General features: G+C 36.5%; 57 protein-coding genes and 1 pseudogene (1 of these 58 running past the window's edge). 36 read left to right on the top strand and 22 right to left on the bottom strand.

Annotated elements, in window-relative coordinates; all coding sequences use genetic code 11:
- Positions 1-345, bottom strand: the 5' end (the start) of a protein-coding gene (gene lptG, locus ACYIAL_RS07330) for an LPS export ABC transporter permease LptG (RefSeq protein ID WP_483751335.1). 744 nt of this gene lie to the left of the window's left edge; only the first 345 of its 1,089 coding nucleotides appear in the window; its start codon is at positions 343-345; the stop codon falls past the left edge of the window.
- Positions 332-1,435, bottom strand: coding sequence for an LPS export ABC transporter permease LptF (lptF, locus tag ACYIAL_RS07325; RefSeq protein ID WP_160432194.1), 1,104 nt, complete (start codon positions 1,433-1,435; stop codon positions 332-334). The genes lptG and lptF overlap by 14 nt, the downstream gene beginning before the upstream one ends.
- Positions 1,436-1,572: 137 nt before the next feature.
- On the opposite strand from lptF, the gene ACYIAL_RS07320 reads away from it, so the two are divergent.
- From ACYIAL_RS07320 to ACYIAL_RS07305, 4 genes are all read left to right on the top strand, one after another.
- Complete coding sequence (locus ACYIAL_RS07320) at positions 1,573-3,054, top strand: leucyl aminopeptidase (protein ID WP_483751334.1); 1,482 nt, start codon at positions 1,573-1,575, stop codon at positions 3,052-3,054.
- A 16-nt stretch (positions 3,055-3,070) separates the two neighbouring features.
- Positions 3,071-3,526: a DNA polymerase III subunit chi gene (locus tag ACYIAL_RS07315; RefSeq protein ID WP_483751333.1), complete on the top strand. Its 456-nt coding sequence runs from the start codon at positions 3,071-3,073 to the stop codon at positions 3,524-3,526.
- A gap of 809 nt (positions 3,527-4,335) precedes the next feature.
- On the top strand, positions 4,336-5,235 hold the full coding sequence (locus ACYIAL_RS07310) for a hypothetical protein (RefSeq protein WP_483751332.1): 900 nt from the start codon (positions 4,336-4,338) through the stop codon (positions 5,233-5,235).
- A 345-nt stretch (positions 5,236-5,580) separates the two neighbouring features.
- The gene (locus ACYIAL_RS07305) at positions 5,581-5,907 is read left to right on the top strand and encodes a Grx4 family monothiol glutaredoxin (protein WP_065638199.1); all 327 of its coding nucleotides are present in this window, start codon (positions 5,581-5,583) and stop codon (positions 5,905-5,907) included.
- Positions 5,908-6,011: 104 nt separating this feature from the next.
- Here ACYIAL_RS07305 and rnt read toward each other — a convergent pair whose 3' ends face one another.
- On the bottom strand, positions 6,012-6,686 hold the full coding sequence (rnt, locus tag ACYIAL_RS07300; RefSeq protein WP_483751345.1) for a ribonuclease T: 675 nt from the start codon (positions 6,684-6,686) through the stop codon (positions 6,012-6,014).
- A gap of 227 nt (positions 6,687-6,913) precedes the next feature.
- Here rnt and ACYIAL_RS07295 point away from each other — a divergent pair, with 227 nt between their 5' ends.
- The 7 genes from ACYIAL_RS07295 (at position 6,914) to cysZ (ending at position 13,660) form a co-directional block, all read left to right on the top strand.
- Positions 6,914-7,672, top strand: coding sequence for a Nif3-like dinuclear metal center hexameric protein (locus tag ACYIAL_RS07295; RefSeq protein WP_483751331.1), 759 nt, complete (start codon positions 6,914-6,916; stop codon positions 7,670-7,672).
- A 96-nt stretch (positions 7,673-7,768) separates the two neighbouring features.
- The gene (gene dapA, locus ACYIAL_RS07290) at positions 7,769-8,647 is read left to right on the top strand and encodes a 4-hydroxy-tetrahydrodipicolinate synthase (protein WP_483751330.1); all 879 of its coding nucleotides are present in this window, start codon (positions 7,769-7,771) and stop codon (positions 8,645-8,647) included.
- Positions 8,648-8,684: 37 nt separating this feature from the next.
- Complete coding sequence (bamC, locus tag ACYIAL_RS07285) at positions 8,685-9,449, top strand: outer membrane protein assembly factor BamC (protein ID WP_483751329.1); 765 nt, start codon at positions 8,685-8,687, stop codon at positions 9,447-9,449.
- A 66-nt stretch (positions 9,450-9,515) separates the two neighbouring features.
- On the top strand, positions 9,516-10,226 hold the full coding sequence (gene purC, locus ACYIAL_RS07280; RefSeq protein WP_160431395.1) for a phosphoribosylaminoimidazolesuccinocarboxamide synthase: 711 nt from the start codon (positions 9,516-9,518) through the stop codon (positions 10,224-10,226).
- Complete coding sequence (locus ACYIAL_RS07275; protein ID WP_483747694.1) at positions 10,226-10,681, top strand: DUF441 domain-containing protein; 456 nt, start codon at positions 10,226-10,228, stop codon at positions 10,679-10,681. The genes purC and ACYIAL_RS07275 overlap by 1 nt, the downstream gene beginning before the upstream one ends.
- 3 nt (positions 10,682-10,684) lie before the next feature.
- Complete coding sequence (locus ACYIAL_RS07270) at positions 10,685-12,709, top strand: tRNA(Met) cytidine acetyltransferase TmcA (protein ID WP_483751328.1); 2,025 nt, start codon at positions 10,685-10,687, stop codon at positions 12,707-12,709.
- A 114-nt stretch (positions 12,710-12,823) separates the two neighbouring features.
- Positions 12,824-13,660 carry a sulfate transporter CysZ gene (gene cysZ / locus ACYIAL_RS07265; protein ID WP_483751327.1) on the top strand — a complete coding sequence of 279 codons (837 nt, stop codon included), beginning with the start codon at positions 12,824-12,826 and terminating at the stop codon, positions 13,658-13,660.
- An 8-nt stretch (positions 13,661-13,668) separates the two neighbouring features.
- On the opposite strand, the gene ACYIAL_RS07260 is transcribed toward cysZ, so the two are convergent.
- From ACYIAL_RS07260 to pdxS, 5 genes are all read right to left on the bottom strand, one after another.
- A complete protein-coding gene (locus tag ACYIAL_RS07260; RefSeq protein WP_160431392.1) occupies positions 13,669-13,860 on the bottom strand; it encodes a YpfN family protein in 192 nt (63 codons plus the stop codon).
- Between the two features lie 77 nt (positions 13,861-13,937).
- Complete coding sequence (gene dapE, locus ACYIAL_RS07255; protein ID WP_483751326.1) at positions 13,938-15,077, bottom strand: succinyl-diaminopimelate desuccinylase; 1,140 nt, start codon at positions 15,075-15,077, stop codon at positions 13,938-13,940.
- 13 nt (positions 15,078-15,090) lie between these two features.
- Complete coding sequence (locus tag ACYIAL_RS07250) at positions 15,091-15,450, bottom strand: ArsC family reductase (RefSeq protein WP_483747726.1); 360 nt, start codon at positions 15,448-15,450, stop codon at positions 15,091-15,093.
- A 335-nt stretch (positions 15,451-15,785) separates the two neighbouring features.
- Positions 15,786-16,379, bottom strand: coding sequence for a pyridoxal 5'-phosphate synthase glutaminase subunit PdxT (gene pdxT / locus ACYIAL_RS07245; protein ID WP_483747698.1), 594 nt, complete (start codon positions 16,377-16,379; stop codon positions 15,786-15,788).
- Positions 16,379-17,266: a pyridoxal 5'-phosphate synthase lyase subunit PdxS gene (gene pdxS, locus ACYIAL_RS07240; protein WP_483747699.1), complete on the bottom strand. Its 888-nt coding sequence runs from the start codon at positions 17,264-17,266 to the stop codon at positions 16,379-16,381. The genes pdxT and pdxS overlap by 1 nt, the downstream gene beginning before the upstream one ends.
- Before the next feature lie 173 nt (positions 17,267-17,439).
- Here pdxS and ACYIAL_RS07235 point away from each other — a divergent pair, with 173 nt between their 5' ends.
- The gene (locus tag ACYIAL_RS07235; protein ID WP_483747700.1) at positions 17,440-18,843 is read left to right on the top strand and encodes an aminotransferase-like domain-containing protein; all 1,404 of its coding nucleotides are present in this window, start codon (positions 17,440-17,442) and stop codon (positions 18,841-18,843) included.
- Between the two features lie 27 nt (positions 18,844-18,870).
- Here the strand turns inward: ACYIAL_RS07235 and ACYIAL_RS07230 are convergent, their stop codons facing one another.
- Positions 18,871-19,629, bottom strand: coding sequence for an IclR family transcriptional regulator (locus ACYIAL_RS07230; protein ID WP_065638187.1), 759 nt, complete (start codon positions 19,627-19,629; stop codon positions 18,871-18,873).
- Positions 19,630-19,847: 218 nt separating this feature from the next.
- Between ACYIAL_RS07230 and ACYIAL_RS07225 the strand changes: the two genes are divergently transcribed.
- The 5 genes and pseudogenes from ACYIAL_RS07225 (at position 19,848) to ACYIAL_RS07205 (ending at position 24,638) form a co-directional block, all read left to right on the top strand.
- Complete coding sequence (locus ACYIAL_RS07225) at positions 19,848-20,741, top strand: dihydrodipicolinate synthase family protein (RefSeq protein ID WP_483751325.1); 894 nt, start codon at positions 19,848-19,850, stop codon at positions 20,739-20,741.
- A gap of 12 nt (positions 20,742-20,753) precedes the next feature.
- On the top strand, positions 20,754-21,722 hold the full coding sequence (kdgT, locus tag ACYIAL_RS07220) for a 2-keto-3-deoxygluconate transporter (protein WP_483747703.1): 969 nt from the start codon (positions 20,754-20,756) through the stop codon (positions 21,720-21,722).
- A gap of 4 nt (positions 21,723-21,726) precedes the next feature.
- Positions 21,727-22,880 (top strand): annotated as a pseudogene (gene fucO / locus ACYIAL_RS07215) (lactaldehyde reductase).
- Between the two features lie 734 nt (positions 22,881-23,614).
- The gene (locus ACYIAL_RS07210) at positions 23,615-23,878 is read left to right on the top strand and encodes a SemiSWEET family transporter (RefSeq protein WP_081303094.1); all 264 of its coding nucleotides are present in this window, start codon (positions 23,615-23,617) and stop codon (positions 23,876-23,878) included.
- A gap of 370 nt (positions 23,879-24,248) precedes the next feature.
- A complete protein-coding gene (locus tag ACYIAL_RS07205) occupies positions 24,249-24,638 on the top strand; it encodes a DUF1161 domain-containing protein (protein ID WP_483747705.1) in 390 nt (129 codons plus the stop codon).
- Between the two features lie 73 nt (positions 24,639-24,711).
- Here the strand turns inward: ACYIAL_RS07205 and asnA are convergent, their stop codons facing one another.
- Positions 24,712-25,704, bottom strand: coding sequence for an aspartate--ammonia ligase (asnA, locus tag ACYIAL_RS07200; protein ID WP_483747706.1), 993 nt, complete (start codon positions 25,702-25,704; stop codon positions 24,712-24,714).
- A gap of 977 nt (positions 25,705-26,681) precedes the next feature.
- Between asnA and gapA the strand changes: the two genes are divergently transcribed.
- On the top strand, positions 26,682-27,677 hold the full coding sequence (gene gapA, locus ACYIAL_RS07195; protein WP_174796268.1) for a glyceraldehyde-3-phosphate dehydrogenase: 996 nt from the start codon (positions 26,682-26,684) through the stop codon (positions 27,675-27,677).
- A gap of 157 nt (positions 27,678-27,834) precedes the next feature.
- Here gapA and cspE read toward each other — a convergent pair whose 3' ends face one another.
- From cspE to yjgA, 3 genes are all read right to left on the bottom strand, one after another.
- Positions 27,835-28,044 carry a transcription antiterminator/RNA stability regulator CspE gene (cspE, locus tag ACYIAL_RS07190; protein ID WP_025315032.1) on the bottom strand — a complete coding sequence of 70 codons (210 nt, stop codon included), beginning with the start codon at positions 28,042-28,044 and terminating at the stop codon, positions 27,835-27,837.
- A gap of 390 nt (positions 28,045-28,434) precedes the next feature.
- Positions 28,435-28,965 (bottom strand): inorganic diphosphatase, encoded by a 531-nt coding sequence (gene ppa / locus ACYIAL_RS07185; RefSeq protein ID WP_483747707.1) that lies wholly within the window; start codon positions 28,963-28,965, stop codon positions 28,435-28,437.
- A 64-nt stretch (positions 28,966-29,029) separates the two neighbouring features.
- Complete coding sequence (gene yjgA / locus ACYIAL_RS07180) at positions 29,030-29,566, bottom strand: ribosome biogenesis factor YjgA (RefSeq protein WP_483747708.1); 537 nt, start codon at positions 29,564-29,566, stop codon at positions 29,030-29,032.
- A gap of 77 nt (positions 29,567-29,643) precedes the next feature.
- Between yjgA and pmbA the strand changes: the two genes are divergently transcribed.
- From pmbA to recG, 5 genes are all read left to right on the top strand, one after another.
- Positions 29,644-30,996, top strand: coding sequence for a metalloprotease PmbA (pmbA, locus tag ACYIAL_RS07175; RefSeq protein ID WP_483747709.1), 1,353 nt, complete (start codon positions 29,644-29,646; stop codon positions 30,994-30,996).
- A gap of 9 nt (positions 30,997-31,005) precedes the next feature.
- Complete coding sequence (locus ACYIAL_RS07170; protein ID WP_483751324.1) at positions 31,006-32,748, top strand: SulP family inorganic anion transporter; 1,743 nt, start codon at positions 31,006-31,008, stop codon at positions 32,746-32,748.
- Positions 32,749-32,902: 154 nt separating this feature from the next.
- Positions 32,903-33,193, top strand: a complete 291-nt coding sequence (rpoZ, locus tag ACYIAL_RS07165; RefSeq protein ID WP_160431732.1) for a DNA-directed RNA polymerase subunit omega — start codon at positions 32,903-32,905, stop codon at positions 33,191-33,193.
- Between the two features lie 18 nt (positions 33,194-33,211).
- Complete coding sequence (spoT, locus tag ACYIAL_RS07160) at positions 33,212-35,317, top strand: bifunctional GTP diphosphokinase/guanosine-3',5'-bis pyrophosphate 3'-pyrophosphohydrolase (protein ID WP_483751323.1); 2,106 nt, start codon at positions 33,212-33,214, stop codon at positions 35,315-35,317.
- 5 nt (positions 35,318-35,322) lie between these two features.
- On the top strand, positions 35,323-37,416 hold the full coding sequence (gene recG / locus ACYIAL_RS07155; protein WP_483751322.1) for an ATP-dependent DNA helicase RecG: 2,094 nt from the start codon (positions 35,323-35,325) through the stop codon (positions 37,414-37,416).
- 138 nt (positions 37,417-37,554) lie between these two features.
- Here the strand turns inward: recG and ulaG are convergent, their stop codons facing one another.
- Positions 37,555-38,622 (bottom strand): L-ascorbate 6-phosphate lactonase, encoded by a 1,068-nt coding sequence (ulaG, locus tag ACYIAL_RS07150; RefSeq protein ID WP_483747713.1) that lies wholly within the window; start codon positions 38,620-38,622, stop codon positions 37,555-37,557.
- A 25-nt stretch (positions 38,623-38,647) separates the two neighbouring features.
- Positions 38,648-39,409 carry an HTH-type transcriptional regulator UlaR gene (gene ulaR, locus ACYIAL_RS07145; RefSeq protein WP_174796274.1) on the bottom strand — a complete coding sequence of 254 codons (762 nt, stop codon included), beginning with the start codon at positions 39,407-39,409 and terminating at the stop codon, positions 38,648-38,650.
- A 349-nt stretch (positions 39,410-39,758) separates the two neighbouring features.
- Between ulaR and ACYIAL_RS07140 the strand changes: the two genes are divergently transcribed.
- The 12 genes from ACYIAL_RS07140 to uvrD all read left to right on the top strand — a co-directional run bounded on the left by ACYIAL_RS07140 (position 39,759) and on the right by uvrD (position 51,969).
- Positions 39,759-41,525: a PTS ascorbate-specific subunit IIBC gene (locus ACYIAL_RS07140; protein ID WP_483751321.1), complete on the top strand. Its 1,767-nt coding sequence runs from the start codon at positions 39,759-39,761 to the stop codon at positions 41,523-41,525.
- Between the two features lie 27 nt (positions 41,526-41,552).
- A complete protein-coding gene (locus tag ACYIAL_RS07135; protein WP_483751320.1) occupies positions 41,553-42,044 on the top strand; it encodes a PTS sugar transporter subunit IIA in 492 nt (163 codons plus the stop codon).
- Positions 42,029-42,721: an L-ribulose-5-phosphate 4-epimerase gene (locus tag ACYIAL_RS07130; protein WP_174796277.1), complete on the top strand. Its 693-nt coding sequence runs from the start codon at positions 42,029-42,031 to the stop codon at positions 42,719-42,721. The genes ACYIAL_RS07135 and ACYIAL_RS07130 overlap by 16 nt, the downstream gene beginning before the upstream one ends.
- Before the next feature lie 19 nt (positions 42,722-42,740).
- Entirely contained in the window at positions 42,741-43,385 is a 645-nt protein-coding gene (locus ACYIAL_RS07125; RefSeq protein WP_483751319.1) for a 3-keto-L-gulonate-6-phosphate decarboxylase UlaD, read from the top strand.
- A 96-nt stretch (positions 43,386-43,481) separates the two neighbouring features.
- Entirely contained in the window at positions 43,482-44,357 is an 876-nt protein-coding gene (locus tag ACYIAL_RS07120) for an L-ribulose-5-phosphate 3-epimerase (RefSeq protein WP_483751344.1), read from the top strand.
- Between the two features lie 307 nt (positions 44,358-44,664).
- Positions 44,665-44,832, top strand: a complete 168-nt coding sequence (gene lptM / locus ACYIAL_RS07115; protein ID WP_483751318.1) for an LPS translocon maturation chaperone LptM — start codon at positions 44,665-44,667, stop codon at positions 44,830-44,832.
- A gap of 12 nt (positions 44,833-44,844) precedes the next feature.
- Entirely contained in the window at positions 44,845-46,098 is a 1,254-nt protein-coding gene (lysA, locus tag ACYIAL_RS07110) for a diaminopimelate decarboxylase (RefSeq protein WP_483751317.1), read from the top strand.
- Positions 46,099-46,219: 121 nt separating this feature from the next.
- Positions 46,220-47,044, top strand: coding sequence for a diaminopimelate epimerase (gene dapF, locus ACYIAL_RS07105; RefSeq protein ID WP_483751316.1), 825 nt, complete (start codon positions 46,220-46,222; stop codon positions 47,042-47,044).
- A gap of 158 nt (positions 47,045-47,202) precedes the next feature.
- Positions 47,203-47,937 carry a DUF484 family protein gene (locus ACYIAL_RS07100; protein WP_174796282.1) on the top strand — a complete coding sequence of 245 codons (735 nt, stop codon included), beginning with the start codon at positions 47,203-47,205 and terminating at the stop codon, positions 47,935-47,937.
- A gap of 9 nt (positions 47,938-47,946) precedes the next feature.
- Positions 47,947-48,867, top strand: coding sequence for a tyrosine recombinase XerC (gene xerC / locus ACYIAL_RS07095; protein ID WP_174796283.1), 921 nt, complete (start codon positions 47,947-47,949; stop codon positions 48,865-48,867).
- Positions 48,868-48,869: 2 nt separating this feature from the next.
- Positions 48,870-49,583 (top strand): 5-amino-6-(5-phospho-D-ribitylamino)uracil phosphatase YigB, encoded by a 714-nt coding sequence (gene yigB, locus ACYIAL_RS07090; protein ID WP_174796284.1) that lies wholly within the window; start codon positions 48,870-48,872, stop codon positions 49,581-49,583.
- A gap of 202 nt (positions 49,584-49,785) precedes the next feature.
- Positions 49,786-51,969, top strand: coding sequence for a DNA helicase II (gene uvrD / locus ACYIAL_RS07085; RefSeq protein ID WP_174796285.1), 2,184 nt, complete (start codon positions 49,786-49,788; stop codon positions 51,967-51,969).
- Between the two features lie 80 nt (positions 51,970-52,049).
- Here the strand turns inward: uvrD and cyaY are convergent, their stop codons facing one another.
- The 6 genes from cyaY to ACYIAL_RS07055 form a co-directional block, all read right to left on the bottom strand.
- Positions 52,050-52,361 carry an iron donor protein CyaY gene (gene cyaY, locus ACYIAL_RS07080; protein WP_174796286.1) on the bottom strand — a complete coding sequence of 104 codons (312 nt, stop codon included), beginning with the start codon at positions 52,359-52,361 and terminating at the stop codon, positions 52,050-52,052.
- 99 nt (positions 52,362-52,460) lie between these two features.
- On the bottom strand, positions 52,461-52,976 hold the full coding sequence (locus ACYIAL_RS07075) for a surface-adhesin E family protein (protein WP_174796287.1): 516 nt from the start codon (positions 52,974-52,976) through the stop codon (positions 52,461-52,463).
- Positions 52,976-53,761 carry a hypothetical protein gene (locus tag ACYIAL_RS07070; protein ID WP_174796288.1) on the bottom strand — a complete coding sequence of 262 codons (786 nt, stop codon included), beginning with the start codon at positions 53,759-53,761 and terminating at the stop codon, positions 52,976-52,978. Before ACYIAL_RS07070 ends, ACYIAL_RS07075 begins: the two co-directional genes overlap by 1 nt.
- Before the next feature lie 84 nt (positions 53,762-53,845).
- A complete protein-coding gene (locus ACYIAL_RS07065) occupies positions 53,846-54,469 on the bottom strand; it encodes a thiamine diphosphokinase (protein ID WP_483751315.1) in 624 nt (207 codons plus the stop codon).
- Positions 54,470-54,503: 34 nt separating this feature from the next.
- The gene (gene rimI, locus ACYIAL_RS07060) at positions 54,504-54,965 is read right to left on the bottom strand and encodes a ribosomal protein S18-alanine N-acetyltransferase (protein WP_174796290.1); all 462 of its coding nucleotides are present in this window, start codon (positions 54,963-54,965) and stop codon (positions 54,504-54,506) included.
- Positions 54,934-55,341: a DNA polymerase III subunit psi gene (locus ACYIAL_RS07055; RefSeq protein WP_483751314.1), complete on the bottom strand. Its 408-nt coding sequence runs from the start codon at positions 55,339-55,341 to the stop codon at positions 54,934-54,936. The genes rimI and ACYIAL_RS07055 overlap by 32 nt, the downstream gene beginning before the upstream one ends.
- 88 nt (positions 55,342-55,429) lie before the next feature.
- On the opposite strand from ACYIAL_RS07055, the gene rsmC reads away from it, so the two are divergent.
- Positions 55,430-56,473, top strand: coding sequence for a 16S rRNA (guanine(1207)-N(2))-methyltransferase RsmC (rsmC, locus tag ACYIAL_RS07050; protein ID WP_174796292.1), 1,044 nt, complete (start codon positions 55,430-55,432; stop codon positions 56,471-56,473).
- A gap of 91 nt (positions 56,474-56,564) precedes the next feature.
- Here rsmC and ACYIAL_RS07045 read toward each other — a convergent pair whose 3' ends face one another.
- Positions 56,565-57,410 (bottom strand): hypothetical protein, encoded by an 846-nt coding sequence (locus ACYIAL_RS07045; protein ID WP_483751313.1) that lies wholly within the window; start codon positions 57,408-57,410, stop codon positions 56,565-56,567.
- Positions 57,411-57,671: the final 261 nt, after the last annotated feature.

Raw genomic sequence — 57,671 nt, 5'->3', positions numbered from 1 at the left:
GGCTGTTTTCATCACTGCAAATGCAATTTTAAAACGGCTAAAGCCGGAAGTTTCCATTATAATGAGCTCACTGCGTGATGCCAGCAAACCCAAACCAATTAACGCACCTAACAATGCGGCCATAGGAAAGAACACTTCCAAATCTTTTGGCACCATTAACAGGGTATAAATACCCACAGAAAACGCATCATAATCAACTTTAATTTTTCGCAGTTGATCAATAAAACGGATAATACCTGACAAACTAATAAGTAAAAAAAGGCTAATACCGATGGTACTTAATATAGTTTTTCCAATATAACGATCTAAAATCGAAAACACGCTTTTCTCCTTAAGATGCCGCATATTTTAAGCGAAGTTTACGCATAAATAAGTTATCCCAACAATTCAAAATTAGCGCTAACACAAAATACCCTAAATTCAAAATATAAAACCATAATTCGGGATCTAAGCGGCTTTTACCTGCATTGGCTTTAATCGAACTGGCCGACAAAAAGTAAACCAAATACAGCAGTAAAGCCGGTAAAACTTGTGCAAGTCGTCCTTGGCGTGGATTAGATACGCTCAGTGGAATCACTAAAAATGCCATTAATGGCACTGAAATAATCAAGGTTATTCGCCAATAAAATTCAGCATTGGCTTTAGGTGTATTGGTGCTTGCCAGCTCAAATAATCCTAATTGTTGAACATCAGTTTTATCTGTATCCTCATCGGTCGACAACACTTTGGGTTTTATTATGCCTAAATAATTATTAAAGTGTGAAATTCGAAAATCCTTTAATTGTGCTGTGCCTTCATAACGATTGGCCTTTTCAAGGGTGATGATTTGATTACCTTCATCATCATGTCCAGTCTTTCCCTTATTAGCAATAATAATGGAAGGGCGTTGATTGGTTTTTGGATTGATTTGAGCAATAAACACATTTTCTAAATTATTATTATCCACATTACCAATATAAATCACCGAATTACCATCAGGTGTTTGTTGAAATTGCCCAGCTAACAATCCCGCTAAACTAGGGTTTATTTTCGCATTGGCAAGTAGCTGATCTTGCTTAACGCTAGTCCAAGGACCAAACCAAAGCGAATTGAGTGCCGTTAGTATGCAAGTTAAAATACAAAGAAAAAGCACCACTTGATACGTCAAATTCTTCTTAACCCCGCAAGCATGCATTGCCACCATTTCGCTGTCAGAATAAAGGCGCCCAAAGGTAACTAATACACCAAGAAAAAGGCTCAGCGGTAAAATGAGATCAGCCATATTCGATACACCCAAGACTAATAACGGCATAATCAAATCACGGGGAATCGAACCATCAATGGCGCTCGACAAAATTCTAATTAATTTTTGAGAAAAGAAAATCAGTAACAAAATAAACAAAATTGCCCCTTGGGTTTTCAATGTCTCTTTAACTAAATATCGACGAATTATCACATTTTACCTATACATGTTGGCACAAAATCTGGCTATTATAATCTGATTTGTTTGGTTTTAGTTATCTTTTTGTTGCTATCCAACAATGAACCGATAGAATATTAACAATCTCTACCCATTCACAAACGAGAAGCATTATGGAGTTTCAAATAAAAAACAGCGCTATTATAACCAAACAAAAAACAGAGTGTTTAGTTATTTCAATTGATTCAGGAAAAAACCAGTCTGATCTTGTTAAAGATATCGATAAATCAACTAATGGCTTAGTTAGTGAGCTTATCAAATCAGGCGACATAAGTGGTGAAATAGGTCAAACCACCTTATTATATCCAAACAGTAACAGCTTAAAACAAAAGATCTTATTTGTTGGATGTGGCAAAGCCAAAGCGTTTAACTTAACTCAAGCCAAAAAAGTCATTCAAGCAGTAATTAAAGAACTGCTTGCTAAAAAAATTAAAAATATCGTATGGGATTTATTTGTATTTAATGAAGCAAATAGCCTTGAATTTGCTAAACAACTACCGAAAATTGTGAGCGACATAACTTATCGATTTGATGAATTTAAAACCACGAAAATCCCTGTACCAAGTCTAACTAAAATCACATTATTAACTCAAGACAAAAAAGCATTATCAGGATTAACTGATAATTTGTTACAAGGTCAAATTATTGCAAATGCTATTGCGACAACAAAAACGATAGCCAATATGCCATCAAATGTTTGTAATGCAAAATACTTAGCCGAACAAGGTAAACAGCTTGGTAAATTACACTCATCATTAAAAGTCACCTGCCTTGGTGAAAACGAACTGGCAAAATTAAACATGAACGCCTATTTAGCCGTCGGACGTGGATCGCAAAATGAATCAATCATGACCGTGATGGAATATCAAGGCGCTAAAGATAAAAAAGCTCAGCCATATGTTTTAGTCGGTAAAGGGCTAACGTTTGATTCAGGGGGCATATCTATTAAACCATCTGCCGGTATGGACGAAATGAAATACGACATGTGTGGCGCTGCAACTGTTTATGGCGTTATGCAGGCTGTCGCTGAACTTAAATTACCTATTAACGTGGTTGGTATCATGGCCGGCTGTGAAAACATGCCTGATGGCAACAGCTATCGCCCCGGTGACATACTCACCACCATGTCAGGCACTACGGTTGAAGTGATTAACACCGATGCTGAAGGGCGCTTAGTATTGTGTGATGCGTTAACTTATGTTGAACGTTACAATCCAAAAATCGTTATTGATATTGCCACCTTAACAGGTGCTTGTATCGTTGCGTTGGGACATCACTATACAGGGATAATGGGTAACAACGACAAGCTAATTGCGCAATTGGTAGCATCATCCAACAAAGCGGGCGACAAGGCATGGGCACTACCTATTGATAGTGAGTTCCAAGAACAGATCAAATCAACTTGTGCTGATATTGTCAATGCAGGTGGACGTGATGGTGGCACCATTACCGCTGCTTGCTTCTTATCACGCTTTACTGAAAAATATCAATGGGCACATTTAGATATTGCCGGCACTGCATGGAAGTCTGGTGGGCAAAAAGGTGCAACAGGTCGCCCAGTTGCCATGTTGATTCAATATCTACAAGATCAATAAATTGAGCTAAGATTTTATGAAAAAAGTGATCTTCTATTTACTTGAAAATAAAACAGAAGCCAACGAATTGGGCATGCTATTTTATGAAAAGCTAGCATGCCAAAAGATAGTTGAAGCTTGGCACGCCAAACAGCGCGTGCTAGTTGCTTGCCAAAATCAGGCTCAAGCTGAGCGAATAGATGAATACCTTTGGCAACTTGACACCACCAATTTTGTACCACACAATTTAGCTGGTGAAGGTATGAAAGGAGGATCCCCTATTGAAATCTGCTGGCCAGAAAAACGCAGCAGTGGTTCTCGCCAGTTGCTGATTAATTTGCAAGAGCAATTTCCCGAATTTGCTGGTGTTTATCGTGATATTATCGATTTTGTGCCAGTTGATGAACAGCTAAAGCCACTTGCAAGGGCAAGGTATAAGTTATATAAAGAGGCTGGATTTAATCTTAAAACTATTCCAATCACTTGCGAATAAATAGGGCGAAGATCTTACTGATTTTCTTAATGGTTTTTTCTAAAAATCACAAATAAAAAAATCAACATGCTAACTGACTTTTTACGACCAAATTGACGCATTATTCGAAAACTTAAAACAGCGCTAACCATTTTTTTATCAATAAATAAAAACAATAAATTAAAAACAACTTATAAAAAAAGGTTTTTAATATCAAAATCTTGTTTGTCTTTTTTCCAACAAGTTTTATAGTATGTTGGCTTTTAGTTTACTACCGTATAGGCGGTTTAGAAATTTTCTCAAAATAAGTCATGATGCTCTATATCGTTCACCACCGCATAGGTGGTTTAGAAAGTTACAAGATTATTAGATAAAAATTCGCAATCCATCTTGGATGTTGCTACAGATGCTATTTATTCCACCAAAAAGTTAAAACGATCAAAATACAATCGATTATTTTGATTGAATAATCTCTACCATTCCAAGGCCGAACCGTTCAGTTATTTACATTTCCTTACTAAAAATCCGCAAAAAAACTAGCCAAGCACTTTTTTGTGGCTATAATTTAATTAATCAGTTTATTTAATAAGTGATCTAGCTAAAAATATCAAATAAATCAATAAAATACTTGACAAAGGAGAAGTAATGCATTATCATTTTAAACACCAAACACCAAACACCAGCACTGGCAAACCTATGTCTTAAACTTATCAAATGAACCTATTAGACAAGTTTTAAAATTCGCCTCGTTTACATTCTCAACGTTATTTCCAAAATTATCATCAAAAATATTTCCAAAATTTTCATTATTGCTGGCACTGTTGTTGCTATTGCCGTATTCATTACGATTACCGGCATTAACCTATAAAAATGGTCGAGGGGATAATCGTAGTGATGCCATAATATTGCCATCGGAACCACCGGTAGCCATCAGCTTCGCAAGGCCGAATAAGGATTGGGGCACAGATGAATACGCCGGTCCTGCTGACATATGGAACCCAAATGGAGGATTTCTCATCACTCAATCAGATCCCACATCATACGCTCTTAATTTCCCAACCACGGGTGCTGATGGATTATATTTTGATTTAGAAATAGAGGGGGTTGATCCAGATCAATTGACATGGGAGCCAGTCACACATGAGGGAATAACTGTTACCGTAAAAAGGACAAGATCAAACGATAGATGGTTTCGTGGCATGGTAACGCGTGTTTCTCTGAAGGGGCCAGAGGCTAGAGCTCAATGGTACAATCCTCATCCAAGTCGGATCTCTGTGCCAAGGTTACCGCAGACATTCGAATTAGTGGGGAGAGATAGTGGCGGTAATGAGATAGTAAAATATGGATTTGTATTACAAAAGTGGTTCGTTCACCGTGGAGATAAAGGGGATTACTCTTTTTACCAAGCAGATTGGTGTAATGGTTTAGGGTATCGTATGCCACAGGTAAAGGACCTGACTAATGCGGTATGCTTGGGTTTGAACTCAGGCCGACAATGTGAAGGAGCCGTCGGCGCTACGCCATCATCAACAGGTAATCATTACCAGCGTCGAATTGGGGGAGGATTCTTCGCAGAATGGGGGTTGCTGGCTAATTACGTTGGTGCAAGCTTTAACAGCTTCGGAAACTACTGGACAGGTGAAGCTTCATTCGGTGTAAACTCAATTAACGGCGCCGTGCGTAGTTCTTATCCAAGTTTCGTCTCGAATGGAATTTGTATAGTTCCTTAGCATTTAGGACTTAATCCTTGAGGCGTAGGTGAATTTGAGGATAACGAATTAAAAAAAGCGCCTTCTGCGTAAGCAGGGGGCAGAGCCGACAAAGAAGTACCTCGCAAAGGTAAATCTAATAAACCCCACTTATTTCAGCAACAAAACAAAACGTCAGGAATTAGATTGATTTTATTATTTTTTTATTTTAATTATTTTTTACAAAAACAACGCCTCCACAATTCGCTCTAAAAACCACCATTAAGCAAATTGGTTATAAGATAGCAGTAGGAACAAACCCTATTGTGCGTTAAAATAGCTTCTATTATTACAATGAATGACCAAGGAAATCGCATGACAGTCGAAATGACAACACTCGATAAAATCAAAAAACAAATTGCCGAAAACCCGATTATTTTATATATGAAAGGGTCGCCAAAATTACCAAGTTGTGGTTTTTCGGCTCAAGCGGTACAGGTTTTATCGCAATGTGGTGAGCCGTTTGCTTATGTTGATATTTTACAAAATCCTGATATTCGTGCTGAATTGCCTAAATTTGCAAATTGGCCTACGTTTCCACAATTATGGGTGGAAGGCGAATTAGTAGGTGGCTGTGATATTATGTTAGAAATGTTTCAAGCTGGTGAACTACAAACGCTTATTAAGCAAACTGCCGAAAAGCATAAGTCTTAATTAAACGATGAATTAAGCGCGCAAGTTGAGCGCGCTTTTTTATGGTAGTTATATAACGAGTAAATTAATTTTCAATTGTTTTTGTATGTTTATTCGTTTTTAGTTTATTGAATATTGTTATCGTATTGTTGTGTTTCTGTTTCACTCTTCATAGGCGCTAAAGGCCACCCCCCAAGCGATTTAAGTCGATTAACAATTTTACAAAAGAGTATGGCGGTTTTTTGTGTATCATATAGTGCACTGTGGGCTTGTTTGAGATCGAATGTAATTTGTGCCACTTGACAGGCTTTTGCTAGCACTGTTTGCCCAAAAACCAGACCACTGAGCGATGCTGTATCAAAGGTGGCAAAAGGATGGAAAGGGTTACGCTTGATGCCTGAGCGTTCAGCCGCTGCCATTAAAAAACTATGATCAAAGTGCGCATTATGTGCAACTATCACTGCGCGCGTGCAGTCGCTGGCTTTTATGCCTGATCTAACCATTTTGAAAATTTCGTCTAAGGCGTGCTTTTCGTCCACGGCAGCGCGCAGTGGATTATCAGGGTCAATGCCGTTAAAAGCAAGTGCGGTGGGTTCTAAAATTGCATCATTAAACGGATTGACATTAAATTGTAAGGATTGATCAGGTTCTAACCAGCCATCAGGTGTCATTTTTAAGGTGATAGCGGCGATTTCTAAAATAGCGTTGAGTTTTGGATCGAATCCTGATGTTTCAATATCAATTACAACCGGATAAAATCCACGAAAGCGTTCACATAATTTGGCGTTTGGCACGTTAATTTATCTTATCTATCAAAAAAGGGCTATTATGCCAGCTTTTAAGCGGTTCGCCTAGCATTGGTGTTGAGAGTTTGCATTCCATGTGTTTATTTTTATTAGGTGTCATTCTAGCAAGCTTTGCGCCAATCACATTTAAGCTACATTAAAGCGAACGATTAGATGCCATTATTGATTAAAGTGATTATAATTATCAATCATCATTAAACAATATTAAAACAGAGTAATCAATGCAAAACTTTGAGTTAGAACAGATTATTAACAACGAACTGCAAATTACCCGCTATCGTGATTATGCACCAAATGGATTGCAAGTGCAGGGGCGTGCGCATATCAATAAAATTGTGACAGGCGTTACCGCTTGCCAGTTATTGTTAGATAAAGCGGTCGAACTGCAAGCCGATGCGGTGCTTGTACATCATGGCTATTTTTGGAAGAACGAAGTACAAACCATCACCGGCATTAAATACCAACGGCTAAAAACGCTATTAACTAACGATATTAATTTATATGGTTATCACTTGCCGTTAGATGGTCATCCCATTTTTGGCAATAATATCGAACTGGCTAATTTGTTAGGTATTTCGGTCGATAAACGCAACGATATCACCGATCTGCTTTTTACTGGTACATTACGCTCGCCACTGACTGCTTTGCAATTTAAACTTCAGCTTGAACAAGTGTTACACAATAACAAACGGCAAGTACTATTTTGTGGTGATAATGCGCCTGAAATGATTAATCATATTGCGTGGTGTAGTGGCGGTGGGCAAGATTATATTGAACAAGCGGCACAAATGGGCGTAGATGCATTTTTTACGGGTGAAGTGTCGGAACGTACTATCCACCTTGCACGCGAATATGGCATTAATTTTTATGCCGCTGGTCATCATGCCACCGAGCGTTATGGTATTAGAAAATTGGGCGAATGGTTAGCGAGTTGTTATGGTATTGAGGTTATTTTTGTTGATATTGATAATCCTGCATAACAAAAGTTGAATTTACCTTAGAAATATCGCATACTTATTCGCAGATTTTTTATTCTTTACCTAATGTTATAAACCGATTATATGAGAGGTCATTTTATGTTTACAGGAAGTCTGGTCGCACTTGTTACTCCCATGGATACGAAAGGAAACGTTGACCACGTAAGCTTAAAAAAATTGGTCGAATATCATATTGCCAATGGAACATCGGGTATCGTTTCGGTGGGAACAACGGGCGAATCGGCTACGCTTGATCACCATGAGCATATTGATGTGATTAAACGAACTATCGACTATGCCGATGGACGTATTGCCATTATTGCCGGCACTGGTGCAAACGCAACAAAAGAGGCCATTGAATTAACCAGCCGAGTTGAACATATCGGTGTTGCAGGTTGTTTAACGGTTGCTCCTTATTATAACAAACCAACTCAAGAAGGTATTTATCAACACTTTAAAGCCATAGCCGAAAGCACTGCGCTACCGCAGATTTTATATAACGTGCCGGGGCGCACTAGTAGTGATATTAAACCCGAAACCGTGGGTCGTTTAGCTAAAATCAAAAATATTGTCGCTCTAAAAGATGCAACTGGCGACCTTTCAAGAGTTTACCCAACGCGCAAACTGGTTGGTTCTGATTTTAAATTATTGAGTGGCGATGATTCAACCTTTTTAGACTTTATGATTTTAGGGGGTGATGGTGTAATTTCGGTGACAGCTAATGTTGCGGCTAAAGCCGTTGCTACTGTGTGTCAGCTTGCTGCTAATAACCAAATTCAAGAAGCCCGCACCTTAAACGACACTTTAATGGCTTTACACCATAATTTATTTATCGAACCCAACCCAACGCCAGCCAAATGGGCGTGCGCAAGATTAGGTTTAATGCAAAGCGCAACTATTCGATTGCCATTGGTTGGGCTAAGCACCTCGTCGATTCCTGCCGTTGAGCAAGCATTAAAAGAGGCAAATTTACTGTAATTATTTTTTATAACCTTTAATTAAAAAGCAGATATCTATGTTAAATAATACATTGAATAAAACATTGAACAAAACCATATTTAAAAGCAATGTTATTAAAAAAACGGCTGTTTTAACCGTTTTGGCTTCTTTGTTTCTTGTCGGTTGTGGTAGCGATCAAAATTTTAAGCGCGAAGTCGAAGGTAATGAAGATTACCTTAAATCACCCACTTTAAAACCGTTAGTCATTCCTAAAGGTGTTAAGGTGCCGGCTGAAAGTGGTGACTTTTATATTGATAAATCCGAATTTCATGGTGATTTAGGCAAACAGCTAGATATTAGGCCGCCAAGTTTACCAATTCCAACTATTCAAGACGCATTTGCGATTTATAACAATGGTGCGGTCACTTTTAATGTACCATTAAGTAGCCATGTGTGGGAGCGAATCCCTGATAGTTTAAGCAAGAAAAATATCTCTATTGTTAACCGTGACAATAATTCTATTAAAACAGGTAATGCCTTTATGCCACGTGCTGACGAAGATCAAGCAGTTCAAGCTACTTATTCAATTAAGCGACAATTATTAGGCGATACCGAAACTATCGCCATTTCAATAACTTCGTTAAATCGTGGTTCTGATGATTTGATGTCGCAACCGATCGAAGTCCAACGTTATGTTGTTGGTTTGTTTAATGACATAATGGATGATGTTGCGCCTGATTCAGTGCGAGTTGTGCCACCAAAAGCACAAAACAATGATGCTGCAAAAGACAATGAAAGTAAGAAACCTGCAACAGCCGTGAGCGGTACAAATCAAGAATAAGTTTGGAATTTAAGGAGCGCAGAGCTCCTTAATTATTTATTGGCAATTGATATTAAGGTTATAAACATGAAAAAGTTGGCTGAGCTTTATCGTGGTAAAGCAAAAACGGTATATACCACCGAAAATCCCGATTTATTAATTCTTGAGTTTCGCAATGATACCTCGGCATTTGATGGTTTACGCATTGAGCAGTTAGATCGTAAAGGCATGGTGAATAATAAATTTAACTATTTTATTATGACTAAATTGCACGAAGCGGGTATTCCAACTCAGGTTGAAGCCTTATTATCTGACAATGAAGTGCTTGTCAAAAAGCTGCAAATGATTCCTGTTGAATGCGTAGTGCGCAATCGCGCAGCGGGATCTTTAGTTAAACGTCTAGGGGTTGAAGAAGGTCAAGTCTTAAATCCTCCTACGTTTGAATTATTTCTAAAAAATGATGCATTGCACGATCCAATGGTTAACGATTCACACTGTAAAGCTTTTGGTTGGGCTAGCGATGATCAACTAGCCAAAATGAAAGAACTCAGCTTTAAAATCAATACCATTTTGACGGATCTATTTGATAAAGCAGGGCTGATATTAGTCGATTACAAACTCGAATTTGGTTTATTTAAAGGTGAAATCACTTTAGGCGACGAGTTTTCGCCTGATGGTTGTCGCCTGTGGGAAAAGTCCACACTTAAAAAAATGGATAAAGATCGCTTTCGCCAAGGTTTAGGTGGTGTGATTGAAGCTTATGAAGAAGTGGCAAAACGCATTGGTGTTTGTTTGTAATGTTTGCGCAGTTTGATATTTCTTTTTTCCTTCTTTTGGGGTTAGCAGCACTGTGTTATTTGACGCACAATAACACAGTAACATTTGCCGTATTGTTATTGTTGCTGTTTAAATTAACGCCACTTGACACTTATTTCCCGTTTTTAAATAAATATGGCTTAACTATCGGCATTGTTATTTTAACTGCCGCGATGATGGTGCCGTTGGCGGATGGGTCGTTAAAATTTAGTGATATAGTCAAATCGTTTACCACTTGGCAATCCATATTGGCTATTTTTGTAGGTATTTTAGTCTCGTGGCTTGGCACGCGTGGTATATCGCTCATTGGTGCACATCCTACCATTATCAATGGCTTAATTATTGGCACGCTAATTGGTGTTGCATTTTTCAAAGGCATTCCAGTTGGTCCACTGATTGCTGCCGGTATATTATCGCTATTAATTGGAAAAAGTTAGTTTATGCACAATCCCAACAGCAACCGAATGCTATGGGTGTTACAAGGTGAAAGTGCACAATTATTTGAACAATTGGGCACCACCTTTGAGCAAAACACCGGCGATTGGATAACTGTTACCTATCAGCCCGATTATTTGCCTAGTTCGTTAATTGCCAACGCACTCAAACCCCATCAAACCAAACAACTATTAGGCCAGCAGTATCGGCATGCTATTTTTGATGCAACGGCAGGATTTAATCTTGATGCCTTTGCCATGCTGGTTGGCACGCTAGTTAAAGGTAGTGTGTTGGTTTTGTTATTACCCAAGGAGCTAAGCAGTTGGCATGATCAAGATAGCTTGCGTTGGAACGAAAGCCACAATCCGATCAATGTGCCTAATTTTGTTGCACATTTAATGGAAACTTTGGCTGAATTTGGTGTATCAATCAATTCAACATCTTTGTTAAAGAACGCTTTATCCATCCCCCCCTCTTTGCTAATGATGGCCGATGACACTCGAGACTTAGCCGAACAGCAAGCCACATTAAAACAGTTATTAAATAGCAATAATCCCATAAATGTATTAGTTGCTAAACGCGGACGGGGTAAATCGGCACTAGCTGGGAGGTTTAGCCATTATCAACGTTGTATTGTGACCGCGCCCAATAAATCAGCATTGACGACCTTTTTTGCTTTTGCTAAGCCCGATACGCCATTTTTTGCACCTGATGAATTAATTGTGCAGTCAAAGATTGATTTTGCTGATTATCTCATTATCGACGAAGCAGCCATGATTCCGTTGCCTATGCTCGAAAAACTGCTACAACTGGCCATTACCAATAATTGTCGGATATTGTTAACCACCACCGTTGATGGATATGAAGGTACTGGACAGGGTTTTTTGTTGAAATTGCTATCAGGTAAAGCATGCCAATATTTTCATCTACACACGCCCATTCGTTGGCGGGCAGGTGATATGCTAGAGCAATTTAGTGATAAGCTATTACTTAATGGTTTATTAACGCAGGATGATAACCCTGTTACAGGCCTATCATCAACCCAATATTCAACGGTTGAACGCAATGATGTTGATTCCTTAAGGTCGATCTTTTATCTATTAAAAATGGCCCACTATCAAACCACATTAATCGATTTAAGGCGTCTGTTTGATGCGCAAAACTTGTCGGTTTGGCAAGCAACAATAGACAATAGACAAATTGCCGCGGCGCTTACACTTACCGAGGGGAACTTGCCTGATGACCTAATAACTCAAGTATGGCAAGGAACACGCCGCCCTAAAGGCAATTTAGTGGCGCAGTCGCTTGTGGCTCATGCCGGTGAACGGTTAGCGGCTAAGTTGCGTTCAGTTCGCATTAATCGCATTGCGGTTATGGAGGCTTATCGACGGCAACATATCGCAAAACAACTGGTTCAGACGATTTCTGAGCATGCCAAAGTGCAAAATAACGATTTTGTGTCGGTCAGTTTTGCTTATAGCTCGTCTAATTATCAATTTTGGACGGCTTGTGGTTTTGTCTTGGTTCATGTTAGTAGCCATAAACAGGCAAGTAGTGGCAGTTATTCTGTTATGGCGCTTAAACCAATTACCCGATCTGGACAGCTTTTAACCTATAAATTAAAACAAAAACTACAGCGTAACGCCTATTGGTTAAAAGATATCATCGATTTACCTTTTAACCAAATGCTTGCGAACAACGATAATTTATTATTAGCACAAGATTTAGACGCACATGATTTGGATGAATTAGCTGGGTTTGCTCACTTTCATCGACCGTTTGAAGCCAGTTATCCCTCACTGTGTCGATTAGTTCATAACTATCAAATATATCAACAACCACAGCCGTTAAGTTTGCCTGTGTTATCAGCACTGTTAAAAAGCAAAAACAATCAATCTTTGATCATTAATGCATATCAACTTGCGGGTAAATGCGCGTTAATGCAAACCATTAAGGATGAAGTCAAAACATGGCTAATTCAGCAAGGTAATAATGTAATATTTGATAAAAGCAACAATAATGATAGCTGATTGCCATTGCAGGTTATTAAGTGGAGTGTTTAAAATAGTTATCCTATTTAAACTCAAGTCATTTTAACTGAACTTGTTTTAACTTAATTTATATTAATTTAAAAGGAACCGAATATGACGAACAATAATTTAGAAATTGAGCCCCCACATCGTCATTCACATAATCAGAACCACACACACAACCAAAAAAATCAATCCACAACAGGCATTGAATATTTTATTAAAGGTTGGTCATTGGCATTTAGTCCAGGTATTAAGCGATTTGTTTTTTTACCATTAATTGCTAATATTGTGGTGATGTCTGCACTATTTTATTGGTTTTTTACCTCTATATCGGGCATGGTGGATAGGGGGGTTACGTATATGCCAAGTTGGTTGCATTGGCTAGGTTATATCATTGTTTTTATCGTAATTTTAATGCTGGTTATTTTGTTTTGTTATTTCTTTAGTACAGTAACCAATATCATTGCCGCACCATTTAATGGTCTATTGGCCGAACAAGTCGAAGCGAAGTTAACGGGCATTCCTGCGGCAGAACTGTCATGGATTAGCATCATTAAAGATCTTCCTCGTATTTTTGGTCGCGAGCTCCAAAAACTGATCAACTATCTATTATGGGCAATCCCAATATTGCTGACTTATTTTATTCCTGTTATTGGGCAATCGGTCACACCAGTAGTCTGGTTTTTATTTACCGCTTGGCAAATTAATATTCAATATGCCGATTATGCCTTTGATAACCACAAAATTACCTTTCACCGCATGCGTGAGTTACTTAAACAAGATCGGGTCGATAATATAGCCTTTGGTATGTTAGTCAGCTTTTTTACCATGGTGCCCGTGCTTAATTTAATTGTTATGCCTATTGCCGTATGTGGCGCAACAGCAATGTGGGTTGATCGCTACCGTCATCAAGCACTATTTGACAGCGATAGCCAAGATTTTCGTTAAGGTGAGTGTTACTTTTTTTTCGTTGAATTTGTTGATGGCCAATCATCATCATCGTCATCTTGATAAGGGATAGGTTTTATCCCTTTCTTTTTTTCCAGATACGATTTATAACTCAATCGATTCAGTGCTTTAATGGTATTAATAAAAATTCCAATTAAGATAACTACAATTATCCACCAATAATCTTTAAGCCACTCCATCGTATTCCCCTTTAAGTTAAAATCGGAATCATCCAATTATAGCAATCATCCATGCCAATAACGCAATGCTAACAATACTATACTAACAGCAGTTTCTCTAAAATGCGGTGATAGATTGCGGTTAAGGTAATAATATCTTGGCAATTAGCATTTTCGTTCACTTTATGGATGGTTTTGTTAAGTACCCCAAGCTCGATCACTTGGCATCCCATTTTTGCAATAAAGCGTCCGTCAGATGTGCCGCCACTGGTGGATAGTTTGGTATCAATGTCGGTAAACTCCTTAATAGCACTAGCAGCCGCGTTGGTTAAATCGCCTTGTGGTGTTAAAAATGGATGGCCTGATAACCGCCAAGTTAAGGTGTAGTTTACATTATATTTTTGTAAAATCTGCTCAACCCGTGTTTTAATATTTGTGTCTGTCAATTCGCTACTATAACGGAAGTTAAATTGTACGCGAAGCTCACCCGGCACAACGTTTTCAGCTCCTGTGCCGCCATTAATATTGGCTATTTGCATTGTTGTTTGTGGGAAGTATTGATTGCCTTCATCCCAAACGGTGCTAACCAGTTCATTTAACGCAGGTGCAAAACGATGCACAGGGTTATCAGCAAGATGAGGGTAAGCCACATGACCTTGAATGCCATGCACAACTAAATTGGCAGTTAGTGAACCGCGGCGTCCATTTTTAATCTGGTCGCCAAGTACCACATCGCTTGATGGTTCGCCCACAATGCAATAATCAACACGCTCTTGGCGTTTGATAAGCAAATCAACCACCTTAACCGTGCCATCGCTTGCATCGGCTTCTTCATCTGATGTGATTAAAAAGGCGACGCGCCCAGTGTGATTAGGATGTTGTTTAACAAAATCCTCTGCCGCACAAACCATGGCAGCAACGCTACTTTTCATATCCGATGCACCACGACCATAAAGTATGCCATTTTCATCAATCGTTGGTGAAAATGGCGGATAAAGCCATTTGCTTTCATCACCTGCTGGTACGACATCAGTATGGCCAGCAAACATCAAAGTTTTGCCGGTAGCATCGCCATGATAGGCCCATAAGTTCTTGGTTTGCCCAATATTGACTTCTTCAATAATAAAACCGAGTGGTTTTAATCGCTCAATAATTATTTTTTGACAATTTTTATCGTCAGGACTTATCGATTTCTCAGCAATGAGCGCTTTGGTTAGCGCAATAACAGGTTCAGTCATAATGGTCTCGATTTTATTTAGATTGTGAAATAAATTGGGAATAAAGTTCGTCTGAATAACCTAACAAAGCACGCTTACCATCAATAAGTAAAGGACGTTTTAAAATGGAAGGATTGGCTAACATGATCTGTTTTGCTGCTTGCTCATTATCAACCCGTGCACGGACAGCCTCATCTAACTTACGCCATGTGGTACCGCGAGTATTAAGCAAACTTTGCCAATCTACCAATTTTAAAAAAGTATCTAAAACATCTGCCGACAGACCATGGGTTTTATAATTATAAAATTGATAAGCTATATGATGATCATCAAGCCAAGTAAAGGCTTTTTTCATCGTATTGCAGTTTTTTATACCGTAGATGATGTACATAATCAGTGATCCAAATCTAAAAAAGAGAGGGAGATTATAACAGTTATCAGTATACGCCAGCAAATCGTAGGATTCATCTAAATAAAATCTTTTTTGTAGTTGGTTTGATGCGTTTGTGTTTCCTCAAAAGAAACAAAACAAAAAATAAAAAACAATCAATAACTGGCTGAAAAAAGTTTTTTTGAAAACAAAAATCCTATTTGTCTTGTGAAAACAAGCTTTATAGTATATCAGCTTCTAGTTTACCTTCGTATAAGCGATTTAAACGAAACGGTATAGAATCCTGAATATTTTTTACAAGTTTATCTCCGTATAGACGATTTAAACAATCCTTTATTCTAACATCTATCAATAAAGTAACGCATAATACGATTATCGGTTGTTAGTTCAGGATGAAAGGCACAAACTAAGATGTTATTTTGCTGTGCCATAATACAGTGCTGATCGACAAATGCCAGTTGCTCAATGCCTTTTCCTGCTTTGGCAATATAAGGTGCGCGAATAAATATAGCAGGGATTTGGTCACCAATCGTTGGTATCTCTAAAGTGGTCTCAAAGCTGTTAATTTGCCGTCCAAAACCGTTGCGTTCAACACAAATATCCATTAAGCCCAACAATTCGACCTCGTTATGAGTTGTGCTGTTACCGCAAAGCACCAGTCCCGCGCAAGTACCCAAAATGCCTTTTCCTTGTTTGGCAAATTGTTTTATCGGTTCGACAAGTCCATTTTGTTTAATTAAACGGCTAATGGTTGTCGATTCGCCTCCGGGGATGATTAAACCATTTAGTTTAGTTAATTGTTCGGGTTTTTGCACTAAAGTCGCTTGTACATTGTCGATACTTTTTAGCATAGTGATATGTTCACTCACCGCACCTTGTAAGTTGAGTACGCCAATATTTTTAATATGACTTTGTTTGGATGCTTTTATCATTACCAGCCTCGATCTTGCATTCTTTCTGATTGAGCCAGCGTGCTAATTTCAATGCCTTTCATTGCTTCGCCTAAGCCCTTTGAAAGCTGCGCTAAACGTGGATAATCATTAAAATAAGTGGTAGCCTGTACGATGGCTTTCGCAAATTTTTCTGGGTTTTGGGATTTAAAAATACCCGATCCAACAAACACACCATCGGCACCAAGTTGCATCATTAATGCTGCATCGGCAGGAGTAGCCACGCCACCGGCAGCAAAGTTAACTACGGGTAATTTTCCTAACTGTTTGATTTGTAAAACCAGTTCATATGGTGCGCCAATTGCTTTGGCAAATGCCATTAATTCATCTTTTGATTTGCTTGTTACCAGGCGGATTTGTTCGTTTACTTTACGTATATGGCGCACTGCTTCAACAATGTTGCCGGTACCGGGTTCACCTTTGGTGCGTAGCATTGATGCTCCTTCGCCAATTCGACGTAATGCTTCGCCCAAATCACGACAACCACATACAAAAGGTACGGTAAATTCATCCTTAAGTAAGTGATATTGTTCATCAGCCGGAGTTAATACCTCGCTTTCATCAATATAATCAACGCCCATTGATTCTAAAATACGGGCTTCAACAACGTGCCCAATGCGTGCTTTGGCCATCACCGGTATGGTAACAGCATTCATGACTTGTTCAACAATAGTTGGGTCAGCCATTCGGGCAACCCCACCAGCGGCACGAATATCTGAAGGAACTCGCTCTAAAGCCATTACTGCAACCGCACCGGCTTGCTCGGCAATTTTTGCTTGCTCTGCATTAACAACGTCCATAATGACGCCACCTTTTTGCATTTTTGCCATGCCACGTTTAACTGTTTGTGTGCCTATGACTTGGTTCATTTTTTGCTCCTGATTAAATCAATAATGATAATATTGTTAAATTTGCAATATTATTCAAAAATAAAGCTCAGCAAAAAACAGCCAATTGGACTATAATTAAACCATCCAATTTTTGGAACGAATTTGTCGTAGCAAAATGCTTAAAGCGACCAACACATTAAAGTAAAATAACCATGTGGAATAGACAAACACTAGTACAATTTACCGGATCACTTTTTAAAAAAGTCACGCAACTTATCGAGCACTATATTGAGCAGGGCGTATTGATTGCGGGAGAGAGGTTACCTTCAGAACGCGAACTAGCAAAAAAATTGGGTATCAATCGCTCAACGGTTGTGCATGCGTTAGAGCTGTTAACTGAACGTGGTGTGCTGATCCGGCGACAAGGAAGTGGTACTTATGTCAATCATCAAAAGTGGGGCGTTCAAGCGTATTCATCAATTAATTGGCGGTTACCTGCGCATTTTTATCAAAATAAACAATCGTTTTATCAACAAAAAGTAGCGCAAGTTCGAGCGCAGCAACCATACATTTGCGATCTAGCTAATGGCGATTTGCCAACCAATTTGATTCCTAAACTACAGCTACCAAATACTTCGTTAAATGAACTGATTATGCACGAAAAGAACAGCGATACACTACAATTAGGTTTGCCATCGCTTAAAATCCAAATTGCGCTTTATATGCAAGCGCAGTTTTCCATGCAAGTTGATATTAATGAAATTTTAATTACATCGGGCACACAGCAATCGTTATTTCTCATTACGCAGGGGTTACTTAAACCTGGTGATGCGGTTGGAATTGAGTCTCCCTCTTATTTTTACTCATTGCCTTTGTTTCAAGCGGCGGGCTTACGTTTGTACGGTATTGCGTGCGATAATGAGGGGATTATGCTTGAAAGTTTATCCAACTGCGTGCAGCAACATCAAATTAAGTGGTTGTTTTTGAATCCCATTTTTCAAAATCCGAGCGGTTTTGTTATGAGCGACAAGCGAAAACAAACGATACTGGCATTTTGCCGTTCACAAAGTATTGGAATTGTTGAAGATGATGCTTACAGTAGTTTAGCATTTCAACCTGATTTGGCGGTATCGCCCATTAAGAAATGGGATCAGCATAATCAAGTTATCTATTTAGGATCGCTATCAAAATATATTGGACGAAATATTCGTGTTGGGTGGATGATCGCTCCGCGTAGCATCATCGAAAATCTGGCCAAAATTCGGCAACATATTGATTCTGGTCTAAGTATATTGCCACAATTATTAGCCCAAGAATATTTGCAACATCATCATTTAGTCCATCAACAACAATTACGGCAAGCACTGCAAATCAAAGCCGAGCAATTAATGCAATGGTTAGATAGCTATTTTTGTGGTGATATTACATACCAAGCACCATTAGGGGGCTTTCATTTATATGCTCATTTACCGGTGAGCACGGTAGCGCAAGAATTAGCGCTACTTAATCAACTGTTATTAAATGGTGTGATTGTGTCACAAGGTGCCGATTTTGGCGATAGCCTTGGGACAACAAGATTTAGCTTTGGTCATTTTGTACCGCCATTGGTTAGGTAACAAACAAATTGTCACAAAAATAAACCACTAGCTTCTTATTTTATCGGATAGCATTTTTGTAGCTGCTAGCAAATATTGAACAAATTCGTTTATTCTTTCGTTTGGCATTTGAAATCGAACCCCCGATGTACTAATTGCGGCAATGACTTTGCCATTCTTATCATAAACGGGCGCAGCTAAACAGGTTACTTCGTCAAAGTCTTCAGCATTATCAAATGCCCAACCTTGTTCACGTATCTTTTTCAACTCATTTTTGTACGCAGTTTTTGTGGTGATAGTGTTTTGCGTTTTTATGGGTAAGTTTTCGTTTGGGAACAAGTCATCAACTCGTTGCTCGGGTTCCCATGCTAAAAGTGTTTTACCCAGTGCAGAGCTGTGTAAGGAAAGCTTACGGCCTAACCAGCTTTTAACTTGAATAGCGCTTGGGCTTTCGACTTTAGCCAAATAAATAGCAGAATTGCCATCTAATACACCTAAATGACACGCAAGTTGTGTTTTATCGCGCAAAAACAAAAGCGGTTCAGTTGCCAAATCTTTAATATTAAATTGTTTAATGGCATTATTACCAAATTCATAAAAGACAAGGCCCAAAAAATACTTACCCTCGTTTTGCCGTAATAAGCCATTAGTAACCAAGCTGGCAAGTAATGCTGATGTTGAACTTTGAGGTAACGATAATCCTTGATAGATTTGGGTATAAGTGGCGCCATCGTGTTTTGCAATAAAGTGAAATATTCGGGTTGCTTTATCGATGGCAGGCGCTTGCGTTGTTATTTCTGTTGTCACAAATTAAACTCATGTATTGAAGTTGTTGTAAGTATAAATATTTTTTTTAGTTTCAACAATAGCCGTTCTTTCTTGATGATTCTGCCTAATATTTGATCGCCGTCACATTTTTAATAAATAGTGAGCTATTTCCCCCTAATTAAGTTGAGTTGATTTATCAACAACATTATATTGAAATTAATTTCAATATAATGTTGTTAATTTAATTAGGAGTTATTATGAGTAATTCAAATCCATACTTTGGTGCTATCTGTCCTGCAATTACCCCGTTTAACCGTCAAAATAAAATCGATTTTGGTGCGATGGAACAGCACTACAAAATGTTAACTGATTCAAAAATTAATGGAATTTTGGTTATGGGCACTATTGGTGAGTTTGTCACCATGACCATACAAGAGCGGTTAGAAATCATTAAGCAAGCTCATCAATTTACTGATTTACCTTTAATTGTTAACGTATCAACCACCGTTGTTGACGATATGGTAAAGCTTGCTGATGCAGCATTTGATGCTGGCTATGGCGCCGTAATGGCATTACCACATTTCTATTTTGCACAAACACCGAATCAATTATATGAATATTACAAATATTTAGATTCAAAATTTGTAGGTAACTGGTTTATATATAATTTTCCTGCTAGAACTGGGTGCGATGTTGATTCACAACTAGTCACTCGATTAATATCTGACTTTCCAAAATTTATTGGTATTAAAGATACCGTTGATTGTGCATCTCACACTCGATCAATCATTTTGGCCTCACAAAAAATTCGCAAAGACTTCTCTGTATTTTCTGGTTTTGATGAGTATTTCGTGCCGAATTTAATGAATGGTGGTGCAGGCGTTTTATCGGGTCTTAACAATGTTGTTCCTGAAATTTTTGCCAGTGTAATGGCAGCCTTTAAGCAAAACGATTTTAATGAATTGACTCGATTACATAAAGAAATCAGCCGATTGTCTAATATTTACAGCATTGGCGATGATTTTGTAACAACCATTAAAGTTGCGGTAGAACAAAAACAACATTATTTAGAACCAAGATCGCGGAATTTTGGTGGAACATTAAGTGGTGAACAAATTGAAAAAATAAAAAAACTTTTTAACTGTCAATAAAAGGGCTTATTTATGAAAATCAAAAAGTTTATCGATAAAGTGCCTGGTGGCATGATGCTGGTACCTCTTTTTTTAGGTGCGCTTTTGCATACTTTTGCACCTGGAACTGCTAAATACTTTGGTTCTTTTACTAACGGTATTATAAATGGTGTGGTGCCTATTTTGGCGGTTTGGCTATTTTGCATGGGCGCTTCAATTAAAGTGAGCGCAACTGGTACAGTACTGAAAAAATCAGGCACATTAGTTGCCACTAAATTAGCGGTAGCATGGGCATGCGCTTTTATTTTTACACAAATACTGCCTGATGATGGCCTAGTTAAAACGGGATTTTTTGCGGGCTTATCGGTTTTAGCCATCGTGGCGTCGCTCGATATGACCAATGCCGGATTGTATGCCTCTTTAATGCAAGAATATGGCACTAAAGAAGAAGCTGGTGCATCAGTATTAATTTCCATGGAGTCAGGGCCTTTAATGACTATGGTTATTTTAGGTTCTGCTGGTTTGGCATCCTTTCAACCAGAGCATTTAATGGGTGTCTTAATGCCATTTATTGTTGGGTTTATTTTAGGCAACTTAGATGAAGAATTAAGAAGCTTATTTAGTGTTGGCACAAAAACACTCATCCCTTTTTTTGCTTTTGCTTTAGGTAACACAATTGATTTGACCGTTATTTTTAAAACAGGATTCTTAGGCGTATTTTTGGCTGTTTTTGTTATTGTTGTTTCAGGTATACCGCTTATATTGGCTGATATATTTGTAGGTGGCGGTCGAGGCGTTGCAGGAATTGCTGCATCAGGTACTGCCGGCGCTGCTGTGGCAACCCCTTTTTTAGTAGCTGAAGTTGCCCCAACTTTTGCCGAAGCGGCACCTGCCGCAACCGCACTTGTTGCAGCATCGGTGGTAATTACCTCGATTGTTGTTCCAATCATCACCTCTTTATTTAGCAAGTATATTGCAAAAAATATTCAAATTAAGGAGTAATAGTATGACTTATCGTATGATATTAAATGAGACCTCGTACTTTGGTGCCGGATCAATTAGCCATTTGATTGATGAAGTAAAAAAACGCCATTTTAAAAAGGCACTTATCGTTACAGATAAAGATCTTATTAAATTTAAAATCGCTACTAAAGTTACCGATTTATTAGATAAATTTGGGCTTAATTATGATGTTTTTGACGAAGTAATTCCAAACCCAACTATTGGTATTGTTAAAAATGGGGTAGAAAGGTTTAAAAAGTCAGAGGCTGATTATCTAATTGCTATCGGTGGCGGTTCGCCACAAGATACGGCTAAAGCGATTGGTATTATCATTAATAATCCGCAGCATGCTGATGTGCGTAGCTTAGAAGGGACAGTTAATACGCAAAAAGCGGCTGTGCCAATTATTGCGATTCCAACCACAGCTGGAACAGCAGCCGAAGTCACCATTAACTATGTTATTACCGATGAACAAAACAAACGTAAGTTTGTGTGTGTCGATCCACATGATATTCCTGTTGTTGCTATTGTTGATAGCGAAATGATGGCTTCGATGCCCGCTAGTTTAAAAGCAGCAACGGGGATTGATGCATTAACGCATGCTATATCGAAGGTTTTATCACCAAAGGTGCATGGGAGCTATCAGACATGATGCATTTAAAAGCGATAGAAATTATTAGCCGTGCATTACGCGAATCGGTTAAAGGCGATCCTAAAGGCGTAGAAGATATGGCGCTGGGGCAATATATAGCCGGTATGGGGTTTTCAAATGTAGGCCTTGGGCTTGTTCATGGTATGGCACATCCTTTGGGTGCTTTTTATAATATCCCTCATGGTGTTGCTAATGCTGTTTTATTACCTTATATCATGGAATTTAATGCTGAATCAACTGGTGACAAATACCGTGATATTGCCAAAGCAATGGGATTAAAGGATATTTTAAATCAGCCAATACAAGAGGTTCGCAAATATGTCGTTGAAGCGGTTAAACAGCTAAATAAAGATGTCGGCATTCCGGCTAAATTGCGTGATATTGGCGTTCAAGAGCAAGATATTCCCGAGCTTGCTCAGGCTGCATTTGCCGACGTTTGTACTAGTGGCAATCCACGAGAGGTTAATGTAAAGGATATTGAAATGTTATATCACTATGTTTATTAACTTTTGATAAAAATTCTCCATAACTTGAATTTTACAAGGATGATTGTGTTGATGAATAGGTTATGTTGAATTTGTAATAAATCATTACATAAAATAAATATTTGGCCTATTGCGATAGTTCATTTGTTGTGGCTTATGGCTATCGCCTTTTTGTTAGTATTTAACTATTCGATTTACTCTTTAAACTATTATTTATGTCATTATGTAATGTCAGCAAAACACATGAGTTTATTTGCTTAGCAAGTGAGTTCAAAAAGCGGGCTGGGTAGTCAGAATAAAACCATTATTAGGATAGTTTAATATTTAACCTTTTTAAAAATTAATAAGTAATCATTATATTATTGAGTTATCAACAGGCTTATTCAGTACTTATCAAATCATATGGTGAATAAATATTTCAAATCCGTTTTGCGTTATCAGTAACATAATTGACTAAAATAGTTGAAGGCGAGATTAAGTAACATTAACCGTTTAACCAATTATTGAAATTAGTTACGCCGTGTTAGTTGTTATCACGCTGCATTACAAATGATTGGAACGTTTTTATAACCTGATGATTAAATGTCAATCCCTTATAAATAATATGAGTTCATAAGTCAAACTAGGGTAATTGTTCGACTTATTTTAACCTAATTTACACCGCTTTTCCCAGTTTATGGTTTACTGACAATACTCTAACTAGCTATAATCATTGGTATTAGATGATAAATCATAAACGATATTAGGAGGCAATTTTGCATCTTTCACCAAAGGCTTTTCGTATTTTAGGGATTATAGCTACGATAGCATCATTAGGGATGTATGTTTCTTATGTGCCGCAAATCATTGATAATTTACATGGGTTTAAATCAAATCCTACTCAACCGTTAGCAGCAGCTATTAACTGCTCGCTTTGGGTTAGCTATGGCTTATTGAGAGAAAAGAAAGACTGGCCAATTGCAATTGCTAATTCTCCTGGCGTATTTTTCGGTTTAATCGCTTTTTTTACCGCGCTATGATTGTTATTAAACTATTGATTACTAATTACTTTTTTGCTTTTTTTTATGGCTATTTTACTTATTAAGGTTAATTTTTTTCAACAAAATAAAATCACAAACAGGATTGGTTAAGATTTAATCTTTTAAAAAAATAATTAATAATCATTGTATTACTAAGTTATCAACAGGTTTGTTAAACACTTATCAAATTTTATAGTGAATAAATTGAGTTAGGCGGTTCGCATTAACATTATCCGACAAAATGACAAGTTTGTTAGATGTGTAACTATGTTGGCAATTGTTTTAATCACACATTAAAACAAGATAGACAGATTGACTAATCGTTTTATAATGCATACGATAATTTCATCATATATGAAAGGAATAGAAAATGAAAAAATTAATTGGTTTGTTTTTACTTGGTTTACCTATGTTAGCTGCGGCATCAAATTGTGAAGAAATTAGCAATAATATTGCCGAAAAAATCAAAAATAATGGCGTTGCTCCATCTCTGTTTCAACTCAAACTTGAACCAGCTGATAAGTCCGAACAACAAATTGAAGGTAAAATAGTAGGATCATGTGATCGTGGTCAGCAACATATTGTTTATATTCGTTTAGACGGATTAGCAACTGAGTCGCAAGATAAGACAAGCAATGCAAAAGATGAACCAATGCAAAGCGGTGCTGATAAAGCATCACAGCCATCAAAAATAAATCCAACTGAACAGCAGCAACCAGTGTTACAAAATACCGAATCTACTCCAACACAAAGTCAATAATTTACGGCAACCGAACTAGTGTTTTTAAAGCAAAAACATGGGGCGTAAAGCCCTATGTTTGTATGGTGTGTTGTTATAGTAATTGACTATAATTTGCTTTGACATCATCGCTCCATACACTTGCTTGTACTTGACCAATATGTTTTTGTTGTAACAGCAACATTATCAAACGCGATTGGCCAATGCCGCCGCCAATAGTTTGTAATAAGTCACCATTAATTAATGAATTATGCCAAGTTAGTTGTAGACGATCTTCATCATTAGTTAATTTTAATTGACGTTTTAATGTCTCTGGGTCGACTCGAATGCCCATTGATGAAATTTCAATTGCGCTATTTAAAATCGGATTCCACACTAAAATATCGCCATTTAATCCTTTAGAGCCTAAATCGTTATCACTACTCCAATCATCATAATCGGGTGCACGCACGTCGTGTTTTTCATTATTTGACAACTTACCACCAATACCAATTAAAAACACCGCGCCCAGTTCTTTTGTTATGGCGTTTTCACGCTCTTTTGGGGATAAATTAGGATAACGTTTTAATAGCTGTTCACTATCGATAAAAGTGATTGATTCGGGTAAAAATCGCGAAAGATGATACTGCTGTGAAACTGTCTTTTCGGTCGCCTTAATCGCAGTATAAATATTGTTAACCGTTTGTTTGAGATAAGTTAAATTGCGATCTTCTGGGCGAATCACTTTTTCCCAATCCCACTGATCGACATAAACGGAATGAATGGGCGAAAGTTGATCCTCGTCTGGGCGTAGCGCTTTCATATTGGTGTAAATGCCTTCGCCAACTTTAAAATTGTGCTCACTTAGAATCTTGCGCTTCCATTTAGCCAGTGAATGTACCACTTCATATTGTACATCAGGTATTGCTTTTACCTTAACTTGGACTGCGTGCTCAGTGCCTGATAAATTATCTTGAATACCATCGCCAACTTTACTTAGTAACGGGGCTTGCACTTCGATCAGTGATAGACTCTCGGCAAGTTGATTGGCAAAAAATTGCTTAACAAAACTAATTCGCTGTTGTTGCTCTTTGAATGATATCATCATGCTTACACTCTAGTTATTTAGTTTTATCTGAATAGGTAAAGTAAACTAGATGGATAAATTTTGCAAGATGTAGATAAAAAGGTTATAGCTTGGATTTGTTCGACGGTATATAAATTATTGGATTTATTTAATGATATTTTAGTGCAATATTAACGAAATCAACTCATTAACTTGTTTCTTTTTATAAGAAAATACTGAATTTTTCACAACATGATTTAAATCAAAAAAACTAAAAATTTAAATCTTATCAATGCTATATCTGAAAAAATGAAGTTTTTTTAGGTTTTCTATAAGCTATTGGGGGGGGGCGGTTAGGTTTTGGAAATGTTCATGGTAGCTATTTTGAACATCTAAACTGTAGACGTTCAAAAGCACTGCACCTAATCCATTCCAACCACCAAAAAAGTTTTATTTTTCGCAAAGAACGCTCGAAAATACAATTGATTATATTAGTATTTTTTGTTGTTAACCAAAAACAATAGTTTGTTTTGTTTATCTTATTTCTGCATCAGAATATGCCGACAACTGAGCGAAGTGTAACTATCACTAATGTATTTATTCAATTATCGGTAACAACCCGAACGGTTGAATAAAATCTTAAACTGTTACAGCAACACTTATTAAAGTGTTTAGCTCATACAACTGAGTTGGGTTATTAGCATGTAATATAGTTTTGGAGTAGTTTTAATAGATATTTAAAGCGAAATATTTCAATTCGCTTTTTATTCGGTTGAATCGATAGCGCATATAAACTTTTGGGAGTAATGTATGACTATAGTATGCTTTATCATGCTGAGCGGTTAATTTAAATAACACAATGATTTTATTTGCGATAATTTATCTAACCTGCACTTGGTCTAATCTATTTAATCAATTCGTGTTTAATTATTAGGAATCTTCTTGAATAAATCTTTAAAATTTGATAGCTTACAAGAAATATTTTTAACATTAAAAACACAAAAAAGAAGGTAATTGTTATGACAATCAAAGTAGGTATTAATGGATTTGGTCGTATTGGTCGTATTGTTTTCCGTGCTGCTCAAAAACGTTCAGACATTGAAATTGTTGCAATCAACGATTTATTAGATGTTGAATATATGGCTTATATGCTTAAATATGATTCAACTCACGGTCGTTTTGACGGTACAGTTGAAGTTAAAGACGGTAAATTGGTTGTTAACGGTAAAGCAATCCGTGTTACTGCTGAACGCGATCCTGCTAATTTAAAATGGGACGAAGTCGGTGTTGATGTTGTTGCTGAAGCAACAGGGCTATTCTTAACTGACGAAACTGCGCGTAAGCATATTCAAGCAGGTGCTAAAAAAGTTGTCTTAACCGGTCCATCAAAAGATAGCACGCCAATGTTTGTTATCGGCGTTAATGATAAAGATTATGCAGGTCAAGATATCGTTTCAAATGCATCATGTACAACTAATTGTTTAGCGCCTTTAGCTAAAGTTATCAACGACAACTTTGGTATCGTTGAAGCATTAATGACTACTGTTCACGCAACTACTGCAACTCAAAAAACGGTTGACGGTCCATCTCATAAAGATTGGCGTGGTGGTCGTGGTGCTGCGCAAAACATTATCCCTTCATCAACAGGTGCTGCTAAAGCAGTAGGTAAAGTGATTCCTGAGTTAAATGGTAAATTAACTGGTATGGCTTTCCGTGTTCCAACTCCAGATGTTTCTGTTGTTGACTTAACTGCTCGTTTGGAAAAACCTGCTAAATACGAAGATATCTGTAAAGCTATCAAAGCAGCTGCTGAAGGTCCGATGAAAGGCGTTCTTGGCTATACAGAAGATGATGTTGTTTCTACTGATTTCTTAGGTGAAGTTTGTACATCTGTATTTGATGCTAAAGCTGGTATTCAATTAAGTGATAACTTTGTGAAACTTGTTTCTTGGTATGACAACGAAGTGGGTTATTCAAACAAAGTATTAGATTTAATTGCTGTTATTTCTAAGTAAAAATTAGCCTTTATCCTAGTTTTGTTAAAATGGCGACCTTAGGGTCGCTTTTTTTCTATGCTAAATTACGTGTAATTTTTTAGCTTTTTGATATAAAAAACGCTCTCCTTGTAGGCGAGCGTTTTGCTAGTATGGAAATAAATTATTTAAAGTTGAACTAGATTACAACAACTTCAGCTGCTGCTGGTCCACGAGGGCTATCTTGGATCGCAAATTCAACCTGTTGTCCTTCAGCTAAGGTTTTAAAACCATCTCCTGAAATAGCAGAAAAGTGAACAAATACATCTTTACTTCCATCCGCAGGTGTGATAAAACCAAAACCTTTACTTTCATTAAACCATTTTACTTGGCCTGTTTTCTTATTCATTTACTAGACATCCTAACAATAATTAATAATTAGCCTTTTAGGCTGGTATGAGTTTTAACATTGTCTTCATTATGTAACTCACAACCATGATAAACGTTCAAAACCACATTACCAAAGTTAGTCGTTTTCATAATTTCAACTTTGTTGTTTACCCAGTGCTATTACCGCATAAATTATAACCAAAAGCAAGATATTAATAATAATTTTTTTTGCTTAGAATTTAGTTTTTCTTAATTTTTTAGATAATTACTTATAAATTGATAAAAGGCAAATTATTGTATAGTTAAAACTTTTAATTAATTTTGAATGTTAATAAATTAATCAAAAACAAAAAAGCCATAAAATAGTATTTATGGCTTTAATCAACGATTATTTTTTTATCACTCCATTTTATTTATTTTTTGCTCGTTCAAATGACTCAATAATTTCTTTACGAGCTGCCTCAGCATTGTCCCAACCGTCAACTTTAACCCATTTACCTTTTTCTAATGCTTTGTATTGTTCAAAAAAGTGTTTGATTTGTGATTTTAGTAATTCAGGCAAATCATCAACATCTTTAATATGATCATATTCTTTTGATAGTTTACTGTGAGGTACTGCAACTAGTTTTGCATCTTGACCTGCTTCATCAGTCATTTTTAATACCCCAACTGGGCGACAACGGATAACAGAACCCGGTTGTAATGGGTATGGTGCTGGGACTAATACATCAACTGGATCACCATCCAATGATAATGTGTGATTAATATAACCATAGTTACATGGATAAAACATTGCTGTTGCCATAAAGCGGTCAACGAATACAGCACCCGTATCTTTATCGACTTCGTATTTTATTGGATCAGCATTAGCTGGAATTTCTATCACAACATAAATATCATCTGGTAATTCTTTACCTGCTGGTACATTTAAAAGTCCCATTTTTGTATCCTCTATCTAAGTTTATATAGTGTTTGTTAATAACAATAAGCGCACATTATAAAGATTATTCTGTATCGCTCAATTCTTTTAAATATTGAAAAATTTGCTTTGCCGATTTGACGGGTTTATTGGATTCTTGCTCTTTTTTAGCTAAACGGGCTAAGGTGCGCAGTTGCTGGCGATCGGCTGTTGGATATAAGTCCATAATGGTTTCAGCATCACCAGTTGCAATCAGATCATCGCGTAGCTTTTCAAGTTTGTGAAATAAGGCAATTTGCTGATTGTGGCGATTTTTGAGCTTATCAAGCGCTTGGCTAATAGGTTCAATATCTCGGCTACGTAAAAGCTTGCCAATATATTGAATTTGTCTGCGATACCCTTCTTTTTTTATCTTTTGCGCAAGTTCAATAGCATAAATAAGATCCTCATCAAGAGGGATTTTTTCCAGTTCGTTCTTGCTTAAATTGATAAGTTCAATACCCAATTTTTTTAGGGCTTCGGCATCGCGTTTGATTTCACTTTTGCTAACGTAAATGATTTCTTCGTCTTCATTGTCAATAATAAAGTTGGGTTCTAGATTTGTCTCTTGATTGTGATTCATGTTATTTCTTTTGTTAACTAATATTCAATTCTGGCTTATTATAACGTATCACTAGCAGAATTGTAGAAAATAATAAAATGAGTATTGAACAGATTAAAAAAGAAGCTTTAAATCAAAAAGTGAATTTATCAGAAATTGTCGCTAATGCCATTAATCAAGCAAAGTCGCGAGTTGATGAAGTTGAGGTGTCGATTAACAAGTCAACAGGTATTAGTGTCAGTACGCGCCTTGGCGAAACCGAAAATGTTGAATTTAATAGTGATGGGGCATTATCCATTACGGTTTATCAAAATCAATGTAAAGGCTGTGCATCAACCAATGATTTATCCGAACAGGCTATTTTGCACACGGTGGATATGGCAATTAATATTATGCAATACACCTCGCCCGATCCTTGTTCTGGTTTGGGCGATGTAAGCCAAATGGCATTTAATCCACCCGATTTAGATTTATTTTACCCAAGTGATTTGAATGTTGATAATGCTATTGAGCTGGCCAAACAAGCCGAGTTAACCGCGCTCAATCATTCAAAATTAATTAATACTGATGGAGGTCATTTTAGTAGTCGCTATGGTGTTTATGTGTATGGCAATAGTTTGGGGATGTTACAAGGTTATTGTGCAAGTTCACATTCACTTTCATGTTCTGTCATTGCTGAACAAGCAGGGCAGATGGAAAGTAATTATGCTTATACTTCATCACGCGATTTTAGTGAATTAAAATCACCAAATTGGGTTGGCATGCAGGCGGCTGATAGAGCGATTTCAAATTTAGGCGCTAAACAAATCGCAACCATGCAAACGCCAGTGCTATTTAGTGCTGAAGTTGCCGTTGGGCTAATTAGGCATTTAGTAGGCGCTATAAGTGGCGGTGCAATCTATCGGAAATCTTCGTTTTTATTAAATAGTGTTGGGCAAGCTGTCTTTCCTAAGTGGCTAACCATTTATGAAGATCCTCATATTCTAAAAGGCGTTGGGTCGTCACCTTTTGATAATGAAGGTAGCAAAACAGTTCAACGTAATATTGTTGAACAAGGCGTGTTGCAAACTTATTTGTTAGGTAACTATTCTGCGCGTAAATTGGGCTTAACATCGACTGGGCATGCAGGTGGTATTCATAATTGGCGGGTTTCACCAAGCCAAACTAATGTTGATTTTAATGATATGATTAAAAAAATGGATAAAGGTATTGTGGTGACTTCATTAATGGGGCAAGGTGTTAATGGTGTGACAGGCGATTATTCACGCGGAGCCACTGGGTTTTGGGTTGAAAACGGACAAATTCAATATCCGGTTAGCGAAATTACTATTGCTGGCAATCTTAAAGATATGTATAAAAATATTGTGGCAATTGGTAATGATGTCGAAACAAGAACGAATATTCAATGTGGTTCGATTTTGATTGATAATATGAGTATAGCCGGAAAATAAAGGAGTAGTATGGGCAGGTTTTTAAACAGTACTTTTTTCCAGAAAATAACTTCATGGATGCCAGGATTAAGTAGTTTATTACAGTATAAACGCGAATATTTTACTTTTGACCTTAAGGCTGGCTTGTCGGTTGCGGCTGTTTCGTTACCTGTATCAATTGCTTATGCTGAATTGACTGGCGTTGGCGCTATAGCAGGATTGTATTCGACCATTTTGCCTTTAATTGTGTATGCGTTTTTTGGTTCTTCTAAGCAACTGATTGTTGGGCCTGATACGGCTACTTGTGCTGTGGTTGCGGCTGTTGTATTACCGTTAGCGGCAAATGATCCAATATTGCGTTGGCAATTAGTTGTAATATTAACAATCATGATCGGTATTTGGTGTATCATCGCAGGAAAGTTGCATCTGGGTGCCTTGGCCGACTTGCTTAGTCAGCCTATTTTAATTGGTTTACTAAATGGTATTTCAATCACCATTATGGTTGATCAGTTAGCCAAAACATTGGGCTTTAGTTATGATTATTCTTATTTGATTGAGCGAATTATGTATTTCCCTTTTAAAATACTACAAATCCATATAGGTACTGCACTGGTTTCATTTTTTACGTTATTAATTTTAATTGTTTTAAAGCGTTTAAAGCCTCAATATCCAGCACCGCTGTTAGCCGTTATTGTGATGACGTTTTTTTCATGGTTGTTTAATTTTGAATATTTTAATATTCGTATTATTGGTAATGTGAGCGGTGATTTTATTCCTGTCGAATCATGGCTTGATTTCGATAAAGGTTTAATGCGTGATTTAGTTGTGCCTTCGCTTAATATTGCCATCATCTGTTTTGTGAGTATGATGATAACCGTGCGCAGTTTTGCATCCAAAAATAACTATGAAACCAATGCTGATGTTGAATTTAAAGCGTTAGGTATCGCCAATATTGTAGCAGGGTTATCACAAGGCTTTGTGGTTAGTGGCACATCATCAAGAACCGCTGTGAATGATGCCAATGGGGGGAAAACTCAACTCGTTTCGATTATTGCTGCAATGTTAATTGGTATAGTTGTGTTGTTTTTTCTTTCACCTTTGCAATTTATTCCAACTTGCGTATTAGGAGTGATTTTAATTTATTCTTCAATTTCGTTAATCAATTTTCAAACAATTATCCGCTTTTTTAAATTTGATCGAGATGCGTTTTATTTAAGTTTGACAACACTCGTTTCAGTGCTCGTAATTGGCATTATTCCTGGTATGGCGTTAGCAGTACTCCTTGGCCTATTTTTATTTTTACGCCGTGTATTTAGGCCAAAAGATCAGCTGCTAGGTATTGATGAAAGTGGTCGAATTCATTCAATAGGTCAGGATGTACGACCAGTCAATAATACGATGATTTATCGATTTAATTCTCCGTTAACTTATTTCAATATTGCTTATTTTAAACGAAGAATTATTAGTTATATTGACGAAGCACAAGAAACTATAAATTATGTGATTGTCGATGCGATTCCTTGTTTTACCTATAAAGATGTGAGTGTTTTGTCGGGCATTGATGAATTAGTAAAGTCTTTAAAAGTAAGAAACGTGACTTTAATCTTATCTGGCCGACGCAAAACGCTCAAAAACTGGTTTAAACAAATGAATATTAAGCTTGATGATAATTATATTGATTTTGCTTATGATCTTTATTTTGCGGTTAAATTAGTCCAAAGCAAGGAATATATAAATAATAAAGTTGATGATGAATCTGTCCAGTTATCGTGACCGTTAATAAAATCGGAAAGATTGTTTTTATTTATCTCACATCCTTTGATTTCGATAGATGAAGCAATATTAATATAGACAATCGCCTATAAATTTAAGTACAATGTCAGATCTTTCATATGAAGCATTTTAGTAAACAATTTTAGAGGTAAAAATGGCACGTGTAACTGTTCAAGATGCAGTAGAAAAAATTGGTAATCGCTTTGATCTCGTTATTGTAGCAGCAAGACGCGCTCGTCAACTACAGGTTGAAAATAAATCTCCACTGGTTCCGGAAGAAAACGACAAAGAAACTGTTGTTGCTTTACGTGAAATAGAAGATGGTCTTGTCAATAAACAAATTCTTGATATTGCTGATTTCCAAGCGCGTCAAGATGAAGAAGCAGAAGTGCGCGCAACACTTCATGAGTCGATTCTTCTCGAAAATACACCATCGTACGAATAAGCTTCACAGGAATTGCTTATGCAATATTTCGATAGCTTAAAAGAGGTTGTAGCATCTTATCTTCCGCCTAAACAAGTCGAATTGATTCAAGATGCTTATCTTTTTGCTAAAAATGCACATGATGGGCAATTCCGATGTAGTGGTGAACCTTATATCACTCACCCAGTTGCAGTCGCAACAAATTTAGCTGAGATGCGGCTTGATTATGAAACCATTATTGCTGCACTTTTGCATGACACTATCGAAGATACTCCAGTTACCTTTCAAGATATTACGAATAAATTTGGTAAACATGTTGCCATTTTAGTTGAAGGTGTTTCTAAACTTGATAAATTAAAATTCCGTAACAGACAAGAGGCTCAAGCTGAAAATTTTCGGAAAATGGTGCTTGCCATGACCGAAGATGTGCGTGTTATTTTAATTAAACTAGCTGACCGCACTCATAACATGCGCACACTCTGTGCCTTAAGACCCGACAAGCGCCGTCGCATTGCCAAAGAAACTCTCGAAATTTATGCTCCTTTGGCTCATCGTTTAGGTATTCATCATATTAAAACTGAACTCGAGATTTTAGGCTTTACAGCAATGCATCCCAATCGCGCTAAAGTGATTGAAAAAGTAATTAAAACAGCGCGAAATAAACGAAAAGAACTGATTCAACGAATTTTGTCTGAAATAAAGCAGCGATTACGTGACGCACATATTGATGCCAATGTGACAGGTATCGAAAAAAATATTTATGTGATTTATCAAAAGATGAAACTGCGTGAACAGCAGTTTCATTCCATTATGGATATTTACACTTTTAGAATTGTGGTTAAAGATGTCGATGCTTGTTATCGTGCGCTTGGGCTGGTACATAATTTATATAAACCACGGCTAAATCGTTTTAAAGACTATATAGCGATTCCTAAAGCGAATGGGTATCAGTCATTACATTCATCATTAATTGGACCACACGGTACTCCAGTTGAAGTACAAATCCGTACTGAAGACATGGATCAAATGGCTGAAATGGGGGTTGCTGCACATTGGGCATATAACGAAAAAGATGAGTTGAATACTACCACGCAAATTAAAGCGCAACGCTGGATGCAAAGCTTGTTAGAACTACAACAAAGTGTAGGTAATTCTTTTGAGTTTATCGAAAATGTAAAATCAGATTTGTTTCCTAAAGAAATTTATGTTTTTACCCCTAAAGGGCGTATTGTTCAGTTACCAGAGGGGGCGACTGCTGTTGATCTTGCTTACGCGGTTCATTCAGATATTGGTTATCAATGTATTGGAGCGATTGTTGATCGTAAACCTTATCCTCTATCACAACCACTAAGTAGCGGGCAAACCGTGGAAATTATTACCTCTCCAGAAGGACGACCTAACGCGAATTGGTTGAATTTTGTAGTTAGTGCTAAAGCAAAATCTCGTATTCGTCATGCGCTTAAAACGCTTAAACGTGAGGATGCAATTGAATTAGGATGGCGTTTACTTAACCTTTCGTTAGTTAAATCTGGAGGTATTAGTGGGCTATCATCGAGCCAAAAAGATCGAGTGGTTGAATTAACAAAGTTGTCCAATTTTGAAGATGTCTTGGCCGAAATTGGATTAGGCAATATTATGAGTCATTTTATTGTCAAAGGTTTAGAACATAAATCGCTGTTACCAAATAAAGCAGAGCCAAATAAAACACTTGTTATTACCGGCAGTGAAGGCGTTTTGGTTACGTTTGCTAAGTGTTGTCATCCTATCCCTAATGATCCTATTGTTGGCCATGTTAGCCCTGAAAAAGGACTGACAGTACATCATGAATCTTGCCGAAATATTACGGGCTATCAACATAACCCAGAAAAATATATTTCGCTTAAATGGGCTCCTAATATTTCTCAATCCTTTGTTGCTGAAATTTGGGTCGATATTTTAAATACTCAAGGTTCTTTAGCACATATTCTTTCAATTATTAATGATGAAAATGCCCACTTGCAATGGTTAAATACTGAAGAAAAAGATAGACAAATTTATACAATCATCTTGCAGATAGAAGTGAAAGATACTCAGCAACTTAATGAGTTAATTCGTAAAATGTCACTACAACCGGATGTAGTGAGTGTTACACGAAATATAAATTAGTCATTATGATAAATCGTTTTTTGGACCATTTACCGTTAATAAAATTAACAGGAGTTGGTGCAAGTTTAGAAAAAAAATTCAATATATTAGGTATCTATAGCGTCAAAGATCTATTATTGCATTTTCCTTTGCGTTATGAAGATCGCACTTCGACTTGTGCCATTGGTGATGTGGCTATCGGTGGGTATACTACGATTGAAGGGTGCATCATAAAAACTGAAGTCATCTTTAGGCGTAAGCAAATGTTAGTTTGTTATATTCAAGATGAATCAGGAATAGCAATATTAAGATTTATGAATTTTAATGCTGGGATGAAAGCAAGTTTAATGCAAGGTAAGTGGATAAGTGCTTATGGTGAGGTAAAAAGAGGAAAAAACTATCCTGAAATAATTCATCCACAATATAAAGTTAAAGGTAATCTTGAGAATAATTTGTTAGCTTCTGATTGCAATGAAGAAAGATATACGCCTATTTATTCAACGACTTACGGACTTACTCAAAATATTATTCGTAAACTGATTCAAGCTGCACTGCTATTATTAAAACGTAACCCGCCAAAAGAAATTTTACCGGCATCGCTAGCGAGTCGCTATTTCACTGTTTTCGATTCGTTAAATATTATTCATAACCCACCAATAGATACTGATATAAATCAATTGTCGAATGGGGAACATCCTGCAATTAAACGGTTTATTTTTGAAGAATTGCTCGCCTATCATTTAAGCATGTTGATGTTGAAAATAAATAATCAGAAGCAGCAAGCTTATGCAATGAGTGTCAGCCAAAAGTTTATAAAACCGTTTTTATCTTCATTATCTTTTTACCCCACTCATGCTCAGAAACGAGTGGTTCAAGATATTTATCTAGATATGGCAAAACCAACTCCAATGATGCGATTAATTCAGGGAGATGTTGGTTCTGGCAAAACGTTAGTTGCAGCACTAGCGGCACTCAATGCAATAGAAAATAATCGACAAGTGGTATTAATGGCGCCGACTGAAATATTAGCAGAACAACATTATAACAATTTTAAACAATGGTTTGATCCTCTTGGTATTTCTGTGGATTGGTTATCAGGGACATTAACCGCTAAAAATAAGCGTCAGCGTTATGAGCGTATTTTAAATGGTGAACTTACCATGTTAATTGGAACGCATGCGGTATTTGTTGATAAAGTGCAATTTAATTCATTAGGTTTGGTGATTATTGATGAGCAGCACCGTTTTGGTGTTAATCAGCGCTTAAGTCTTTGGGAAAAAGGCATTAAAGATCATATTTATCCTCATCAATTAATTATGACCGCAACACCTATTCCCAGAACATTAGCCATGACTGTTTATGCCGATCTCGATGTTTCAGTCATTGATGAATTGCCACCAGGAAGAACGCCTATCACCACAGTTGTTATACCTAATACTCGCCGAGATGAGATCATTGAACGTGTAAATCAAGCCTGTTTAGACAATCGCCAAGTATATTGGGTGTGTACTTTGGTTGAAGAGTCCGAAACGCTTGATGCACAAGCGGCTGAAATGTTGGTTGCTGAATTACAAGCGCGTTTGCCTCATTTAAGTATTGCGTTAGTGCATGGCAAAATGAAATCTGATTTAAAGCAGTCGGTGATGCAAGACTTTAAAGCCGGAAAAATTCAATTGCTTGTCGCCACAACGGTTATTGAAGTTGGCGTTGATGTACCTAATGCTAGTTTAATGATTATCGAAAATGCAGAACGATTAGGTTTAGCACAATTGCATCAGTTACGTGGACGAGTTGGACGAGGTTCGGCAGTGTCTCACTGTGTACTGATGTATCAAGCGCCTTTAAGCAAAATTGCCCAAGCACGCATGAAGGTAATGCGTGAAAGTAATGATGGTTTTATTATTGCCCAAAAAGATCTTGAACTTCGTGGTAGTGGCGAAATTTTAGGAACTAGGCAAATGGGTATGGCTAATTTTAAAGTGGTTGATTTGATTCGCGATCAGCATTTGATTAGTGAAGTGCAACAAGCATCTTATGATTTCCAAAACAACTATCCACAAAACGCCATACAATTAATTGATTGCTGGCTGCCAAATCGTGAAAAATACATTAATGTATAATTGTGCTGTATTTTTTTACTAAAATTAAATGTTGTACTTATTTATGGATAATAAATTTATGTGTGGGCTGAAGCATTGTTGTTTTCAGTCCACACATTGTGAAGTTAATATCTAAAAAATTAAGATAACATTGCAGAGTTATAAGAATGAGCGATAAGGTAATTCTGGCTCATCAATAAAAATATCTCTAAAACCACGATAATGTTGATAATGCATTTTATGTTGATCGGTTGGATAAGTATATCTTCCGCCCACTTGCCAAAAGAATGGCGTAAATTGATAATTTAGGCGATCTTTTTTCATTTGCCATAATACTTCGATTTCACGAGGGTCGCTTTGGAAGTTTGCCCAAATATCATGATGGAATGGAATAACAACTTTAGTATTGAGTGATTCAGCCGCACGCAAAATATCGGCTGACGTCATTTTATCTGTTACACCACGAGGGTTTTCGCCGTAAGATAGCAATGCAACATCGATTTTATAATCGTTACCATGTTTTGCATAATAATTAGAATAGTGTGAATCACCAGAATGATAAAGCGATCCGCCCGATGTTTCAAATAGATAGTTAACAGCTCTGTCGTTCATGCCATCTAAAATAGATTTATCAGTTGATGATACGCCTTTGGGGAGAGTAACTAGTGATGTTCTATCAAAAGAATCCAATACCCGAATGGTGATATCGCCGACTTGGATTGTTTCGCCCACTTTGGCAACAATGCAACGATCTTCTGGTACCCCCCAACTTTTCCATAATTCTACACAGGCTTTAGGGCCGATAAATTTAACACTAGATGAACAGTTTTGAATAACAGCAGCAGCAACATTGACATCAATATGATCAGCATGATCGTGAGTTGCCATTACTGCATCAATTTGTTTAATTGCAAAAGGGTCAAGAACAAATGGGCTCGTTCTTAAATTTGGTTGTAATTCACGCACGCCCCCCATACGCATCATTTGATGTTGTTTATTCATTAATGGATTTGCGTGTGTCTTTTTTCCAGTTCCACACCAAAAATCGACAGATATATTTGTATTGCCAGCTGATTTTAACCAGATACCAGTACAAGCAAGCCACCACATCGTAAATGTGTTGGGTTTAACTTCTGTCGTTTCTATTTCTTCATTGAGCCATGTTCCCCATTCAGGAAATGTATTTAATATCCATGATTCACGGGTAATCTCGTTCACTTTACTCATACTTTGTTCCTTTTACAATTAATTGTTAAACTAAAATAACTTCAACACCTTGCTCCTTAATACATTCAATCACATCCTTATTTGCTTGTTTTCCTGTAATTAAAATATCGATTTTATTAACAGGACAAAAAAGCATGCCTGAATTGGCTTTTTTATCAATTTTTGAACTATCGACAACAACAACTAAATTCTCAACTTTTTCCAATATTTGTTGTTCAGCAACCGCACCTAATATTTCGTTTTTATAAAGACCAGTTGGTGTTAATGTTTTGCCACTAGTAAACATCCATTTGCCTGCATAGGAATCGGTTATGCTAATAATAGGATTAATAATTATATTTTGTGTTTTATTGTATAATCCGCCCATAATAATGACGTTTTCATGGTCATGTTCAATTAGGTAACACGCTAATGGAAAGTAGTTCGTAATAATCGAGACATTTTTACCACACAGTTCGCGTCCGAGTAAAAATGCCGTTGATCCGCAGTTTATAACAATGTTTTCTTCATTGTTGCACAGTTTGGCAGCACGAATGGCAATGCGCGCTTTTTCGTGATAGTGGTCGGTATTATGATTATCAATTGGAGCCCAAATTGGTTTTACTTCTTCTAATCGTGTAATGCCATTGCGAACTTTTTTTACTCGCCCTTCTTGATCCAGTTTTGTGATATCTCTGCGAGCAGTTGCAGGAGAAATAGCGAAATACGAAATTAACTCGGAGACTTTAACCATACCTTTTTCATTAACTAAAGCCACCATTTCGTTATGCCGAGATAACTCACTCATTACAACCTCTTTATTCTTATTGATTAAATATGATTTAAAATGATGATAATTTTCATTTGTATGAATGTCAATTATTTTAAATTTAAATTTATTGGTTAATTATTTATTATATTGATAATATTTAATTTAATTTTTGTTTTCTTTCTTTTTTATTAAAGTGTGATGCATGTCACAGGTATGGTTATTAATTATTTGAAAAAGTGATCCTTGTCAAAATAATCATAAATAATCATTGAGTGATTTGTTTTGATTGTGGAATATGTTGCTAGTATTTAATTTTGATAAAACTTGATCTCCGAGATGTATTGTTGAAGCAATGAAAAATGTCGATAACTGATGAGAGGAACATATGGAAGTAATGTATAACGTATTTTATATTTTTTATAGTCAAGTTATGACAAAGGCACCTTTGTTACTTGGCTTAGTGACAATGCTAGGTTATTGTCTGTTACGTAAAGATATATCAACGGTGTTAAAAGGTACCATTAAGACCATTGTTGGTTTTATGCTATTGCAAGTTGGATCTGGCGTGTTAGTTTCAACTTTCAAACCAGTTATTGCCAAACTGGCTGAGTATCATGGTATTAAAGGATCTATTATTGATACTTATGCATCAATGGTGGCCGTTGAAAATGGCATGCATGAAAACTATTCATGGGTTGGTTATGCGGTATTGTTAGCATTGGCTATTAACATCGTTCTGGTTATTTTTCGCCGTATAACAGGTATTCGAACCATCATGTTAACTGGCCATATTATGTTTCAGCAGGTTGGTTTAATTGCATTATTTTACTTTCTTTTTGGCTACAGTATGTGGGAAACCATTATCTATTCGGCCGTTATTATCGCGCTTTATTGGGGTATCTTTTCGAATATGATGTTCAAACCTACTGAAGCTGTCACCGGTGGTGCTGGATTCTCAATTGGTCACCAACAACAACTGGGTTCATGGATTGCCGTTAAATTAGCGCCTAAATTGGGTGATAAAAACGATTCTGTTGATAATTTAAAACTGCCTAAATGGTTGCATATTTTTCATGATAGTATCGCTGCAACCACCATTGTTATGACTTTTTTCTTTGGAATTATTTTACTTTCGTTTGGCTTAGATAATTTGCAAACCATGGCTGGGTCAACTCATTGGGCAATCTATATTTTTGAAACTGGTCTTAAATTCGCTGTGGCTATCCAAGTGATTGTAAGTGGTGTGCGAATGTTTGTTGCTGAGCTGTCTGAAGCCTTTAAAGGCATTTCTGAAAAATTAATCCCTAATGCTGTATTGGCTATTGATTGTGCTGCTATTTATGCGTTTTCCCCTAATGCCATGGTATTTGGTTTTATTTGGGGGGCGTTAGGACAATTTTTTGCTATTGCTTTATTACTCGTCTTTAAATCACCTATTATGATTATTCCTGGTTTTATTCCGATGTTTTTTTCGAACGCAACTATTGGTGTTTTTGCTAACCACTTTGGTGGTTGGAAAGCCGTTATGAAAATTTGTTTTGTGATGGGCATGATAGAGGTATTTGGTTCAGCTTGGGTCATTTATATTTTTGCACAAAATGGGACACCGATTGACTCTTGGATGGGAATGGCTGATTGGGCAATATTATTTCCACCTATTTTACAAGGTTTATCTATTTCGCATTTATTTATCTATGTGCTTATAGCATTAGCAGTGCTTTATATGTTCTTTGCTGCTAAACAGTTACGTTTAGATGAGGCCATGCAAACAAAACAATCAGAAATAAATGACGAACATCAAGATATGAATATAGCTGTAGTTCAAAAAATGGATGAGATAGCAACCAGTGATGGTCGCGTAGTTCGAATTTTGGCTGTCTGTGGTAGTGGCCAAGGTTCCTCAATGATGATGAAAATGAAAATTGCCAACTACTTAAATAAAAAAGGTATTCCGAATGAAATGGACTCTTGTGCGGTGACTGATTACAAATCACGTCTTCCTAATGTCGATATTATTGTCGCATCAAAGCATCTTATTCATGAAATTGAAGTCAATGACGGTCAGTATGCGTTAGGTGTTAAAAATATGCTTAATCCACAAACTTTTGGCGATGAGCTTATTAAGCTGATTAATCAAGTAGTTTCTAGATAGTTTTTCCAATTAAAAAAGGAGTACAACATGACCTTAAAAGAATCACTGATTGAGAATAACTCGATTTTACTCAAAGCAGATGTTGCAACTTGGCAAGAAGCTATTAAGTTAGGCACGGATATGTTAGTTGCATCAAAAGCGATAGAGCCTTCGTATTACGATGCCATTATTAGCTGTGTTAAGACAATGGGGCCCTACATTATTATTGCTCCAAACTTTGCCATGCCCCATGCCAGACCTGAAGACGGAGTGAATAGAACCGCGTTTGCTTTAGTTACCTTAAAAAATCCCGTCTATTTTGAAGGTGAAGACGAACCAGTTGATGTTTTAGTTACGCTTGCTGGCAGTACTTCTGATCAGCATATGGAAGGATTAATGGAAGTAACCCAAATCTTAGATGATGAAAATAGCGAAACGGGTATTGATCTTGACAAATTAAGGCGATGTAACTCAAAAGAAGATGTTTATGCCGTTATTGAACAGGCTATAAGTAGGGGGGAGTTATGTATCAAGCTTTAAAAGAAAGTGTCTTGCAAGCCAACTTATTGCTACCAAAATATAATTTAGTCACTTTTACGTGGGGTAATGTCTCTGAAATTGATCGCACTAGAGACGTTATTGCCATTAAGCCTTCTGGCGTTGAATATAGCACTATGACCGTTGACGATATCGTGGTGGTTTCATTAACGGGCGATATTGTTGAAGGGAAGTTAAATCCTTCAAGCGATACTGCAACGCATATCGAACTGTATAAAGCATTTCCTGCTATTGGTGGTATTGTGCATACGCATTCACGTTATGCAACCATTTGGGCTCAGGCTGAATTAGATATTCCTGCTTTAGGCACCACTCATGCAGATTACTTTTATGGCGATGTGCCCTGCACACGTAAATTGACCGATAGCGAAATTGCGACTGATTACGAAAAAAACACCGGCTTAGTTATTGTTGAAGAATTTAAATACCGTGGGCTTGATCCTGTCGCAATGCCGGGAGCGGTGATTTCGGGGCATGCGCCATTTTGCTGGGGTAAAAGCGCCTTTGATGCTGTGCATAACGCCGTTGTACTTGAAGAAGTCGCCATGATGGCATTGGCAACCCGTCAATTGAATCAAACAATTAAAATCCAACAAACTTTATCCGATAAGCACTACTTTCGCAAACATGGTGCGAATGCTTACTACGGTCAAAAATAAAAGAGATAAGGAGAAAAACATGTCAACACCTAAATTACAAATCGCGTTAGATCAAACCGAGTTAACTCTGGCATTAGACGTTGCTCAAAATGTAGCTGGGTTTGTCGATATCATCGAGGTCGGTACTATTTTGGCATTTGGAGCAGGAATGCAAAGTGTTAAACGTTTAAGACAACTCTATCCAAATCATATTTTGGTGTGTGATTTAAAAACGACTGATGGTGGAGCTATTTTGGCTAAAATGGCTTTTTCTGCTGGTGCAAATTGGTTAACCGTGTCGGCAGCAGCGCATATTGCAACTGTTGAGGCATGTAAAAAAGTTGCCGATGAATTTAAAGGTGAAATTCAAATTGAATTATATGGCCATTGGACTTTAGATGATGCAAAAGCGTGGCGAAAATTAGGCATTAAGCAAGCAATATATCATCGGTCACGCGATGCTGAACTTGCTGGTATCGGCTGGGGTGAAGATGACCTAACTAAAATGCGTCAACTTTCCGATTTAGGGCTAGAACTGTCAATTACAGGAGGCATTGTACCTGAAGATATACATCTATTTGCAGGTATTAAAACTAAAGCGTTTATTGCGGGGCGTGCTTTGGCTAATGAAAACGGCAAAAAAACCGCTCAAGCATTAAAAGAACAAATAACTCAATATTGGTAATTACCATCATATGGCCGTTAATTGGGCCATTTTTCTTTTTTGTTTAATTATTATTAGGTGGCCACTATGTCGCAAAGTACAGATATATCAAGAACAATGTATCAATCTAAAACCACTCCTCGTATAGGGATTTATGAAAAAGCATTGCCTACCGAACTATCATGGCAAAATAAATTAAATGAAGCTAAAACATTAGGATTTGATTTTGTCGAAATTTCAGTCGATGAGTCGCATGCGCGTCGTGCAAGGTTAGATTGGTCTGATGATGAGATATATTCGCTTAGACATTTATGCGAAAAGACTGGTATACCACTTCATTCTATGTGTCTTAGTGCTCATCGTAAATATCCGTTTGGATCAGCAAATAGCGATATTAGAAAAGAAGCCAAAGCCATAATGGATAAAGCAATTACGTTTGCTTATAAATTGGGTATAAGGGTGATTCAACTTGCTGGATATGATGTGTATTATGAACCGTCTGATTTGCAAACACATCAACGTTTTATTGAAGGAATGAAATGGGCAGCAAAACAGGCCGAGCGAGTTGGCATAATGTTGGCAGTTGAAATTATGGATACGCAATATCTTAACTGCTTAAGTAAATTTGAAATTCTAAAAAAAGAAATTAACTCGCCTTATTTTATGGCTTATCCAGACGTTGGAAACATCACAGGATGGAATTACGATACTTGCACCGAATTAATGTTAAGTTGTGAGCATATTGTACAGATTCACTTAAAGGACACTCATAAAGTTAAACCCAATTATCCAGGTCAGTTTAGAGATCTTATTATAGGTGAAGGAGAAGTTGATTTTACTGCTATATTCAAAACGCTTAATGCCATGAATTATGTAGCACCCCTAGTTATCGAAATGTGGGCAAATGATGATAACTGGAAATCCAATATTATCACCGCTCAAAAACGATTAAAAGCAATAGGTGACAAAACAGATTTTCCGCTTTTTTGCTAATATTTTAATCATTTTTATTCCATAAAGGATTAATACCATTGCTGTGATTGAGGGGGTAAGCTTCTCGCAAGCCATTTAATAGTGGAGATTAACATGAAATAGTTTAACGTGTATTTAAGTTTTGTGGTTAATGACGAAAACCAAGCTTTAACTCGCAGTTTATATTTTTATTTATCTTTTTATCTGCACGAGTTACAAATTTTATATATGTGTTTGCTTAGACATGATTATTTACCCTTTGCACTGCTATGTCTATCGTGTAATATAGATAGCATTATAAAAAAATGGAAAGAATTGCGGATATTGTATGAAATCAACGATAAAATCACTCTCTATCTTTTTTATTACTTTGGCATTAGTGGGATGTGGATTAAAGGGCCCACTTTATCAGCCAGTTGAAAAGGCACAAACGCAACAAACCAAACTAACAGCAACTGCCTCAATTCAATCTAATCTATTGATTAAAAATGTATAGTGGAGTAAGGTAATGGACTTTTTAAATTATCGACATGCTCGCTTATTTGCCAATCAAATAGCGATAGCCGCTCTTGCTAAGCACTATGGAACCCCGTTATATGTTTATTCGGCTGCTCACATAAGTAAACAGTTTTTAGCCTATGAACAAGCTTTGATCAATAATAAGCATTTAGTTTGTTATGCGGTTAAAGCTAATAGTAATTTAGCTGTTTTAAGTTTACTGGTAAAACTGGGGGCTGGTTTTGATATTGTTTCACAAGGTGAGTTAGAGCGAGTATTAAAAGCGGGTGCCGATCCTAAAAAAATCGTTTTTTCTGGTGTTGCTAAATCAATCGTTGAAATTGAACGTGCGCTTGAAGTTGGCATCAAATGCTTTAATGTTGAATCTGAAGCCGAATTGTACCGAATTGATGAAGTTGCCAAACGATTAAATAAAACTGCACCAATTTCATTAAGAATCAATCCTGATGTAGACGCTAAAACACATCCTTATATCTCAACAGGTCTACGCGAAAATAAATTTGGGATTAGCTATGAGTTAGCTTTAGATGTTTACCGAAAGGCACGATCATTGGTTAATATTAATATTGTTGGTATTGATTGTCATATTGGTTCACAGTTAACTCAACTATCGCCATTTCTTGATGCTGCCGATCGCATACTCGCCTTAGTAGATAAACTACAATCTGATAATATTGTTATTAAACATATCGATTTAGGTGGTGGTTTAGGTGTGTGTTATAATAATGAGCAACCTCCTGCAGCATCACAACTTGTTACTGAGTTAAAAAACAAATTAGCTAATTATCCCGATATTGAAATTTTGTTTGAGCCAGGACGATCTATTGTTGCTAATTCAGGTGTGTTAATTACTAAAGTAGAATATACCAAACACCAAGATGGTAACCATTTTGCGATTGTTGATGCGGGGATGAATGACTTGATCCGTCCAGCACTTTACGATGCTTGGATGAACATATTGCCCGAAAAACAACCACAAGCTGGCGATGAATCTTTTGTATACAATGTTGTTGGGCCAATATGTGAATCAAGCGATGTACTGGCTTATCAGCGCCAGCTTTCGGTTAACCAAGATGATTTATTGGTCATTTGTGGCGCTGGTGCTTATGGCTTTAGTATGGCATCGAATTACAATAGTCATCCAAGGCCTGCCGAAGTGATGCTCATTGATGAACAACAACATAAATTAATCCGTGAGCGTGAATCTTTTGAAGATTTATGGCGCGGTGAAGTGGTTTTATAATATTTACATTATATCGAAATGCTCAATCACAATAGCATTTCCTTTTGAAGTTGCTGCTGGTTAACAGCCTAAACAGAAGAATAACAAACTAACATGTTTGACAATAGAAGGTAAACTAACGATGAACTTTTCAAAAATGCATGGACTCGGAAATGATTTTATGGTTATTGATGCAGTGACGCAAAATGTTCATCTTTCGACAGAAATGATTAAACGCATGGCAGATAGGTATACGGGGGTCGGGTTTGATCAGCTTCTTATTGTTGAGCCTCCTTATGTACCCGATAGTGATTTTCATTATCGTATTTTTAATTCCGATGGTTCTGAAGTTGAGCAGTGTGGTAATGGTGCTCGTTGTTTTGCACGTTTTGTTCGTTTAAAAGGATTAAGCCGAAAACGCGTGTTAAAAGTCAGCACCATGAGAGGTAATATTGTATTAACCGTCAATGATGATGATACAGTACGTGTGAATATGGGGGAGCCCATTTTCGAACCCAATAAAATTCCTTTCAAGGCTATTAAAGAAGAAAAAACTTATATCATTCGCGTACAAGAACAGACCATATTATGTGGTGTTGCATCTATGGGTAATCCTCACTGTGTGATTCAAGTTGATGATATTGTAACCGCAGAAGTTGCAACACTCGGATCACTATTAGAGCAACATGAGCGCTTTCCTGAACACGCCAATATTGGCTTTATGCATATTATTGATCGCGAAAACATTAATTTGCGTGTATTTGAACGTGGGGTTGGCGAAACGCAAGCTTGTGGTACCGGGGCTTGTGCTGCGGTAGCAGTTGGTATTAATCAAGGGTTATTAAACCAACGCGTTAATGTTAATTTGCCAGGTGGCAAATTATTAATTGAATGGAAAGGTGGCAAGCATTCCCTTTATATGACTGGACCTGCTACGCATGTGTATGATGGCTTTATTGCCATTTAATTTTGATATTTTTACTGTATGGCTCTAACATTTGTTGATAGAAAACTTCATAAAATAAACTGATAATGGTGTTGATTTTATTTTATTTTTATGTTTGGCGTGATTCAATCAAAAGTAGAAAGCATTAGAAATATAAGATAATACGATAGACGTTAATTATGGTTGCTAAAAATACACGAAAGTTGAGAGCAAAACAAATACAACAACAGCCCTCATCGGAAAAATTAAATGACGACATTGTGAGTCAATATCTTATTGATAACCCTGATTTTTTTATGCGAAATGCGCGGTATGTTGAGTACATGCGAGTGCCCCACCCCGTTCGGGGGATTATTTCGTTACCTGAATGGAATATGGCTCGTCAGCGTAACAAAATTAAGCAATTAGAGTGTGAAATATCATTATTAATGGAACATGCCAGTGCTAACGAATTGCTGTTTAGACAACTGATGGATTTACAAATTGAATTGATTAAAGCGCAGGATCTCAATCAATTGATTGTATTATTAAATACATGGGCAAAATCGTTAGGCCTTAGCGGAGCTTATTTATATCTCTTTGACGATAAATGGCTGCTTAGTGCACCGTCAAATTACCATCACTTAGCTTTAAATTCATCACAATTTGATTTTATTCGTGTTAGACATTTACAGTATACTCAACAATATTTAGGCACTTTAAATTCAACTGAACTTGATTTTTTATTACCTGAACATGGTTATGTTGGGTCGGTGGCTTTATCTTTATTAGGGCAATTTGGAGATTTAGGGCTTTTAATGTTTACTAGCACTAATCCAGAACATTATCAAGCTGGGCAAGGTACATTGTTACTTGAGAAAATGAGTGAAATTTTACCTATTTTAATTAGCCGATGGATTATGCGAAAAAAATAAGGAAATATCATGGTTCAGCTTAACGAAAATGCTAATGCTTCCTTAACATTGCCTGTCGATCAGTTTTTGAATTATTTAAAGTCAGAAAAGCAGCTCAGTTTAAATACTCAAATCAATTATCGACGTCAGCTTTATGCGCTTATTTCGCTGGCAAAAGAAAGTGAAATTTCAAATTGGCAGGATTTAGACTCATCAGCAGTAAGAGTGTTAATTAGTCGCAGTAAACAAAAAGGATTACAAGCAAGAAGCTTGTCATTAAGGCTATCGGCTTTGCGTAGTTTTTGTGATTGGATGGTAAAAAATGAACGTCTTACAGCTAACCCTGCTCGAGGAGTATTAAATCCAAAATTAGGTCAGCATCTGCCTAAAAATATTGATATTGACGAAATTAATCAATTGCTTGATATCGAAGCTAACGATCCGCTTTCAGTCCGCGACAGAGCAATGCTTGAAGTCATGTATGGTTCGGGGTTGCGTCTGTCCGAATTAGTTAGTCTTAATTGTCGAGAATTAAATCTTATCGATGGTGAAATTCGCGTAATGGGGAAGGGTAGTAAAGAACGGAAACTGCCATTAGGTCGGGAGTCTATCAAATGGATTAAACACTGGTTATCCATGCGAGATTTTTTTGTACCGCAAGATGATGCACTATTTATTTCAAAGTTAGGCAAACGAATTTCACCTCGTAATGTTGAAAAACGATTTGCACAATGGGGTGTTAAACAAGGGTTAAGTAGTCACGTTCATCCACATAAATTACGCCATTCATTTGCCACCCATATGCTTGAATCAAGTCGGGACTTGCGTGCAGTTCAGGAATTGCTTGGTCATGCCGATTTATCAACGACCCAAGTTTATACCCATTTAGATTTTTCACACCTGTCAGAAGTTTATGACTCAGCCCATCCGCGAGCCAAAAGGGGAAAATAACGATGCACTTTTATCGGTCTATTCATCGTATTAAAGCATTCACATTCGATCTTGATGATACGTTATATGATAACAGTATGATTGTTGAAAAAGCGGAAGAAGAAATGGTTAAAATGCTTCAACGTCATGAACAATTATGCACTTTAACGATATCCGACTTTTTTGCTGAAAAGTATGCAGTACTGGCATCCTATCCTGAAATTTATCATGATGTCATAGTTTGGCGAATTCAAACTATTAAATCGCTATTAAGTAAAACTAATATGCCAGTATCAAAATTTGCTGATGTGATTGATGAATCTGTTACCTGTTTTAATTTTTGGCGACACAAGATAAACGTTCCTGAATCAACTCATTTGCTATTAACCAAATTGGCAACTAAATATCCTTTAGCGGTGATTACTAATGGTAACGTTGATATTCATCAAATTGGTTTGGGTAACTATTTTCAGTTTTCATTACGTGGTGGTGAACACGGGCGTTCCAAACCTTTTCCCGAGGTTTTTGATTTGGCCTCTGATAAGCTAGCTATTCCATCACATCATATTTTACATGTGGGTGATAATCTATTGACTGATGTCAATGGTGCAATTAATAACGGCTTTTTGGCTTGCTTTATCAATATTTATCATCGTGATATTTTACACCTTGATAATGCAATATGTTTGCCCCACATAGAAATAACTCAATTGTCAGAATTGGAGAATCTGTTATAATTATTTCTTTTTCTGTATAAATAGACAGTAAATTTACATAAAGATAGATTAAATTCTGATAAATTTCACTTAAAGAAACTTATCATTAGATTCTGTTCGATTACAGTCGTCAAAATATCTCGGAATATGATAAAAATATTAATAATACACTCAATATTAATGCTGGTTAATGTTTTCTATTATCAAAATAGGTTTGAATTTAATGGAAATTAATAAAACATTATTAGATGGACTGAATGCAGAGCAACAAAATGCTGTCACCACTGATAACCAATATACCATTGTTCTTGCCGGTGCTGGGAGCGGTAAAACTCGCGTTTTAGTTCATCGTATTGCTTGGCTTTGTCTTGAAAAGCATTATTCGCCTAGTTCTATTTTTGCCGTTACATTTACCAATAAAGCTGCTGCTGAAATGCAAGAACGGATTCAAGCATTAGTCGGTGAGGGTTATTTCAATGGTATGTGGGTGGGTACGTTTCATGGATTGACCCATCGTTTATTACGCATGTTCTCTGAGCAAGCTAATTTGCCACCTAATTTTCAACTTATTGATACAGAAGATCAAATTCGGCTTATCAAGCGAATTTTTCGTGAACTAAAAATCGACGAAAAACAGTGGTCAGCCAAACAGTGTGCTGGTTTTATTTCCACTCAAAAAGAAAAGGGACTTCGTGCGGATGATATTGTTCCTGAAGATCCTAAACAAGTCATGTGGCAAACGATTTATCGCGATTATCAAGCCATTTGTGATAGAGTCGGTTATGTTGATTTTTCTGAATTAATTCTAAGATCTTATGAACTGCTTTGCCGTGATAACGAAGTTTTAGCTTATTGTCATCATCGCTTTAGTAATATATTAATTGATGAATTTCAAGATACTAATAAAATTCAATATCGGTTGGTGCAAAAAATAGCGGGTAATACAGCTAATGTGATGATTGTTGGTGATGATGACCAGTCTATCTATAGTTGGCGCGGTGCTAATGCGGATAATCTTCAATTATTTAGCAATGATTATCCTGAAACAGAAATTATTCGTTTAGAGCAAAATTACCGTTCAACAGGTAATATTTTAGATGTAGCGAATAGCTTGATAGCGCAAAACCGAAATCGATTGGGTAAGAATCTATGGACTGATAGAGGCGAGGGTGAAAAAATTTCGCTTTATATTGGTTTTAATGATATCGACGAAGCAAGATTTGTTGTGAGTCAAATAAAAAAATGCCATCAAGAAGGTGAAAAGTTTGCAGATTGCGCTATTTTGTACCGCAATAATCTACAATCGCGCCTACTTGAAGATACATTATTACAAGCAGGATTACCTTACCAAATTTATGGCTCCATTCGTTTTTATGAAAGACAAGAAGTTAAATTAGCGCTTGCCTATTTGCGACTATTGCATGATCACAATAATGACATGGCGTTCGAAGCGACAATCAATACTCCAACACGAGGTGTTGGTAATATCACGCTAGATAAAGTTAGGTTGACAGCAAAACAACATAATATTTCGTTATGGAATGCATGCTTAATGCTAATTCAAAGCAATGCATTGACTGAAAGACAGTGCTCAGGTATTAGTCGCTTTTTGGAATTGATGGAATCTATCTATAATGAAGTTGGGGAGCAACCATTTTACAAGCAGCTTGATGCCATTATTAAATTATCTGGTGTATTGCAGATGTATGAGCAAGAACCCGGTATTAAAGGGCAAGCAAGGTTAGAAAATCTTGAAGAATTAGTATCAGCCGCTGAGCAGTTCTATCGTGCTAATGAAAACACAGTTATTCAAGATAGTATAACAGGTAAAACTTTGACAGTTTTAGAATCATTTTTGGCTTATACTTCACTAGAAAGCCGAGATGTGATTAATGAACAAGATTCAGTTCAGTTAATGACACTGCATTCAGCTAAAGGTCTTGAATTTGATAATGTATTTATTGTTGGGTTAGAAGAGGGCATATTTCCAGACTTACGATCGTCTCAAGAATTCGATAAAATGGAAGAAGAAAGGCGTCTTGCTTATGTTGGTATTACTAGAGCACGTAAATGCCTAACATTGTCATTAGCTCAGATAAGGCGTCTATATGGCCGTGAGGAGCGAAATTTACCGTCACGTTTTCTAGCAGAATTACCTGTTGATAAATTAAATGAAATTAGTTATCAAGGTAATATCACGCTATCTAAGAAAAAAGAACCTTATCCTAAGAAAAAGCCTCAATGTGATGGTTATAAATTAGGTCGTAAAGTATTACATAACCGTTTTGGTGAAGGAACTATAGTCAACCTTGATGGCGAAGGCGATCACAAACGAGCACAAATTGCTTTTGTTAATGAAGGCATTAAATGGTTGGTAGTTAAACTGGCAAACCTAACTTTATTGTAGGTTTTTCTTTTGAATAAGATTGGTTAATTATGTGATTAAATGGGAATTAAGTGTTAAATTAATTCCCGCTTTTGTATATATTATTGATCAGCTTGTTCTTTTACAGCCTCAGAAAAAATTTGGTCGAACGACTTGTTGGTTCGATTGCAAATCCAATTATTATCCGCATAATCAAAATGATACCCTTGATTGCGAGTGGCTAGCCAAACTTGAAATAGTGGTTCTTGGGTATTAACAATAATCTTACTGCTATTAGGAAAACTAACTGTGATGACATTGCCGTTTGTTTCATAATCTAAATCGATGTCATGCTCATCTGCATAACCATCCAAAAAAAGCTCGATTTTATTAAATAACTGATCAGCAAGCGTATGGAATTGTTTGATATTCATAAAGGTGTAATCATTCAGGTAAATAATGGCGTGATATTAGCATAAATGGATATACTCTGCCACAGCAAGGTGGCAAGAGTTAAATAAGTATTGACTTAATTATTCATTTGCAAGAGGCAAAGAACAAGCAATAACAAGTAGCTTATATTGTTCTTGGTCTTGGCTCACCGCTAACCAGCGGTTTGGCATTTGAATGGTATTAACTAATTTTCCATCACCAAAGTTGTTTTCGATTGTTCTAAGTTCACCTTTCGCTAACTCCATTTTGTCACAATTGGCATAATAATCAATTTCAATGGCGTGATAGGGCGTTACAGTACTATCATCATTTTTTTGCACTAATGCTGGGCTATAATTTGTCACTTCTTTAAACATACGAATTTTGGCATTGAAAGGATGAAGCTTAATTGAATTCCTATCTAAAAAAGAATAACCAACAGTATTATCTTCTTTTGATTTAGACGTTGGAATAAATTGTTCACCTACTCTAGGATCTTTTAAACTCTCTACTGCTGTATTGGTATTCGTTTTAGCGTCAACATTAGCTTGTTCTACAACTGCATGACTAAATGTTGCAAAAGAAAAAAGGATTAAGAATAAACTAAGTTTTTTCATTAAATATTATCTCCATGTGTTAAAGCCGCTTCTGTAGGGTTAGCTTGTGGTTGAGATTGTTGTACTTGTTTTTCTTTTTGCTTTTTCTCTTTGTAGGCTTTAATCTGTTCTTGACGTTCGGCTTCTTGTTTTTCAATGATTGGTTTTAGATCAGGGCGAGTTGCAAGAAGCGTCTCTTTATCCAAATCACCTTGAATAGAACAAAAAACACTACTTTTATTATTGGTAGAAAGTTCTAAATAAAGTGACTTATTCATCGTGCCGAGTCTTGGAATAACACCATCAATAGCATAAGGATCATTTTGCCATTCTGGCGATTTCAATTGGCGATCATAAATTTTTGCGTTTGCTATATAAATATTAGTGTTGTATGGCAACCAATTAATATTATTTAAAGTGGCTTTAATTTCATCTTCAGTATTATTAAAGATGAACCCCCAGTATAAAAAGTGACCAGATAATGAAGTTGGAATATAGATATTTTGATAACCAGTAATTTCTAAGCCACGATACTTAAGTGGTTTTTTAAACAGGACTTTATTCTTATCATTTTGTTGAATAGATTCAACAGGAATATAAGTTACGTTATCGGGTGTTGTCATTAAGTCAACATATTGACTTATTGATTCTTGATGGATAGCAAGTTGCTCAAAAAACTGATTGTTACATTGAAGAAATGTATCGATTACCTTATCAGTTTCACTCTTCTTATTGTTGGTTTGTGCAAAAGTTATACAAGAAAATAAAGCTGCACACAAAAGCACAGAAAGTTTTTTTAGAAGCATGTGAAAATCCTTTGTTCAATAATTATACTTATTTTTTTGTAAACCTATTGTAAAGTAATGTAAACGCTCGTGTCAATTAACATCCTATAAATTTTCAATAAAAATCATTAAATCTCCGTTTTTAAAAGATATTTTAACCAAATTGCTAATTGCTTTGTTTCTTAAACTAACACTGCCACCTAAGAATAGAGTTTTGTCAATCAAAGGATACTGGAAGCCGGTGATGGTTAACCCCGTTACTTTGGAAAGCGGCATGAGTGAAATGATATGATCTTTTACATTAGTAATTTCTAAATAAGGCTTGGAAAAAAAGAAATGGCAATAATTATCGTAAAAAGTGATTCGATATTGATGATAATATTTCATTGCAACAGAAATATTTCCCAAAAAGTGATCGCTAGCACGACCACAAGCACCATAAACATCAAATTCTGTTATTCCTTTACTGGCTAAAAATAAAATAGCCTTTTCAAAATCAGTCTTATTTTGGTCTGGAGTGTGAATGATTTCGGTTTCAGGCGGAATTGTTTTGTTAACCTGATAGCTGTCTAAATCTCCAATAATAAAATCAGGCTCGATTGACAATGCTGACAGATAATTATGGTAAGCGCCATCTGTACAAGCGATATAGGTGTACTTTTCTAAATTGCAAAAGTCATGCAATGGCGGCTCACCATTGACAAAGAGTAAGGCTTTATTTTGTGGCATTGGCTTTCCTTTTTTGGTTTACCTGATTGGTTAATTACAATGCTAACGTATAAGCCATGATAATCGCATCTTCTTGTTTACCTTCAGTTGTTGGATAATAATTTTTTCGAACCGTTATTTGATTAAACCCCAGCGCATGGTATAACTCGATTGCAGGGCTATTTGATTGTCTGACTTCGAGCCAAAGTGTTGAAATCGGGCAGGGCGATTTTATGGTTATTAATTTATCTATCAAATGGTTGAGCAAAGCTTTTGCTAGTCCCTGTTTTCTAAAATGGGGGTGTATTACAATATTAAATAGATTTGCTTCATCAAAGGCATGTTGGCAAATGCAAAATCCGATGATTTGGTTATCAACGGCTATTTTAAAATTTAAATAACGATCGCCTTGGTTTGAAAAGAATGTCTGTTTTGACCAAGGAATAGCATGACAGATCTGTTCTAATTCAAAGGCTTTTGTTAAATCATGTTCGGTCAGGGTGGAAATAGTTTTCATATTGACATAATTGTTGCCACAGTAAGCGTTTTTGTTTTGGTGTTTTTGCAAGTTGATCTAAGCTAGTTGTTTGAATGGTTAATGGATTTTGCCAAGATTCTTCGGGCTTAACATCAATAAACCAAATCACAGTCCTAATATCATTTGCTGGTACGATGAGTTGGGATGGTGTTAATACTAACACCTGATCTTGAGTAAGGCTAATTGCATTTAATATATCCCAATAGATTTTTTGGGTTGGTTGCGCTTTGGCAACAACAATTAATCGGATCTTATCACTGATATGGGGTGCGATTTCACCTTTAAAGACATGCGTGTTACGCAAAACATATTGCGTTATATTGTATTGTTTTAGATACCAATCTTGTTGCGCCATTATTGACTTACTGTTTTTTATTAGAGATTAAGGGTAGTTAATTGTATAATCATCTCATCAAATTATAAAGTTTTTTCATTGAGGAAATATGGCAACATCTGCTTTTACTCCAGCAAGTCAAGTAATTGAGCGTCATCAAACATTATTTAACGATAAAAATGTGATCATCGCTGGTGATATTCAAGACAGTTATCCCGCTATCATGGCAGCAAATCAAGTTAAGATTCATTGCACACAATTTCATACTTATCTGCGTTTAAAAAATAGTGTTCGTGGCAAGTATACCTATTTTTCATTGTTGCCAGAAGCAGAACTCTATGCCGGTATGGATACGCTAATTTACTATTGGCCAAAAACAAAAAGCGAAGCGCAATTTCAACTTTCTTATTTATTGCATAATATGCCAAAAGGCAGTGATATTTTTATCATCGGTGAAAATAGAACAGGTGTAAAAAGCGTGGAAGCTTTATTGAGTGATTTTGGTACAATTCAAAAAATCGATAGTGCAAGGCGTTGTGGTTTATATCATTTTCAGGCGGATAGCCGTTTAGCCTTTAATCTTGATGAATGGTGGTTAAGTTATCATTTAACTATTGAAAATCAAAATATTGAAATCAAAAGTTTACCCGGTGTTTTTAGCCAAAAAGGGTTAGATGCTGGCAGCGAATTACTCTTAAATGCATTGATGGATCATGCTGATATTATTAAAGGTAATGTATTAGATGTGGGATGTGGTTCAGGCATCTTATCCACGGTGCTAGGTAAATTATACCCTGATATTACTACATTAACGTTATCTGATGTAAGCAGTTCAGCAATTGAATCAAGTAAAGCCACGTTAAACCGTAATCATGTTAATGCCACAGTTGTGGCGAGTGACGTTTTTTCAAATCTAAATGATAAATATCATCTTATTGTTTCGAATCCACCTTTTCATGATGGCAAAGAGACAAATTACACAGCCGTTAATGCGTTAATTAAAGAGGCGAAAAAACACCTAAAATTAAATGGTTATTTGTGCATTGTGGCAAATTCATTTTTACCGTATCAAACTATTTTAGATGAAACATTTAAAAGCGTTGAAGTGATTGCCCAAACGACAAAATTTAAGGTTTATCTAGCAAGCCATTAATAAGTGCAGTTTGTTTATTTTGTCTTAAAAGAGAAATAAGTTGCAATACATATCATAAGCCCTAAAAAATAGGGCGATGCTATCGCTCTATTTATAACATGTGAATATTTAGACTTAACCTGAATTCACTACTATTGATAAGAACTGTTTTTAATGCTTGAATTTCATTATCAGTAAAATCACAACGCGTAAAGTTTTGATCAAGAATAATAGGAACAGGATTATTTTTCCCGATTATGGCCAAGACATTACATTTATTTTTAGTCATATCACCTATAATAATTGGTCCACCGTTTGAGTCTTTATTAAAAACGGCTACACATTTAACATCTACACCTTGTGCATTTTTTGCATGATATATAGCAGTTATTGTTTTACCATAAGATTTTAATTTAATCGGAACAATAGCAAGAGTTAATCTTTGTCCATTGATTTCATTGATAACTTTTCTCATTTTATGTATTCTTAAGATAGTTACTAAACCCATCCATACAGGCAACATAAATAAAAGAGTAAGAACAGTCGTAATCACAAATACCCTCAGCATATTATCAATAGCTAAATTGATTGTTACTAGTGAAGGATCATCGGCAGAAGCCACAGTTACAACTTGATTATTTTTGCTTATTCCACCAGGGAGAGCTCGCTTAATAACTTGTCCTGTATTAGTGGTAATTTTCACTGAACAATTCTCAATAATACGTCTTGTATTACATTTTACTTCTGCATGATAGTCAACCACAACTGGATTCCGTGATATTTTATAATCATCAATTAATCCAGGATAATGATTCAGGGCCATAAACATAGCTAATGCAAAGCAAAATATTATCGCAAATATTGTTTTTATTTGATGTAATATGCCTTCTTGCTTTAGTTTCATAACTTTTAAAGGGCGAGTTGGAAATACTTCCACTACTTTATTCATCAATCCCATTTTATCGTTTCCTTATTAAAAATAAAAATTTCATGCTTAAAGGCTGAAATTGTGAATTTAAAAGCTAACCTTTAATCACAATAAAATAAATAAGTTATAAGGGCGTGTTGATCTTTCGTGATTATTTTTTAGATGGCATGATGTGAGTTATAATAATTCTGCAAAAAACAACCATAACTCGATTCATCATGCCAAGAACAATGCTAACAGATAAACGGTGGGAAAAGCTACTACAAATAATGAGAAATACCGGCCGAGTTT

The organism is Gilliamella sp. X-57 (assembly GCF_057063565.1).
This window is presented reverse-complemented; position numbering and strand designations above follow the sequence as displayed.

Coding starts and splice junctions, on each gene's coding strand:
- ACYIAL_RS07075 (WP_174796287.1), bottom strand. CDS start 52,976: ATGAAAAAACTTAGTTTATTCTTAATCCTTTTTTCTTTTGCAACATTT.
- pdxS (WP_483747699.1), bottom strand. CDS start 17,266: ATGAACCAAGTCATAGGCACACAAACAGTTAAACGTGGCATGGCAAAA.
- ACYIAL_RS07140 (WP_483751321.1), top strand. CDS start 39,759: ATGGAAGTAATGTATAACGTATTTTATATTTTTTATAGTCAAGTTATG.
- ACYIAL_RS07100 (WP_174796282.1), top strand. CDS start 47,203: ATGGTTGCTAAAAATACACGAAAGTTGAGAGCAAAACAAATACAACAA.
- ACYIAL_RS07295 (WP_483751331.1), top strand. CDS start 6,914: ATGCAAAACTTTGAGTTAGAACAGATTATTAACAACGAACTGCAAATT.
- cspE (WP_025315032.1), bottom strand. CDS start 28,044: ATGAATAAGAAAACAGGCCAAGTAAAATGGTTTAATGAAAGTAAAGGT.
- pmbA (WP_483747709.1), top strand. CDS start 29,644: ATGAGTATTGAACAGATTAAAAAAGAAGCTTTAAATCAAAAAGTGAAT.
- ACYIAL_RS07170 (WP_483751324.1), top strand. CDS start 31,006: ATGGGCAGGTTTTTAAACAGTACTTTTTTCCAGAAAATAACTTCATGG.
- dapA (WP_483751330.1), top strand. CDS start 7,769: ATGTTTACAGGAAGTCTGGTCGCACTTGTTACTCCCATGGATACGAAA.
- ulaG (WP_483747713.1), bottom strand. CDS start 38,622: ATGAGTAAAGTGAACGAGATTACCCGTGAATCATGGATATTAAATACA.
- yjgA (WP_483747708.1), bottom strand. CDS start 29,566: ATGAATCACAATCAAGAGACAAATCTAGAACCCAACTTTATTATTGAC.
- purC (WP_160431395.1), top strand. CDS start 9,516: ATGAAAAAGTTGGCTGAGCTTTATCGTGGTAAAGCAAAAACGGTATAT.
- rpoZ (WP_160431732.1), top strand. CDS start 32,903: ATGGCACGTGTAACTGTTCAAGATGCAGTAGAAAAAATTGGTAATCGC.
- rimI (WP_174796290.1), bottom strand. CDS start 54,965: ATGAAAACTATTTCCACCCTGACCGAACATGATTTAACAAAAGCCTTT.
- cyaY (WP_174796286.1), bottom strand. CDS start 52,361: ATGAATATCAAACAATTCCATACGCTTGCTGATCAGTTATTTAATAAA.
- ACYIAL_RS07120 (WP_483751344.1), top strand. CDS start 43,482: ATGTATCAATCTAAAACCACTCCTCGTATAGGGATTTATGAAAAAGCA.
- ACYIAL_RS07275 (WP_483747694.1), top strand. CDS start 10,226: ATGTTTGCGCAGTTTGATATTTCTTTTTTCCTTCTTTTGGGGTTAGCA.
- ACYIAL_RS07305 (WP_065638199.1), top strand. CDS start 5,581: ATGACAACACTCGATAAAATCAAAAAACAAATTGCCGAAAACCCGATT.
- cysZ (WP_483751327.1), top strand. CDS start 12,824: ATGACGAACAATAATTTAGAAATTGAGCCCCCACATCGTCATTCACAT.
- ACYIAL_RS07130 (WP_174796277.1), top strand. CDS start 42,029: ATGTATCAAGCTTTAAAAGAAAGTGTCTTGCAAGCCAACTTATTGCTA.
- asnA (WP_483747706.1), bottom strand. CDS start 25,704: ATGATGATATCATTCAAAGAGCAACAACAGCGAATTAGTTTTGTTAAG.
- lptM (WP_483751318.1), top strand. CDS start 44,665: ATGAAATCAACGATAAAATCACTCTCTATCTTTTTTATTACTTTGGCA.
- gapA (WP_174796268.1), top strand. CDS start 26,682: ATGACAATCAAAGTAGGTATTAATGGATTTGGTCGTATTGGTCGTATT.
- dapF (WP_483751316.1), top strand. CDS start 46,220: ATGAACTTTTCAAAAATGCATGGACTCGGAAATGATTTTATGGTTATT.
- kdgT (WP_483747703.1), top strand. CDS start 20,754: ATGAAAATCAAAAAGTTTATCGATAAAGTGCCTGGTGGCATGATGCTG.
- xerC (WP_174796283.1), top strand. CDS start 47,947: ATGGTTCAGCTTAACGAAAATGCTAATGCTTCCTTAACATTGCCTGTC.
- ACYIAL_RS07055 (WP_483751314.1), bottom strand. CDS start 55,341: ATGGCGCAACAAGATTGGTATCTAAAACAATACAATATAACGCAATAT.
- ACYIAL_RS07070 (WP_174796288.1), bottom strand. CDS start 53,761: ATGCTTCTAAAAAAACTTTCTGTGCTTTTGTGTGCAGCTTTATTTTCT.
- yigB (WP_174796284.1), top strand. CDS start 48,870: ATGCACTTTTATCGGTCTATTCATCGTATTAAAGCATTCACATTCGAT.
- recG (WP_483751322.1), top strand. CDS start 35,323: ATGATAAATCGTTTTTTGGACCATTTACCGTTAATAAAATTAACAGGA.
- ACYIAL_RS07045 (WP_483751313.1), bottom strand. CDS start 57,410: ATGGGATTGATGAATAAAGTAGTGGAAGTATTTCCAACTCGCCCTTTA.
- dapE (WP_483751326.1), bottom strand. CDS start 15,077: ATGACTGAACCTGTTATTGCGCTAACCAAAGCGCTCATTGCTGAGAAA.
- pdxT (WP_483747698.1), bottom strand. CDS start 16,379: ATGATAAAAGCATCCAAACAAAGTCATATTAAAAATATTGGCGTACTC.
- rsmC (WP_174796292.1), top strand. CDS start 55,430: ATGGCAACATCTGCTTTTACTCCAGCAAGTCAAGTAATTGAGCGTCAT.
- uvrD (WP_174796285.1), top strand. CDS start 49,786: ATGGAAATTAATAAAACATTATTAGATGGACTGAATGCAGAGCAACAA.
- ACYIAL_RS07320 (WP_483751334.1), top strand. CDS start 1,573: ATGGAGTTTCAAATAAAAAACAGCGCTATTATAACCAAACAAAAAACA.
- lysA (WP_483751317.1), top strand. CDS start 44,845: ATGGACTTTTTAAATTATCGACATGCTCGCTTATTTGCCAATCAAATA.
- ACYIAL_RS07205 (WP_483747705.1), top strand. CDS start 24,249: ATGAAAAAATTAATTGGTTTGTTTTTACTTGGTTTACCTATGTTAGCT.
- ACYIAL_RS07065 (WP_483751315.1), bottom strand. CDS start 54,469: ATGCCACAAAATAAAGCCTTACTCTTTGTCAATGGTGAGCCGCCATTG.
- ACYIAL_RS07225 (WP_483751325.1), top strand. CDS start 19,848: ATGAGTAATTCAAATCCATACTTTGGTGCTATCTGTCCTGCAATTACC.
- ACYIAL_RS07125 (WP_483751319.1), top strand. CDS start 42,741: ATGTCAACACCTAAATTACAAATCGCGTTAGATCAAACCGAGTTAACT.
- ACYIAL_RS07270 (WP_483751328.1), top strand. CDS start 10,685: ATGCACAATCCCAACAGCAACCGAATGCTATGGGTGTTACAAGGTGAA.
- spoT (WP_483751323.1), top strand. CDS start 33,212: ATGCAATATTTCGATAGCTTAAAAGAGGTTGTAGCATCTTATCTTCCG.
- ACYIAL_RS07260 (WP_160431392.1), bottom strand. CDS start 13,860: ATGGAGTGGCTTAAAGATTATTGGTGGATAATTGTAGTTATCTTAATT.
- ACYIAL_RS07235 (WP_483747700.1), top strand. CDS start 17,440: ATGTGGAATAGACAAACACTAGTACAATTTACCGGATCACTTTTTAAA.
- bamC (WP_483751329.1), top strand. CDS start 8,685: ATGTTAAATAATACATTGAATAAAACATTGAACAAAACCATATTTAAA.
- ACYIAL_RS07135 (WP_483751320.1), top strand. CDS start 41,553: ATGACCTTAAAAGAATCACTGATTGAGAATAACTCGATTTTACTCAAA.
- ulaR (WP_174796274.1), bottom strand. CDS start 39,409: ATGAGTGAGTTATCTCGGCATAACGAAATGGTGGCTTTAGTTAATGAA.
- ACYIAL_RS07315 (WP_483751333.1), top strand. CDS start 3,071: ATGAAAAAAGTGATCTTCTATTTACTTGAAAATAAAACAGAAGCCAAC.
- ppa (WP_483747707.1), bottom strand. CDS start 28,965: ATGGGACTTTTAAATGTACCAGCAGGTAAAGAATTACCAGATGATATT.